The sequence below is a fragment of the Microcoleus sp. D3_18_C2 genome (genome assembly GCF_036702395.1).
In the GTDB taxonomy this organism is placed as follows: Bacteria; Cyanobacteriota; Cyanobacteriia; order Cyanobacteriales; family Microcoleaceae; genus Microcoleus.
In genome coordinates this window covers 57,672-112,952 of the sequence record NZ_JAUBTG010000005.1, presented here as the reverse complement: position 1 = coordinate 112,952, position 55,281 = coordinate 57,672, and the positions used below count along the sequence as shown (strand labels likewise).

Below are 55,281 nucleotides of genomic sequence, written 5' to 3'. Positions count from 1 at the left end.
AAAGATTGGTCTGAGTTACGAAAGTGGCGGGGGAACTCCGTCACTCAAAAAAGCATGAGCAAAAAAGGAAAAAGAAGCCTGCGGTCTAACTGTACCCAGTTGACCGTCAGGTTAGTTCACATAGTGGTTCTTGATAAAGCGGGACAGTAAAAGTAACAGTCGCTCCCAGCCCTTCTCCCATACTGTAAAAATTTACTGTACCCCCCATTGCTTCTACCAGTTTTTGAGAAATAGCCAACCCCAAACCGGTGCCGCCGTATTGCCTGGTACGATCGCCATCCACCTGAAAAAACGACTCAAATAATTTATCTTGCTTGTCGAGAGAAACCCCAATGCCAGTATCAGCGACTCGGATTTTCACCATTCCGGGGAACTGCTGGTTGTGAACAGTCACCTTTTTCTTAATAACCTCGGCACTGATGCGAATTCCCCCTTCCCCGGTAAATTTAATCGCATTGCCCGTGAGGTTCAAGATTACTTGAAGCAGGCGTTGGTAGTTGCCATACACAATAATCTCGTCCTCCACAGGGGGTTTTTGGATTTGAAATTGCAATCGCTTTTGCTCGACTTGAACCCGTGTAAAATCCTCAACTTGTTGCAACAGTTCACCGAGTTTGACGGGAGCGAGGTCTAACTCCATTTTGCCAGCTTCGATTTTAGCGACATCCAAAATATCGTTAATCACATTGAACAAATGTACTGCCGATCGGTAAGCTTCTTCGATAAATTGGTGCGCTTCTTCCGGGTCATCTGCCATGCCGTCCATAAGCAGTTTTAGGAAGCCGAGGATGCCGTTGAGGGGGGTGCGGAGTTCGTGAGAAGTATTAGCAAGAAATTGACTTTTAAGTTGGGAAAGAGCTACGGCTTCGGCGCGAGCGTGTTCTAATTCTTGGTAAAGTGTAGCGTGGGCGATCGCACTGCCGACTTGAGCGACTAACTCGCGGGCGAATTCGAGTTCGACAGGACTCCATTTCGGAGAATTGCCGCAGCGGTGCAAACATATCAGTGCATTGGGTTGGTCTTCATAGGAGGTAGCTGCTACGAGCACGGAATGGCGGTGGAAGGGATCGGTGGCGGGGGAGGCGTAATCGACTGCTACTGGTTTTAAGGTGGCTAAAGTTTGAATCCACCCCGGCTGTTCGGCTGCGCGCAGTTCTACTCCCAGCATAGAAGAGTAAGCTTCTTGGCGGTATTCAGCTACTACTTTAAAAGTTTTCGATTGGAGATTTTCGATTTGAGTTGGGGAAAGCGGGGGCGAGGGGTAGCTAGCTATTGACTGTTGTAATTCGGCTGCTGAGGCGGTCGATTTTTGCTGTTTTTCGGAGGCGAGGAAGGGGGATGTTTCGAGATTTTCGCTGTCTTTTTTGTAGGAACAGATGATGCAGCGACTCGCGTTCAAAACTTGACCCAAGCTGTTAACAGTTTGCTGCCAAATGGTTGCTAAATCGAGGGTTTTGTGGAGGTTTTGAGCGATTTGCGAGATGATTTTACGATCGATTTCCGAGTAGGGAGGGAGCGATCGACCGGGGATACGGCTCGCTGGAAGCGACATTCGTTGGCGGGCGTCCAAGAGGGATGGCAAAGCTCGATAGAGCATGAATTCTGGGGAGTCTGGCCGTCTGTCTGTGGGTTTGTCAGACAGCAGCCTTCCCATAACTAAGACTTTTGTAGCTTTGCCGTTTGAGTCGATCGCCGGAGTGAGTGTCAAATCGAAGAGAAAATATTGTCCGGCGTGGCAAAATGGATAGCTGAACCGTTGCGGTACGAGGGTTTCGAGCGCCCGCCGCAGGATATCGAGATAAGGCGCGGGGGGGATGGGTTGCAGGGTTTCGCTGAGGGGGCGATCCTCTTCGAGGGCTTCGCTAACGACAATTTGTTCTGCTGTAAGGTTGTACTGTTCGGCTTTTTGCCAGTAAAAAGATAGATATCTACCCCTTGCGTCTTGGGTAAATACTAATTCTGCCCCTAACTCTTGAAAAAAAACTGTAGAGGCGAGGCTCGATCGCCGAAAATCTGTGTTAGAGTCCATCAGAGTAGGGGATGAAAGTAGTTCGGATTTTGGAGTCTTGAGTTTTGAATAAATATCTCAATACTCCCCATTGTTTGATGCTTCTACTGTTAATTTTTGAGTTATTAATCAATTAAAAAGTTGTTGGCTTTTTAATTAAAACATTTATCGCTCAAAACTCACAATTAGCACAAATTTTAGGCTTCTATTATTGAGTATTGAGTGATTAATGAACTCAGAAAACATTTATTATTTAATTCTGAACTCAACTCAAAACTAAAAACTATTCGTTCTCAGCCGTTTTGGGTAATTTAAAGATAAAAATTAAGATTGAGAAATTAGGAATCTGCACCGATTAACTATCAAATGTGAAAATTACGCCAAAATATGAGGCTGCGAACCACCACCTCGAATAGTTCCGAGGTTGTGATTTAGCCGAGTTCACTCGCCCACCACTTGTAGCTTTCGCCGCGAAATCTGCAGGATCTCGCCCGCGCGATCGAAATTTCATTGCCAGAAACTTTACAGCCTGCAGATTTGCGCGCGCCGTCTGGGGCGAGAGTACCTCAGTCGTTCCACTCACCGCGGGGCGGGACTGGGGGGTTGCGGCGTAAACTCAGAGCCAGCTCGTCTTCGCGGCGCTCGCCTCTGAGCCACTGCTTGATTGCTGTTTCAATGACTTTGCTGGGGTCATTCGTCAAGTGCTTAATTTGGTCTAGCAGTTCAGGATCGATATGGATGGACAGTTCGACTTTTTCTGACGAACTGTGGGATGGTATTCTTGATTCGCTCATAGTTAAAAAATCCTAGTTTTAATTCTTAAGTTTCAATTCTTTTGATGACAACCGACTGGACTAGATATTGGCAGTCCCTGATTTGCACCCAACCTTTCCTCAACCGCTTAACCGCTTTCTGTACAATGAGAGAGAGAAAAGTTTTTTCCTTTTGGGTGTCCGGCCTCGATCGGACACTTGAAAGGCTAATAACTGATACTCTTGAGGTTTGCCTCAGTTGTGGTTTCATCTCAATCCCCAGTAAGAGGTTGAAGTAAGCACTCTACTCTTGCTTGTGTAATCATACAACAAAAAGTATCCTTTGCCGATTAGCTCTTCGATAAAAAACATGACTAACGTCCCTGTATCTCGCATTCGTAATTTTTCGATTATTGCTCACATCGACCACGGAAAATCGACCTTGGCCGATCGCCTGTTGCAGGCGACTGGGACTGTGCAGGCACGGGAGATGAAGGAGCAGTTTTTAGACAATATGGATCTCGAACGCGAACGTGGCATTACGATTAAGCTGCAAGCCGCTCGGATGAACTATACTGCCAAGGACGGTCAGGAGTACGTGCTGAATCTGATCGACACTCCCGGACACGTGGACTTTTCTTACGAGGTGTCGCGATCGCTCGCTGCTTGCGAAGGGGCGCTGCTGGTGGTAGACGCATCTCAAGGCGTGGAAGCACAAACCCTCGCAAATGTCTACCTTGCCTTGGGACACAATTTGGAAATTATTCCAGTTTTAAATAAAATTGACCTGCCGGGGGCAGAACCGGAACGGGTAAAAGGGGAAATTGAAGAAATTATCGGTCTGGACTGTAGCGGGGCGATTGAGGCTTCGGCTAAGGAAGGAATTGGTATAGATGAGATTTTGGAGTCGATCGTCGAATTAGTGCCGCCGCCGCAGGATACTGTTGACAAACCGCTGCGGGCGCTAATTTTTGACAGTTATTACGACCCTTATCGCGGGGTAATTGTGTATTTCCGGGTGATGGACGGAAGTGTCAAAAAGGGCGATCGAGTTTTGTTGATGGTTTCGGGTAAGGAATATGTCATCGATGAATTGGGCATCCTTTCACCGACTCAAGTTCAAGTAGACGAACTGCACGCCGGGGAAGTTGGTTATCTGGGCGCGGCAATTAAAGCCGTAGCTGATGCTCGCGTCGGCGATACGATTACTTTGGTCAAAAAGCCTGCACCGGAGCCTTGGCCGGGTTATACAGAAGCAAAACCGATGGTTTTTTGCGGCTTGTTCCCGATCGATGCTGACCAATTTCCCGATTTGCGGGAAGCTTTAGAAAAACTCGAACTCAACGATGCGGCGCTTTCTTACGAACCGGAAACTTCGAGTGCGATGGGATTTGGTTTTCGCTGCGGTTTCTTGGGTTTGCTGCACATGGAAATTGTGCAAGAAAGACTGGAGAGAGAATACAATTTGGATTTGATTGTTACGGCTCCTTCTGTGGTTTATCAAATCACAACAATTAAAGGGGAAGTATTAACAATTGACAATCCCAGCCACTTGCCAGATCCTCAGTATCGCGAGAAAATTGAGGAACCTTATGTGCGGGTAGAAATGCTGTCGCCGGAAACTTATGTGGGCGCGCTGATGGAACTGTCTCAAAGTCGGCGGGGCATTTTTATGGATATGAAGTATCTGAGTCAAGGCCGAACTACGCTGGTTTACGAGTTACCTTTGGCGGAGGTGGTGACGGACTTTTTTGACCAGATGAAATCGCGATCGCGCGGTTATGCGAGCATGGAGTATCACCTCATCGGTTATCGCGAAAATCCGTTGGTGAAAATGGACATTTTAATTAATGGCGATCCGGTTGACGCTTTGGCGATGATTGTACACCGGGATAAGGCTTATAATGTGGGCCGCGGGTTGACGGAAAAACTCAAGGAGTTGATTCCTCGTCATCAATTTAAGGTGCCGATTCAAGCGACAATTGGTGCGAAGGTGATTGCTTCGGAGCACATTCCGGCTTTGCGGAAGGATGTGTTGGCGAAGTGTTACGGCGGTGATATTTCGCGGAAGAAGAAGTTGCTGCAAAAGCAGGCGAAGGGTAAGAAGCGGATGAAGTCTGTGGGTACTGTGGATGTGCCGCAGGAGGCTTTTATGGCTGTGCTGAAGCTCGATCGAGATTCGTAATCTGTGTGGCTTTTTGTTAGGAACAGGCAAGATGCCTGTTCCACAAAGAGTCTGTTTTTTGTAGTTGTTTGCAGTCATCTAGAACAGGCAAGATGCCTGTTCCACAAAGAGTCAGTTTGATTGTGGGATGGGCCGGAGATCCCGTCCCTGTGGGGGCCCAGAAACTCTTTGTCGGAGTGCGTCCAGGAGTGTTTAAATCCAGATAAATACAAAGAGTTAGGGAAGTTAGATTAAGAGCTATTCCCTACGGGATAACTACGCTTCACGCACTTTTGGGGATTAAGGGCGATCGCACTGTGGCATAATAAAGTTTACTTTTCAGAGCCAGAATTTATCAAATAGAATTAGGAACCATATGACAGCGCAGCCACTCAGTAAATTCATCGCGGGCGATCGCGCTTGATGCGACTTGTAATATAATTTGTTCTTGCTCTTCCACAGGTGCAGAAATCTCAAAGCCATTCAAAACTAGAAAGACTTCCATTGCTGCGTGACCGATGCGTTTGTTACCATCTAAGAAAGGATGATTTTTAATCAACGCAAATCCAAGGGCTGAAGCTTTTTCCACGATAGTTGGGTAAAGTTCCTCCCCGCCAAACGTCATGCGCGGCTGAGCTAAAGCTGACTCTAAGGCTCCTAAATTAGCGATGCCAAATGCTCCGCCCGACTGCTCGATAATGCGCCGATAAAGTTCTAAGACTTCTGTTAAAGTTAGATAGCGCATTACGCCAGCTTTTGGTAAAGTTCAGTATTCTTTTTGAGGACGTATTCCATAGCATTTTGGAAGGATGTTTCTGGTGGTGCGAGCAAGTTTTCAGCACCCGCAAGGAGTAATGCTTCTAGGGAAAGGCCGAGGATATTGGCGGTTTCTTGGAGCTTGTGCAGGCGATCGTCTGGAATTGTGATGGTAATGGTTTGCATTCTGTTTGTGGCTGTGACGATACTCTGAGTGTAGCACGTCAACTGTCTGAGCAGGAGTTAGGGTTTTTAAAAGAGCGATCGCACTTTTGGACAGGTCGGGCGATCGTCCTTGACCAAAGAAATTGGTTGAGCTAAACTAAAACTTAGTTTAAATTGCGTATAGTAGATGCACATAATCAGCTACAAACGGGTGCGTGAATACAGCGAAACTCATGCTGATTGCGGGGAAGCTTTGGATAACTGGTTTAAAATTGCTAGCAAGGCTAAATGGTCTAACTTAATTGAGGTACAATCTGTTTTTCCTAAAGCCGAAGCAGTTGGGGGTTTTTACAGTTTTTAATATCAAAGGTAATAATTATCGATTAATCGTTAGTATTGATTATGAAAGCCAATTAATTTATATCAAATATATTCTAACCCATGCTGAGTATGATAAGGAAAAATGGAAAAATGACCCTTACTTTTAATCCAGATAAATACAAAGAGTTATTGTCTCTGTATCAGCCGAAAATAATTAGAACCGAAGCGGATAATGAAAAGGCTCTGGCTATGGTGGAAGAGTTGATGCACCGGGGCGATCGCACTCCTGAAGAAGACGAGTTATATGAATTGCTGATTGCATTAATTGAAAAATTTGAGCAAGAATACTATGCACCGGGAGCCACAGCTACTCCTAATTCAATATTGCTGTTTTTGATGGAACAAAGAGAGTTACAACCTGCTGACTTAGTGGGAGTTATTGGGTCTGAAAAAAGAGTGTATGAAGTGGTTAATGGCGATCGAGATATTGGCAAAGAGCTGGCCTTGATTCTGGGAAGTTTTTTTCATGTAGAGCCGAGTTTGTTCTGTAATTAAGGGAAGTAAGATTAAGGGTGATTCCCTACGCGATAGCTACGCGCGCACTTTGAGAGATGAAGGGCGATCGCACTTTCGGACATGAAGGGCGATCGTACTTAATTAACAAATAGCCGAAGCAGACGCAATTTCGCGGAGTGGCATCAGGAATTCTTGCTTTTCTTCGCGGGTGATATAGCCGCCATTTAGAGCCATTTCCATGAGTTGTTCGACAAATCCCTTTAACTCTGTTATAACTTGAGTTTTATTCAGTTCAAAGTGTTGATTTCTGGATTTTAGGGTAAACTGGTTTGGAGATAAATATCCAAATTCTTTGAAATTACAGCTAATTTTATCGTTGGTTAATGGCTGCAATTCAAGAGTAAGGCACACACTTTCAACAAATTCTATGTTGATGGGTTTCCCTTGGGATAACTCACTAATTTTTTTGGGGAGTTCATCTTCTAGGAGCATACAGATATCGGGGTCTAAAAAAACTTTTAGTTTTTCTTCACCAATTTCTATTGATACTGGGCGATCGCATTCAAAGCAAAATAGTTTCAGACCTAATTCAAAATGCGAAAGTTCTCCTAATGAGTCATCGGGTGCGTCAGCATATTGTTCGCAATTAGGTTTTTCTAACTGGATTGTAAAATTGATATAGTTATTCATTTTCATCGCTCCTATCTAATGAGGACAGCGTAGCATCATTGAGAACAGGATAAGCAGATTTGAATGTTCCATCTGGTTTCCTTTTAATAAAAGCATGGGTAACATTTTCAATTATTTTCCCATCGGGATAGTGAACTTTCCCAATAGAACGCTTAAAATTTATAATGTAACAACCGGGATATTTCGGTGTCACTTGTTCAGCTTTTACCCAGTCTCGATCGTTTAGCCACTGGCCTTGAGGCTGATTTTTGGATGCTGCCCTGCCTCTAAAATTAAGGGGTTTCAGTTTTGGGCCATGATGGCGATCGATGCTAACTCTGGCATTTATGGTAGGCGAGAAAAAAGACTGCGGGCGCAGTTTCCCACACGCACCGGCACTCCCTTACTCATACCTCGCCCTGTCCATAACTCAGAGTGATACCAACTTGGAAGGTGTCCTTGAGGAGCATTTATATCAAAATTCAGTGCATGATATCCTAACCATTTAGTATTGTCAAAATACCAGCCTACCCGATCACCAAATTCGTAAGATACTCTAAACGGAGTTGTAGTAATAGCGCTAATTTCTTGCCAGATGTGCTTCTGGACGCTAAATCCAAATTTCCCAGCGCTGGCTTCTTTCCACAGTTTATCAATAGTACAGAGAGCTTCTATGGGCAGGTTTTCAAGACACTCGATAGTGAGTTTACCTTCTTCTTCTCGTCCAGCTATCTTCAGCATAGTATGGAACGTCTCTTGGTCGGCTTTTTCCCATTTCTTGGCTTTAAGTAAGTTACGCAGATTATCGAAATCGTCCACATTTGTTCGCGACTGTCTAATAATTGGAGGAGGAATGCGTGGCCTAGGCTGAGGTCGTGATAGTGAAATGGCGGGTTTATTTAGAGCCTCTAAAACTTGCTTTGCTGTCCAACGTTCGTTAGGATCTTTGATGAGACATCCCCGAACAATTTCATCAAAGGGTGCAGGTAAAGACTGAGTTAACTGCGGCTCTGCTCTTATAACTAATGTTTTTAAATGTTCAGTTGTCTTCCCTGAAAAAGCCGGATTTCCAGTTAATATTTCGACGATCATAGCCCCCAGTGACCAAACATCGCAAGCTTGGAAAACTTTGCCTTCATAGAACTCTGGGGGTGCGTATCCGGGAGTACCCCTGAAAGTACGGGTAAGTACACCCTGAGACTGAACATCCTCACGCAGAAGACCAAAGTCTGAAAGTTTCCATTGTTCATCCACACGCAGCACATTTGCTGGCTTTACGTCTCGATGTACTATGTTCTGATCCTGCAAATATACTAAAACTGAGCCAATGCTTTGCACTACTTCTCTAGTTTCTTCCTCAGACAGTGGCAAGCATTTATCTAGTGTTTTTGCATCTCCTAGTTCCATCACTAAATACACAAGCTCATAATCTTTTAGCTTGCACTGACCGGCAGTGAAACAGCGAATGAGGTGCGGGTGACTGATATTGAGTATGATCTTTATTTCCCGCTTTTGTTGCTCTAAATTATCATCTTCTTTTAAGTGCAGTTTCACGGCCACAGAACGTACTGGCTCGTCTAAAATCACTTCATCAGCGCGGTAAACTGCCCCCTCACCTCCAGATCCTAAAAATTCCTTCAAGTGATATTTGCCATCAACTATGCTATTCTGCCCGTTAGCGTCCTTTAAAAGCGATATCCAGACTTGCCTATAATTACTCATAAACTGTTATTTTTTGCTATAATTGCGATGGCAGTAACATTATCTTCACTGCCATTTTTTAAGGCTGCATCTACACATTTCTCAGTTATATTTGCTGGAGATATATTGTAGTTTTCAGTGAAATTTTGAAGTTCAAAATCGCTGACTGAACCATGTAGCCCGTCACTACATAACAGCAATACATCATTAGGATGTAGCTTTCTGAAAGCAGGTGATCCATCTTCATCCCATTTTGGAGCAATAGACAATCTGGCGTTTTGCCCACCACCCAAACAGGATGTGACCACACCACGCATTCGATGATTTTTGGCATCTTGAGAAGTAATTTCTCCGCTTTTTATCAGAAGATTTATGACTGAGTGATCGTCAGTCATGTAAAGGGGTATTTCCTGACTAAAGTGATATAAACGACAGTCTCCTGCGTACAAATGCAAACAGTCAGTGGCAGTGATGATTGCAGCAACGAGAGTGGCTCCCATATCTTTGAGTTTAGAGTTACCTAACTTAAATTCTTCTAGGACTCGTTCCATAATTGCCGTGTTAGCTTTATGGAAGCTGTCTAATAGAAGTTGATAGCGAGATTCAGGAGTTTCTGGGAGGGGCTGCTTTAAAAGTTCCTTAAAAGTATCAAGGACAATTTCAGCAGCAATTTTCCCCCCTTGATGTCCACCCATACCATCTACAACAAGTGCCAGCAGTGCTGATTTATCTGGCCAAGGCTTGACCAATTTAACATCCTCATTGACATTTCGTTTTCCCTTACGGGTTCTGTCGTCATAAACCAGTCCTTGCTCTTTTAATTGCTTATCCGCCATTTGTGAGTCATGCCTTTTTTTTCACGATTTCTTGGCATCGATCAACATTCGGGTCGTGCGACGCGGATCTAGTTTGCCTTCTTTTTCTAAATTGCTCCTCTGTTGATTAATGTGTTCAAGCAGATCATCACGATTAATAACAGCAGCATTGTTCTCTAGTTTCTCCAGCACTTCCCTCACTTGCTTGGGATCAGCACTGGGATTGTAAGCCAAGTGGATCAAGTCCTCCATGATAATGTTACAATTCCAGTTAAGCCTGTCAGTTTCAACATCAGAGTTAATTTGTTCATATTGGCTGTAAGAGTTGGTGTAGAGAATAGATGTTGTTGCTGTTACAGGGTTTGGCAATGCACTAGCTGTTAGCTGGATTTGCAGCACCTCTTGACTAAAAGGGGGTTGTTTAGCACCCGCCGGAACTTCGATTTTGATCAGTACATCAGTGGGTGTATCTGTTCTTATCACTCCTAAAAGGATGCTACCATCGGATGTTTTTTCTAGTGGCAGGTAGTCTGGTTTAAATCGACAAAAGCCTTCAGCTTTAATTCCAGCTTGCGAAGTTAGCAAAAGTTGAGCATTATCAATTGCGACTGCTTGACTTGCTGTTAGTCGCTCTTTAATTTGCGGTTCTAGCTCAGTTGGAGTTTCAGCATACATAAAAGCTCCCCGACCGTGTTCACTTAAGTCTGACAGAAATGCCGTATTAAAATTAGCTGCATTACCTAAACCAACCGTGTACAGTGAAATACCAACATCGCTAAGTTTCCCAGCTTGCTCAAGCAGTGGAGTTACGTCAGTCAGAGGATTTCCCTGAGAATCAGTAGCATGACCATCAGTAATCAAAATCCCTACGCGGACAACGCCTTTTTCTTCTGGCAAGGCTTTTTGAATCCACTCTAGTGCCATGTCTGTACGGGTAACGCCACTAGCTTGCAGTTTGGTAATCGCTATATTGGCAGAATCGACCGCTCCTTTGCCACCAGCAAGAGACTTTAATAATGGCTGTACTTGAGATGAGAAACTAGCTAGTTCTAAGCTATCCGTTTCCCGCAATTGAGCTACAACTGCTTGGCAAGCTTCTTTAGCTGCTAATATTTTGCTACCTTGCATTGAACTGCTGGTATCTACAGCAATCGCCATTCGCAGCGGCAAACCATACTGTCTATCTGAACTGGAATTGATACGCACCCTCAAGATATGTTCACTTGATTCTTTCCAATTTTTGGCGGGTTTGTTCCACGCAAGTTCTAGGTTAAAAATGGTTGGCATAGTTGTTTGTTGTTGGAAAAATTATGTAGGGGCTGATTTTTTTGAGCCAGGGAAAGCTTATAAAGCTTATTCATGCTCAATCTTTCTTACAGTTCAAAGGTTGCTTCCTGTCCTGGTAAGGCATTTCGACCACCACAATCAATGACAAGGATTTGAATTTCAGTGGCATGGTTTTCTCTAACTTCTATTTGAACTATAATGTCGCCCGTACTCACAGGTTGAGTAGCTGTTTGGGTGTTTTGTTGCACGAGCCCAGAATCTATTCTTCTGACATCACCCGCAGACAATAGGCTGTTTAGGCGTGTTTGAAAACTTTCTGCACTTACCATTGTTGGGAAAAATGCTGTCATAGATACATAACCGTTAGACATCTCAAACCTCGTTACTACAAATTTATTGCACTTAGAGCAGTAATTTTTTCTATCAATATTTGTCAGGCTGCATAAGGCTAATCCTCTATCAGCCGAGGATCGGGAATGCCCCAGATTTCTTCAGCCGCATCTATAGCGTTCAGATGGGTGGGATACTCAAGATATGCTTGATATGCTTCACCCGGAGGATAGGTTAAATCCTCATCTTCATAGCAATCGTCATATTCTTCATAAAAATTATTGTCTCCATCCAGACTTTCTGGTTGTGGCTGTTTCTGGTTTGGATCGTTAGATTGATTTCCTCTGTTTGCGTTCATCAGACATTTCCTTGATGCTGCGTTATTCTACTTAAAACTTATAATAACCTGACCAATCACAGCCTTTCCCTGACACCCATCAGGAATTGTGTTAGACTTCCATCAGGAACTTCACACACACCTATTTATGGCATCAACAAACGATCGCTTCGTCGAAGCCGAAAGCCGCTGGGACTTAAAAACTCTGTACTCGGACTTGGCCGCCGTTAAGGGAAAGCCTCTCACCCCCGTAGAAAAGCTGCATCTGCGGGGGTTGCTTTGTGGCTACAGTCCCGCTGAAATCGCCGAAAAGCTGCAAAAGAATCCCAAGGGTGTTGAAACTGACCTGTGTGCCACTATCTATAAATACGTTAAAGCCTTTGTGGGTAAAGGCATTGAAAAGATAGAAAACTGGAGAAATATTGCTGAATGGCTTGAGGATGCTGGATATAAAACTAAGCCACCTGCTAAATTCCCTATTCAAGACGGTGTATCTGAAAATAGTAAAGTTAATGTAACTAATATAAGTTTTGAGAACAATCAAATAAAAATTGGTGTATACCTACAAATAACTGTACCACTACCTTCAGAACTATCAATACAAAATCTAGACCTCAACGATAACAACGGTAACTAAAATTTAGCCATAATTCAACAGATTGGTAGCGTGAAGCGACTAAAATCAGGAAGCGCGATCGCACCTTTACCCGATCGCGCGGGGCGATCGCACACTGCATTTCTCCAATAAGGGCGATCGCGCTTCTATTGTGCTATGATTCGATCGGAGCATCAGTGACTAAAAACAATAGCAAGAATTACCATTCAAATTCGCGACGAACTAGCGATTGTGATCGATAAATAGTAGTAGGTATTGCTAGTGCAACGTAACGCATCAGTCATAGATTAGAATAGAATAGAGACAAACGTGCAATCCCCGCGAACTGCAATAAAACAATAGCCAGCCAATCTTTACCTATGAGTATCACCCTCACCCCCGAACAAGAACAACTCATCCAAGCCCAACTCGCTAGCGGGCGCTATACCAACGTTACCGAAATCATTGCTGACGCGCTACGGCTGCTGGAAAAACGCGATCGATACAATCGCTGGGTAGAAGAAGTTTGCGCCAAAATCGACATCGCCGCCACACAACTCGATCGCGGTGAAGGAGTGGATGGTGAAACGGCGATCGCTCAAATCCGAGCCAAATTCCACAAAGCTCGATCGGTATAATCCCTGATGAGCCAATATGTCATCTCACCTGAAGCGATTCGCGACCTTGACGAAATCGCAGACTATTTCGTCGCACGCAACGTTGAAGCAGGCGAACGATTCATCGATGAATTCACTAAAAAATGCCGCTACTTGACACAATTTCCTCTGATGGGACGCACTTATAGTCAACTTCGCCCCTACTTGCGCGGTATTCCTCTGCAAAACTACATTATCTTTTACCGCATCGCGAACGATGGAATTGAAATTATGAGAATTATCAGAGGCGATCGGGATTTAGAAGCTTTTTTTGAATAGAATGGAGCATAGGTTAGGAATCAAATGACTGAAGAAGAACTCCTTAAGTTATATGAAAAAATTGATGCAGGTGTGAAAGTAGCAATTGCCGAAGCATATGAAAAACACTGCAGACTAGGACAATTAATTAGTATCTGGCGTGATGGTAAAATCGTGACTATAACTGCTGCTGAGATTCCACCGCTATCCAATAACGACACTATATAATTATAATTCCCGTCGTCTATTGTGCTACCATTCAATGAGAGCGTCAGTGAGTAAAAAAATGGCAACAATTACCCTTCAAATTCCCGACGAACTAGCACTGCGGCTAGATACTCTCAAAGATGAGTTACCACAGATTTTGATGCTGGGATTGAGGGAAGTCGAAGCCAATCCTTCAAGCGGATTTTCTGGACTCACGAAGATATTAGAATTTATAGCAAGTTTACCCTCGCCACAAGAAGTATTAGCCCTGCGTTTATCCGACGATCTTCAAGCTGACATCGATACTTTATTAGAGAAAAATCGCACAGAAGGACTCACGCCGATGGAGCAGCGTTTGTGGCAGCAATACGAATTTGTCGAACATTTAGTACGCATTGCCAAAGCGCAAGCCCTGCTGAAACTGAGCGAGGCTGCATGAGTAAAACCTACGTTTCAGCTAGTCTGCGACGAATGGTATGCGATCGCGCCAACGGATACTGCGAATATTGTTTAATCCCAGAAACACTCGCCCTATCGTCTCATCAAATAGACCATATCATTGCAGAAAAACACAGTGGCGAAACAGTAGAAAATAATCAGGCTTTGTCTTGCTCAATTTGTAACAAAAATAAAGGCAGCGATATTGCTTCCCTCGATCCAGAAACAGATGAAGTGGTTCGACTTTACAAGCCTCGAAAAGATAGCTGGGAAGACCATTTTCAACTTCAAACTGAAAGTGGTACAATCGAACCTCTAACTACGATCGGTCGAGTCACTGTGCGTTTATTGCAGGTTAATCGTGCAGAATGTCTGACCGAACGTAAGCTATCGATCAAAATTCGCTCGTTAACAAAATCCGATTAATCGATCGTGTTCAAGCCACACCATAACCTGTATACGGATGCTTATAGGTCGGCTGTAATCCCAACACAATATCCTCTTTAGATTTTGGCGATCGATTATGACCATCAAAGAACAACTTCTCCAAACCATTGAAACACTGCCTGATGACTTGCTAGCACAAACCCTACAATTCGTCCAAAGCCTTCAGCATCCCATTCACAAAACTCCAGGAATTTGTGGCGGTGCAGCGCGAATTCGCGATACCCGCATTCCCGTCTGGACGATTATCGCCTACCAACAACAGGGCGCAACTGAATCCGAACTTCTCTATAATTATCCAGGACTCACCCTTCAAGATTTGCAAGCGGTTGCGAACTATTACGAACACAACCGAGAAGAAATCGAGCTGTGGCTTGCTGAAAATGAGTAACTAAAAATGCTAAAGTTTTACTCGAATGAAAACTTTCCGATCGCAATGGTTGATTTACTGCGAGCGCGTGGCTATGATGTTTTGACATCCTAGGGCGCTGGACAAGCCAATCAAAAAATTCCCGATGATGAAGTCTTGATGTACGCGACAAATGCAGGGCGAGTAGTCATTACAGAAAATCGTCAAGATTTCATCAATCTCCATTCTACAACCTCAAATCATGCAGGAATTGTAATTTGTAAAGCCGATCGAGACTATGCAGGCAAAGTGCAGGTACTTCATGAATTTTTCACCCAAGATACACAGCCAATGGATAATCGTCTGCTTCGGGTGATGAAACAGAATCTTAAAGGTAGTCAACAGACATTTATACTTCAGGAATACCCAAAGTCTTCTTAAAAATAATCGTGACTTTAACTGCTGCTGAGATTCCACCGCGATCGGATAGCGATACTGTATAATTCTAATTCCCGTCGTCGCAGTTAGTCGATCGCGACTAAGGCCAAATAAACCGGGTTTCTCGGAAAAATATTTGCTTGCTCAACTTTATCTACGAATAAACCAGGTTTCTAGCCTCTGACAAGCGAATTTCTTCATGTGGTACCCGCCACGTGATTTATCTCGCGCAAATCAATCCAAAATCTAAAATCTAAAATCACTTATTGCCCCCGCATTTATCTCGCGCAAGTCAATTCTTTAATCTAAAATCTAAAATCTAAAATCGATTGACGCGCGTCAGCCCTGTTTACATAAACTGGATTAACCTATTCTCAAACAAGCCCGTGAAGCGTAGCCATACCTAGGGAATCAGCCTTTTCTTAGATAACTCAAGACAGAAGCGATCGCCTCACCAATCACAACAAACAAACAATTAATACCTATTAACTCAAAAGTGAATTATTGTCAACAGTATTTTTGCGAAAATATTGAAGCTTCACTAAAAATTGCTAGCTGACATTTGCGAATTATAGCACTTTGTTCAAAGTATTGGCAAATGCTAAGTTAATTAAAGATTTAATAAAGGTGACGCATAAGTGTTTACATCGTCGATCGCAATTTTGTTATTCTATTAGCAAGTTTCATTTGATAGACTGAATTTTTGTACCCCAGTCCTACCCCTAAACAGAACGGCAGTTTCCACAATGAGAATTTTAGTCACAGGCGGTGCAGGTTTCCTCGGTTCCCACCTAATCGATCGCTTAATGGCCCAAGGACATGAGGTAGTCTGCCTGGATAATTTTTACACCGGGACTAAACGCAATATCCTCAAATGGCTGGACAACCCGTATTTTGAGCTGATCCGCCACGACATCACGGAACCGATTCGGTTAGAGGTAGATCAGATTTACCATCTGGCTTGTCCCGCTTCCCCTATACACTATCAGTACAACCCTGTCAAGACAATTAAAACAAACGTCATCGGCACGATGAATATGTTGGGATTGGCAAAACGGGTAAAAGCAAGATTCTTTCTCGCTTCCACTTCCGAAGTGTACGGAGATCCTGACGTACATCCACAAACAGAAGATTATCGCGGCAACGTTAATTGTATCGGGATCAGATCGTGTTACGACGAAGGGAAGCGAGTAGCTGAAACCTTATCTTTTGATTACCACCGTCAAAATGGTGTAGACATTCGAGTTGTGCGAATTTTTAACAGTTTGACAGGCGATCAAAAAGTTCTCTATTACAAAGGAGATCGACTTTATTACGAAACATTTGAGGAATGCTACAGCCGGATCGGAGGTGACATATCAAATGTTTCAGTTCCTTGCTTTGACGAACAGGGAAAAATGCGCTTAAAACCAATCTCGGCAATTTGGAAACACAAAGTGACGAAGAAAGGGTATAAAATTGCAACAACCTGGGGCAAACAAGTAAAAATTACTGAAGACCACAGTTTGTTTACTCGCGACAGCCAAGGGTTGCCTCAAGCCGTATTTGGCAAAGACTTAAAGGTTGGGGATGATGTAGCTGTTCCCAGTTACCTTCCTTTTATCGATCGTCCCTTGGAACCTTTTTACATCAGCGATAAAGTTAATGCACCAGGGCTGTGGGTAATCAGCGAGGATGCGATCGCATACTTAGAAAAATTCCGAGAGCAGATATATGGATATTTCGCTCGAAAAGGAATCAGCAATCGCCAATACTTCAGCACCATCAAAAAATACGAAGCCGGCAACAAAATTCCCTGGCAACTTTGGCAAGAATTGGGATTACCTTTGACCCAAAAAGACAAAATAGCTGGCTATCAATCCGTCAAAGCCATCAACAATTACATCGAAAATGTCAGTGATTTCCTGTGGTTTTTGGGATTTTACTTAGCAGAAGGCTGTTTGGTTCATACAGAAAAAGACCGCCAGCTCGTATTTAGCTCAAATGTCAAATATCTGGAAAAGCTGATCCGGGTGACGCGAGAGTTATTTGGCTGCGAGTGTGAAATCAGATTTGACAAAGAGGAGAAAAGAGCGCCATCCGTTAACGTCAGGTCAAAAATAATTGTCGATCTAGTTGTCAATATTTTGGGGTTTGGCAAAGAATTAAGCACCAAAAAAGATATACCCAATTGGATTTTGCAACTTCCCAAAGAACAGTTAGTTCACTTTTTACACGGTTTCTGGGAAGGCGACGGGAATCACGACGCGAAAACAACGGGTTCGCTGCTAGTGTTTAACAGTTCCAGCCAAAAAATCATTGAAAAACTGGTGCTAATTCTAGCTAAATTCGGGATAGTTGGAAGTGTGTCGGAATTCGAGACAACAGTGCGAAAAGGAGACAGCAAAAAATACAAGTCTTACCGGATAACTGTTCAAGGGTTGGACGAGTACAGCATTCTCAATCTGGCTAATGCTAAACAAAAACTGCAAGCTCAAATCACAGGGGATTTAGCTTGGGCAAAAGTTAAAGCCATAGAAGAGTTTGAAATCGATGAGGATGTATACGACTTTTCTGTTCCCGACGGAGAGAATTTTGTAGGCGGTACTTACTGCGTTTGCTGTCATAATACCTATGGCCCGCGGATGTTGGAAAATGACGGCAGAGTAGTCAGCAATTTTATTGCTCAAGCTTTGCGGAATCAACCGCTGACAGTATACGGCGACGGTTCCCAAACGCGGAGTTTCTGCTACGTTTCTGATTTGGTGGAAGGATTTATTCGTTTGATGAATAGCGACAAAATCGGGCCGATGAATTTGGGGAATCCCGGCGAATACACTATATTGGAACTGGCACAAAAAATTCAAAACACGATTAATCCAGGGGCAGAAATTATCTTTAAACCGCTGCCGGAAGACGATCCAAAACAGCGACAACCGGATATTACTCGTGCTAAAACTTGGTTGGGGTGGGAGCCAACTGTGCCGCTGGATCAAGGTTTAGAGTTGACTATAAAGGATTTTCGCGATCGCATCGAGGGAAACCAAAAGTAGAGAGTGGGGATTTGTAGGGGCAAACCCCCCGTGGTTGCCCTCTAGGGGTAGGCACGGGGAGTAGGGGTAGCACTACCCCTACAAGCTGTTTTTTCCTTCTCTCCTAGATAACTAAAGGCTTCTCCCTTCTTCCTTCTTGTTTCAACATCCCATCTAATTTATTTACTAGCTTTGAGGAGATTTCTATGCAGGTTTGTGTCATCGGTACAGGATATGTTGGCTTAGTCACCGGCACTTGTTTGGCCCACATCGGCCACCACGTGATTTGCGTAGACAACAACGAAGAAAAAGTTAAATTAATGAAGTCTGGACAGTCGCCTATTTTTGAACCTGGACTGTCTGAATTAATGTCTTCTGCATCTGCATCTGGCAATCTAGAATTTACTTCGGATTTAGCAGCGGGAGTGTCTCACGGGGATATTTTGTTTATTGCGGTGGGGACGCCTCCTTTGCCTACTGGGGAAAGCGATACTCGCTACGTGGAAGCGGTTGCTCGGGGAATAGGAGCTCACCTCGATGGCGATTACAAAGTCATTGTTAATAAATCTACTGTGCCCATCGGTTCCGGGGACTGGGTGCGAAGAATTGTACTAGACGGTTTAGCAGAACGTCAAAAACCTCACAGCGGTGATGAGGTTACTGGTGAGGAAGTAGCAGCAAACAAAGGTGTTCAATTTGATGTGGTTAGCAACCCGGAGTTTTTGCGGGAGGGCTGTGCTGTTTTTGATACTTTTAATCCCGATCGCATTGTTCTCGGTAGCAACTCTCGGCGGGCTATGGATATGATGCTACAGTTATATCGGCCGATTGTCGATCGCAAGTTTGCAGAAAATCAGTCTTTGCCGGAAGTTCCTGTGGTGATGACTGATATCAGTTCAGCGGAGATGATTAAGTACGCAGCTAATGCTTTTTTGGCTACGAAGATTAGCTTTATTAATGAAGTTGCTAATATTTGCGATCGTGTCGGTGCAGATGTTAGTCAAGTGTCCCGAGGTATCGGTTTAGATTCACGGATTGGCAACAAGTTTCTGCAAGCTGGCATTGGTTGGGGCGGTTCCTGTTTCCCCAAAGATGTCTCGGCTTTAGTTCACACTGCTGACGATTACGGCTACGAGGCGCATTTGCTGAAAGCGGCAGTGGAAGTTAACCAACGCCAGCGGTTCATTGCTATTGAAAAGTTGCAGCACGTTTTGAAGATTCTCAAAGGTAAAACTGTCGGACTTTTGGGTTTGACTTTCAAGCCGGATACTGACGATTTGCGGGATGCCCCAGCGCTGATTTTAATCGAGAATTTGAATCGGTTGGGAGCGAAAGTTAAAGCTTACGATCCGATTGTTTCTCAAACTGGGATGCGTCACGGTTTGTCGGGAGTTTTGGTAGAAACTGACCCGGAAAGGTTGGCCGACGGTTGCGATGCTTTGGTGTTGGTGACTGACTGGGAACAGTTTCGCAATTTAGATTACGATAAAATGGCGAAGTTGATGAATCATCCGGTGATGATTGATGGCCGCAATTTCTTAGACAAGAAGGCTTTAGAAGCGGCTGGTTTCCAATATGTGGGGATTGGAAGGTAAAGAAGAGTTTTGATCGGAACCTCTATCCCGTAGGGTGCGCCGAAGCGCACCTTACATTTACAGCATATTCGGTGGTTGATGAAGTACAGTAGCCACTATATTTATGTTGTGTGATTTTAATACAGCACTTTCCAGGTAAGTGAAGTACAGAGAAACCGGGTTTCTTGAATAAAACCGGTTTCTGGCGAGAAATCCAGAAGAAACCCGGTTTCTGGGGTGTACTTTATAAACCTGGAATCCGCTGTATGTAGGGTGCGGATCTGCGACCTTTTAAATAGAACTTGCAGATTGATGGGTGGCGACGCACCGATGCTTACTACAAGATAGTGTGTACTACATATACATGGAATATGCTGTATCTTGCTGGTGGCCAACAATTGCCGATTTATCCGCCCCGCCTGCTTTAAAACTTTTCCATCAATGTTTTTTCTTGAGCGTAAACATCTCGTAGCTGTTGCAGCGCTGATGCGGAAATTACCGATTTAACTGTAGCTACTAATTTACCCCACTCAAGCAAGCTGTCAACTGAAACAGCCGCTTTGAAGTTGTACGTATAGAATTTAGTCCAAAATTCTGGTGCTTGTGTCCGTTTCCAGCGTTTGTACCAGGCGACAAAATCTTGAGCACAGGGCGGTTTTACTTCTAAGATTGGGGGGAAATCGGCGTAGCTGACAAATCGACTCAGGCCTTTGGCATGAACGTACACCACGTTGTGGCAGCAATCGATCCGGTATATCTGTTCCGGTGATATGTTGAACAGGAGTGCTACTGTTTCTTCGGTGACAAATCTCGATCGCGGATTGACGATCGACGATTTGTGAATAATTTTTGAGGCGCTGATAGTTGACGATCTTAACTGATTTTCTGATATCATTGTAGTTGCATCTGGTGGTGGTAGCTAAATCTATCTCTGCTAAGTGCGATCGACAGAAATTATCTGTCGGGATTAATTTTAACTGGCGATCGTCTTTAGTTTCGTTGACTCCGCCGCAAAACGGAGACAAGCCCCGACTTCTGCCATGAGAGGCGCAAAATTTTCGACCAACGTTCCAGCTACCAGATTCATCTTTAGAGTCAATCTAAAATCTAAAATCTAAAATCTAAAATCGAATGACCGGGGGCGATCGCTTTTTGATATATTATACTAAATCCAAAATTTTGTAAATAGTGAATATGAGCAAAGGCTTAGTAAGGTTGCGGGTTCGAGAGTTGGCGGCCCAGAAGGGATGGACGCTCAAAGAGGTTGCGGAGCGATCGGGCGTGGGCTACAGTACGATTAGCAATTATGCCCGTTCTCAGGGTATGGCAATGGTTGACTTTGCAGCAGTTCACAAGCTGGCTCAAACTTTTGATGTGATGATTGAGGATTTCGTGGTAATCCTAGAAAAATAGTAGAAGGTTTTGCTTAAATTATAATGTGGTAGCGATCGACTTTTGATGCGATCGTCGAAGTTTTGATGTAATGATTTGAGCAATTGTCGATCGCCCGCAACCAAACTCGATCGCCTATCATTAAAGTAACTCGCTTGCAGCAGCGCGTCAGGAGAACCAAACTGTTTGCTATTATGCAAAGACCAGGAGTTCAACAGCTTGCAGACATTCAGTGCGAAATCCTAAAAACAGTCCAGAACCAACAAATTCGGGAATATCAATTTCCCAGCGACAGTGCGAACTGCCGGCAAAGTTTTGGATGTCCGTACAGGAATCCAAACAACAGCAGTCCCCGAAGTGCACGGGCGACAAACTTGACTCATTTATCAAAGCTGGTGTGCTGCTGAAAAATTGATTTGCACATTTAGAGCAAAATTTCAGCTAAACTCAAAAATACACCCCACAACTAGGAGAACTCACAGTGGAAGTTCTAGACATCAAACACAATATCGAAACATTGTCCGATCGACTGGGTACAACCCAGGACTATCTTTGACATCCCCGCACTCACAGCCAAAATTCAAGACTTAGAGCAAATCTGCGCCCAACCAGCATTTTGGGACGACCAAGATAGAGCTCAAGAAACCCTCCAAGAACTTAATGACTTCAAATCTCATTTAGACCAATATCGCGGCTGGCAAACAAGCTTGGAAGATGCTAAAGCTATTTTAGAACTGCTGGAGTTAGAAGCCGACGAGTCCCTGTTCCAAGAAGCCTCATCAAGTCTTTCTCGGTTAACCCGCGAACTCGACCAGTGGGAACTGCAACAATTACTATCCGGGCCCTACGATGAAGGCGGCGCCGTTTTGACGATTAACGCCGGGGCCGGCGGCACAGATGCTCAAGATTGGGCCGAAATGTTGCTGCGGATGTACACCCGCTGGGGGGAAAGTCAAGGTTACAAAGTACATTTAATGGAAATTTCCGAGGGAGAGGAAGCAGGTGTTAAATCGGCTTCTTTGGAAATTGTCGGCCGTTACGCTTACGGTTATATGCGATCGGAAAAAGGCACTCACCGCTTGGTCAGAATTTCACCTTTTAATGCTAACGACAAGCGTCAAACCAGTTTTGCTGGCGTTGAAGTGATGCCAATTCTCGATCGATCCGTCAAGTTAGACATTCCAGAAAAAGATTTGGAAATCACGACTTCCCGCGCGGGCGGCAAGGGCGGGCAAAACGTTAACAAAGTAGAAACCGCAGTCCGCATCGTTCACATTCCTACCGGTTTGGCTGTCCGCTGTACAGAGGAACGCAGTCAGTTGCAAAACAAGGAAAAAGCTTTGGCATTACTCAAGGCTAGGCTGTTGGTGGTTGCTAAGGAACAGCGGGCTTCGGAAATTGCCGAGATTCGCGGCGATATGGTAGAGGCAGCTTGGGGCAACCAAATTCGCAATTATGTTTTTCACCCATACCAAATGGTCAAGGATTTGCGTACTGGAGTGGAAACAACCGCCATCGCAGATGTAATGAACGGCGAATTAGAGCCGTTTATTCAAGCTTACCTGCGGCAGGAAAATCAGTTGGTAGCCCAAACTGATTCAACCGCGGGAATATAATTGGCGCCTTGACATACAAAGTCTGCCTGTGGAGACTAAAGAATCAAGAGCCGTGATGGCAGCGGATTTGGTATAATTTTGGGGTTTTGGTCGATCGCCCGACCTTCAACAGGTCGCGCGGCCAAAAAGCTTGATATGATAAAACTTGATCTACCGAACAAAAGGAGAAATAATGACCCAAGTTGTAATAGGCGAAAATGAAGGGATTGAGTCAGCCCTACGACGGTTTAAGCGACAAGTTTCTAAAGCGGGCATTTTCCCCGACATGAGAAAGCACCGCCACTTTGAAACCCCGTTGGAAAAGCAGAAGCGCAAAGCTATTGCCAGAAGGACTAAGAGACGCTTCCACCGCAACAACAAACCCTAGAATTATTAGCACTAAATTGATTCGGCAGATATAATGCCTTGCGATTCTAGTACCGCAGCGACTCGGAGAATCACCGCTTCGCTGTAGGGAGCACCAATAATTTGTACCCCCAAGGGCAAAGCGCCGGGCCGCTGTACGGGCACGCAAAGAACGGGCAAGCCAATAAATGATAGGGGTTGGGTGAACAGTCCGAGATTGGGACGCACTCTTGTTTCTTGTCTGGCTATTACCATTTTCTCGACGCCAATTTCAGGGGCTGCTATCGGGGTGGCGGGTGCGAGGATGATGTCTGTTTGTTGGAATATTTCGCGAATTCGATCGCGGTACCACTGTCTGAATCTCTGCGCTTGCAAGTACCAAGTCGCAGGGATCAGGGTTCCCGCTAAAAAACGATCGCGCGTGGCAGGATCGAAGTCTTGAGGGCGCGATCGTAAATTGTCTAAATGCAAGTTTCCGCCCTCGCAGGCGGTAATGATAAATGCAGCAGCCCTGGCGCGATCGGATTCCGGTATGCTGACAGTCGCAAGCCCCCCTATTTTTGGGGGGTTTGTTGTTTCTTGTGTGTCATTACCACAATCCAAGACATTTGTCAATGCTTTAGCAACTATTTCTACAGCATCCATTGCTTCCGGTTCGGCCCCTGTGGCGAAATACCCGTCAGCAACAGCAATTCGCAATCCTTCGATGCCTTGATTTAACTGCGGCGAACAAAGTTCTGGCGGGCGTTGAGTGCAAACTGGGTCACGAGAATCAGGGCCTTGCAGGATATCGTACAGCAGCGCCATGTCTCTGATCGATCGCCCAAACGGCCCCACACAATCCAAACTACCCGAAAATAAATAAGCGCCAGCCCTGGACAAACGGCCGTAAGTAGGCTTAAACCCAAAGACACCGCACAAAGCAGCCGGTACGCGGATGGAACCGTTAGTATCAGAACCGAGGGTGATGGGTACAAAACCGGCGGCGACTGCTGCTGCGGAACCGCCGCTGGAACCGCCAGCGATGCGGGTAGTATCGCGGGGATTGCGAGTCGGGCCGTAGTGGCTGTTTTCCGTGACGAAACCGTAGGCGTACTCATCCATGTTGAGAGTACCTACGAGCACAGCCCCGGCTTGTTTTAGTCGGGCGACCACCGCCGCATCCTGGGTAGCGGTCGGATTGTCAGCGTTGATTTTTGACCCAGCTAGAGTAGTAATTCCGCCGATATCGAACAGGTTTTTGACTGCGAAGGGAACGCCTGCTAAAGGGCCTGGGTTTTGGTTATTTGCGATCGAATTATCTATATTTTCGGCTGCTGCGAGTGCGCTTGATGCAGTGATTGCAGTAAAGCAATTGAGGACGTTATCTCGATCGGCAATTCGTTCTAATGCCGCAGTCACAACCGCTGTCGCTGTAATTTTGCCACTTTTAACCGATGATGCTGTGGCGACTGCATCCGCTTGTGCTAAAAATTTACGTTCCTCTGCGTTCATCTGCGGTTAAAAATCAGGGTTCAAATACCGGCGCGACTTCTACTTCTGGGGGTAAAGGGAATTCAGTAACGAGTCGGGCGATCGCAGCTATCGTCTCTAAGTTTACCACAACACCGGGGCGGTGTTCCGGGTCTAAGGGTAAGTTTATCAGTTCGGCGGTGCGATCGACATATTCTTCTATATTTGTCATTTTTTTCTTGCTAGCCTTGGAGTGCGATCGATTATTGTATTGTAAGGGCGATCGGGCTGTCATTTATTATCGCTCAGTTTTTTGTATTCCTCGGATTGTCTGATGTCATCTAAAGGTGATATAGGTTCATTTGGTAGATCGGGACTGAATTCTATACATATATCAAGAACAGCTTTATTATACTTTTTATAATCATCATTTTCTGAATATGAATTTACGACTTTTGCCTGCATTCTCAATTTTCCTTCCTGCCATCCTCCAGAACCCACTTTGAGAATTTTACAATTTACTGATTTTATACATTTCCATTGAATCTCACTGCATCTAAAATTTCCCGAATCAAACGAGATAGTGCTTAATTTGGATTTAATATCAGTACGTTCTTCATAAGAATCACCCCGATAACTTGGTTTTTTTTGATAACTTATTAAAAACTTTTCCTGAAATTCTTTACTAATTAAATTCTTCAGTTTTCCTACTGTAAATGTATTATTGTTGTCGAACAACAATACATCATCATCGCGGTCTAGTGGTTGAAATTTATCACTCATAAAATTTGAGGCTGTCATGTATCTTTAAATATCATGCGTGTAGAAGCAGGAGTTACAAATGTTCTCGTGAGAGTGTCTACCCTAGGAATACAACTATCTTTACCTTTTTTATGTCTGCTTGCTTAGCAGATTTTATGAACTCACTCCGCTTCGATGTTTGTCTTTAACTCAAACACTGACAGTTTCCCGCAACCTCTCAACGGCAACATCCAGCGGAGGCAAAGTAAAATCCTCAGCATCCATCAATTCCTTAACCTTCTCAAAAATCTCAACCTCCGCCTCTTCCTGATCCGTCAGCTTATCATAAAAATAAGGGTCAGTAAACCACTGTTCAAACGCTATCATTAACAATCCATTGGGCGACAGTTCAAACCGCCAATACTTAGAAATTCTGCTGTCAACCACTTCAAACATCGGCGCCGGATTATGGATGGGATAATAGCTATAATTATCATTGCAGATGTAGTACCAAATAGTCCCTTTCCATTCTCGGATAGCATAAACAACATATTCCTTGCCTATAGTTAGCGGTAACTCAACCTTTCTAGTGTAACCGCGTGGCGGATCTATATATTCTTCAGGGAGAGATTCACCGGTATTAGCAATACAACGAATTTTCATAACTTGATTACCTACAGATTTTTAGGGGCTGTTTTGGGATACTGTCGCTTGAACTTAAACTCCACATCTTGAAGAGTCTGACTGTTCCGAAACCAATGGACTTGTACGGAAGCTCCATTAATTTCAAAAGCCTCAATACTTGTCATTTTATCCCAGTCTTCAGCATTCCCGCCATAAACAGCAATAAGTCTCCGTGCATCGCCCAACAATCTATCTGTACCGCAATGAATTACTATGCAATTACCAGCCTTAGCATCTTGCAGTAGCAGTTGCTCCTGCAAATTTCTCGGACTCTCATCGGGAATAGCACCTTGATTCATAGTTTAACAGCTTCAAATATTGTTTGTCAAATACCATAAAAACTAATTTTAGCAGGTGCAGTTTCCGCCAGCAACTTACCCCGCGAAATCACATACCGAACCGCAGCGCGCCTCCTAATTGCATCATAACAATCCTCAGCATCCAACACAATCAAATTTGCAGGTTTTCCCGCATCTATCCCATAATTATCATCTCCCAGATTGAGAGTTTTAGCACCGTTGACAGTGACCATATTAAAACAAAGGGAAATCAGCCTAGATTTCCCTGCACTTGCAATTCTTATCCTCTGCAATATCAGTGTGTCATCCACTGTTGCAGGCGAGAAAATAAAGGACTCTCAGAATACAGCCAAACCACATCATCAGTCATCTTTCCTCCTTGCGCTTTAGACAATTGTAACCGATGGCCCAAACCTTCCCGTTTCGCCTCCAAGTTAAAAGCTTCATAGCCAAAGTCACCCATCACAGAGCAAAGTTCTGCTACACTTGAACCAGCCCGTTCCAGATGACTTCCTACAACTTCTGTCAACACCGCAGGGCGAAGCTTTTGCAGCGTTTGGGAGAAACCTTTAATCACATTCACCTCAAACCCCTCCACATCAATTTTAATAAAAGTAGCACCAGGAAGATTATCTGGGAGCATTTCATCTCCGCGATACACAGGTACTTGATACTGATTAGAAATCAGACTTCGATCTTTTTCTGGGAGTTGAGCGAAAGTACCCAAACCAGTAACATCTGTAGGCACTGTCAGTGTCAGTTCATTTCGCTCGTTAGAAAGCCCACACTGGTGCAGAGAAACTTTCTGCAATTCATTGTCTGTTACCGCAGCTTTTAATGTTTGAAACGCCAGAGGATTTGGTTCAAAAGAGTGTACGCATCCCGTTGTTCCTGTATGATAAGCAGCCAAAAGAGTAATCATGCCCGTATTTGCCCCCGCATCAATAAAACTGTCCCCAGGCTGTACAGCATTTTGGATGAAAAGTTGCGTGGGCAAGTCATAATAACGGCCTAAAAAATAGCTCATGCGATCGTTCCACTTGGAAAGATCCATCGCCATCCGATAACCGTGGAACTTGCCTCGAATCTCCCGTATAGGAGCATTTTTCCACAAATCATCCCGGTACACCCCTGTGAGTGTCATCAATTTTCCCCATCCAGGGAGTTCCCGGCGCGTATATGGTAAAATCAAAAGAGAATAGAGTGGATAATTCATAATTATTAGACCTCTCCCAAAACTATTAAACACGGTTAAGCAGGTATAATCAGCTTCGTTGATATACTATCAAAATTCTACGATAAATTTTTCTTAAATTCAGACAATCTCAAACTCCAGATTGTGATTTTTCACAAAATCAAAAGTAAAATGGTCAACCACATTAGTATTGCTCAATTCCAGATTGTAAAAATCAACAAAATCCGCATCAAAATAAGGCCCAGCGTGCCAAGTCCCCACATCTAACTTAATAAAACAATTGCCCGGAATCCGAAAAGCAGCCATATCCTCTAAACTCGGTTTATAGCTATCCCCAGGAGGCGCAACCGCCATCAACCAATCCTTCCCATCCAAAGAACCCAAACACTGAGTACATTGAACGTGCCGCGTAATTTTGCGAAACTTGCGACCTTCCTTATGGAGCCGCATAATGTAAAATCTAGGAACACCATTTTGCAAATTTAACTGAGCATCCTCAGCATCGAAAGACTTGCCATCAATAGCCGTAAAGATAACTTGACCGTAACTCCGAAAATTCTCCCGTGTCACCCATTGGGCAAACAACTGCTTAGTCGAAATTGATTCGCTCATAAATCCCAACACCCCCTCCCTGCTTTCCATCAAAAACATTTTAATACAGTAACTCCTCTCTCTTCTCTTCTCTGTGCCCTCTGTGCCCTCTGCGGTTAATTAAATAAAAAAATCCAGTTCGCTTTCTCGATCGCCCAAAACACCCTTACAATCACGCATCAGCACACTGCTGCAAAAAACGAGCCGGAATATCAGGCCGAGCCCCCCAATGCAAATGCAAATAAGAAGCGTGCACCTGACAAACTCCCCAACCTTCAGCAACCGCCTCAACCTCCCCCCGCTTCCCATACCTCCAACTGTGATAAACTGGATTACTCGGTTCAACAGTTAAATGCGATCGATGAAACTCATGTCCCCAAACCTCATCAAAAGCAGTTAACACCAAACTATCCCTCACCGCCACAGCTTCTCGGTATCCCAGCGTCAAACGCTTACCCATCGCAGCAGCAGTTTCCAACACACCCACCCCTGGCCAAGAAATGCCATCGAAGTCTACAATAGAATCGCACAAATACATCAAACCGCCGCACTCCGCATAAGTCGGCATTCCCGAAAAAATCGCCCTTCTTACCGCATCCCGAATTAAAACATTACCGCTCAATTTTTGAGCAAACACTTCGGGAAAACCGCCACCAAAATATAACCCTTGCACATTGTCAGGAAACACCGAGTCATCAAGGGGACTCCAAAATACCAACTGGGCACCCAACTCTTCCAACAAATCAAGATTGTCCTGATAGTAAAAATTAAAAGCCCGATCGCGCGCAACTGCAATCCTCACTCCAAATTGTTTTCCCAAACAGTTGACAACATCATCTTTTTGAGTTATAATTCCCGAAGGGAGACCGTGCCTACCCAAAAGTTGCTCAGACCCCTCATTTCGAGTTGCAGCCAACAAAGGCAAAAGTTGCTCCCAGTCAAAACTAACAGCAGCCAAATCAGCCAGTTTATCGATCGCAGCATGAAGATTCGGCAACTCCTCAGCAGGAATCAAACCCAAATGTCGATCGGGAATACTAACAGCCTCATCCCTACGCAAAACCCCCAAAATAGGTAAATTGAGCGGTTTTAGAGCATCTTGAAGCAGTTCCAAATGTCGATCGCTCGCCACCCGATTCAGCACCAAACCAGCGAATTTAAGTTCAGGGTTAAAAGAACGGAAACCGTGGGCGATCGCAGCCACAGAACCAGAGAGCCTGCTGCAATCTATCACAAACAATACCGGCAAATTCAGCAAATAAGCAACATGAGCCGTAGAAGCAAAGGAAAAATCATAATTGCCTGCTTCTTTTCGATAATTAATCCGTGTATCCGTGTCAAAATCCGTGTCGTGCCTTCCTGATTCCTGATTCCTTCGACTCACTCCATCAAAGAGTCCCATCACCCCTTCAACTAAGGCATAATCGACATCTTGAATATGACGAGAAAAACACTTTTTTACATAAGATTCAGACGTTAATACCGGGTCTAAATTGCGACAGGGGCGACCGGTGACAAAAGCATGAAACATCGGGTCAATGTAATCGGGACCCACCTTAAAAGATTGAACATTCAAGCCGCGACGGATTAAATAAGCTAAAAGGGCGATCGTTACAGTAGTCTTTCCCGCACCGCTGCGTTCGCCAGCAATTACTAAAGCCATAGTTCTAGGTTATTCACAAAAAATACATATTTAACGAACCGCGAAGACGCGTTAGGCGAAGCCGCGCGTAAGCGCTAGGGCGCGAAGGAAGAAGGGAGCATCTCACCTTTGCAGCCCTCCGCTAGAAATTGGAGTTTTGAGGCAGGAGGCAGGAGGCAGGAGGCAGGAGGAAAGGGGAAGAAGGAAAGAGGAAGAAGGAAAGAGGAAGAAGGAAGGAGCCAGAAGAAGGAAGGAGCCAGAAGAAGTATTTTTACAAATATGAGATGCTCCCAGGAAGAATGAGAAGAAGAGAGGTAATTTAGTGGCTTTTGGGAAGTAATTTAGAGTTTTGAGTTAAATAACAGGATTAATTCAAAACTCCTAACTTAAAATTCATAACTCCTAAAAAAGTAGGGCAGACATTGCCTGCCCCACTGAATATTAACTCAATCCGTCTTGCTTATTCCTTTCTCCTTTCTCCTGATTCCATCCATCCGTTACATCCGTTACATCCGCTACACAATCCGTTGCCGAACTTCTTTTTACCGCTTAGCTAACTTCAGCATTTGAGCCGTCACTGCCAAACTTTCTTCGTAAAGCACATCTCGGCCCCAACTCTGGAGGTGCTGACCCAGCAACTGTTCCGTCACCTGATCGAACAGAGGACTCACCTGGTTAAACCGATCGGTTTGAGCGCCACCCTTTGTTTCCATCCGCATACAGCCGCCCGCTTCCGAACACAGAACCGTACCGCAGTCAGCCTTTTCGTTTGTAGAATTCAAACGCAGAGCAATCAAATCGCCCGCGACATCGCCCGAATCAGCAGTAGGAATAGCAGCCAACTCGGCTTCGATAACCCGTTCGTCCGGCCCCGCGAATTTAATTCGCTTGATGTGGTAATCGCCCTCTTCCTGTTTGAAAGCAACCGGACGCCACTGAAGCCGGCTCGCCAGCCAACCCAAATACATCAGCGCTTGAGTAGAATTGTCCTGTTCGTAATCGATCGTCACCCGATCGATTTCCCGAATCGCAGCGCGACGTTCCGGGGCGTCAAAAGCCTCAGCAGCCAACTCCTGCCATGCGGCCAACCGGCGCCAATTCAGATCCGCGATCGGAATTCCCTCCTCGATCAGACTTTGCATCAACAGCAATTCAGCTTCACACTCAGCAAAGCTGCTAGAGTCAACAATCACAGAACTGCTAACTGCCGCCAGCCGCTGGAACAAACCTCGATCGGCATCAGGATTCGCCTTCCACCACAGCAGCGTCGGCAAATCAGCGATAGTCAACGCCGTCACAATGCCGCTCACCCGTTCCAGCGCAGCTTCCGTACCCCGCAGCGTAATGTACTCGCAGCAGATCAGATTGCCACTGGTGCGCTTGTGAACCGGACAATAAGCAGCCACTTGAGCCTGCACGCCCGTATCTTCCCCCGCTGTCGGGCACAGAGCAATAATCCGGCAGGGATTGGCAGCCACAATCGCGTCAGCCACCCCCGAACCCCCGGAACCCAAGCCACTCGATCCCATCTCCTCGCCTGTGGAATTTTTGCGAGCCACTTCTTCCCGCAAAGTCGCCAGCAATTCATCGTTAGCTTTGCCTGTTCTCGGCAGCCCATAAGCTTTTTGAGCCGCCCTGATGCTAGATGCCGTCATCGGCCCGGTAATACCGTCCACCGGCCCGTCGTAAAACCCCAGATCCGCCAATAACCGCTGAGTTTCTTCCGGTTCGTAGACTACAAAAGTAAAAGTTGTTGCCCTACTAGCGATCGGAAAATCGCCCTTCGACCCCGATTCTCTGTAACTTTCCCAAATTTGACTCAATTCGGCCTCTATTTGGTCGATCGACACATCTTTAGGACTTTGTAGCGAAACCAGAGGCGGAGCTTTCATCGGTGTCATCGTCATAAATCTTTTCTCCTTTCTTATTAGTTATTAGTCCTTAGTCCTTAGTCCTTAGTCCTTAGTCCTTAGTCCTTAGTTAGCCGTTCTTAGTTAGCCGTTCTTAGCTAATAACTAATACTAATGCTGACCTATAACTAAGGACTAATGACTGCTGACTAATGGCTCTTAAAGTCTTCGCCACTTGCGGCCATCTCTGTTAATTAGCAGTTCTGCTTCCGCAGGTTCCCAAGTACCGGCTTCGTATTTAGGAACCAAATCTTGGTCGTTGGACGATTCCCAAGCCATCAAGGCCGGCGTTACCACCCGCCAAGCTTCTTCCACTTCATCAGAACGGGTAAACAAAGTTTGGTCGCCCAGCATACAATCAATTAACAGGCGATCGTAAGCATCCGAAGATGTCACCCCAAACGAAGAACCGTAACTGAAATCCATATCCACCGTCCGCGTCCGCAAATCCGGCCCCGGCATTTTCGCCTCAAACCTCAGCGAAATCCCCTCATTCGGATGCACCCGCATGGTCAAAACGTTAGGAGTAGTTTGTTGGGCTGCGGACTGAAAAATTAGCAGCGGAACTTCCCGGAACTGAATCGCAATTTCGCTAACTTTTTTCGGCAACCGTTTGCCGGTTCGCAGGTAGAAAGGCACTCCCTGCCAGCGCCAGTTGTCAATCATAAACTTCATCGCCACAAAAGTCGGCGTTGTCGAATTGGGAGCCACCCCCGGTTCATCGTGATATCCTGGCACCTGTTTGCCCTTCATCCAACCTGCGGAATATTGACCCCGAATCGCTGAGAACTCCAAGTTATTCAAATCTGCCAAGCGAGTTGCTTGCAGAACTTTCATCTTTTCGGTGCGGATGCTGTCAGCGTCGAGCGAGTTCGGCGGTTCCATCGCCGTCAGACAGAAAATCTGCATCAAGTGGTTTTGCAGCATATCCCGCAACGCCCCAGAGGATTCGTAGTAACCGGCCCGGTCTTCTACGCCTACTGTTTCTGCAACTGTAATTTGTACGTGATCGACAAATTGCCGATTCCACAGCGGTTCAAAAATCGCGTTAGCAAACCGGAACACCATTAAATTTTGAACAGTTTCTTTACCCAAATAGTGGTCTATCCGGTAAACTTGCTGTTCTTGGCAAACCTTCTGCACGACTCGGTTGAGAGCTTTTGCCGAACTCAAGTCGCGGCCGAAGGGTTTTTCAATTACCAAGCGGTGTTTTACTGGATCGACCAGCATTTGAGCCGCGCCCAGTTGCCTAATTGCTTCTGGGAAAAAGTTCGGGGAAACTGAGAGATAAAATATGTGATTGCCGCGAGTTCTCCTTTCTTCGTCGATTTCCGCTAAGAAAGCTTTTAGTTTTTGATAGCTTTCGGGGTTGTCTATGTCGCCCGGACAGTAGTACAAACCTTTAGCGAATTCTTGCCAAAATTCTTCATTGCCAATCCCGCCGCCAAATTCTTCTATGCCTTCGCGCATTTGCTCGCGGAAGTAATCGTGACTCCAAGGGCGGCGGGCTACTCCCACCACGGTAGTTTCCGGTGGCAAGCGTCGATCGCGCTTCATCTGATAAATTGCAGGTACCAGTTTGCGCTGGGTCAGATCCCCAGAAGCTCCGAAGATTACCAGAATTTGTGGTTCCGGCACTCGTTCTTTTCGCAAACCGACGCGCAGTGGGTTTTCAAGTATTGCGACCATTTCTTATTTTGCTCCTTCCATAGCTGTCAACCTTACTGATAAATCCTGAATTATGGCTTCATATTTAGCCGTCAATTCTTTAATTTGAGCCTGATACTCAGATTTTATTTCGGCTCTGATTTCTTCCCTGAGTTCAGCCTTAAGTTCCTCTCTGAGTTCTCCCCTAACCTCCTCGCGAATTTTGTTCCTCTCAAAAGCCAGTCGAACTTCCCAATCCTTATCCCGCTGTAGCAGTTCAGCTTTTAGCTGCCTATTCTCTGAGCGCAACTGCTCTAACTCTAAAGCCACAGCAGCAGCACGCCTATCCCTTTCTCTGTTTTGCTGTCGGATTTGCTCTCTGAGCCGCTGATTGTCCGATCGCAACTTCTCGACTTCCGAAGCACTATCTTTAGGCGTTCGCCCGTTTCCGTTTGAAGGAAATCGCCGCTCTACCAGGCGCTGAACTGCTGCACCAGTGGGCATACTATTAGGCGATAACTCCAGAGCTTCTTGCCAAATTTCGAGTTGTAGCTCTGGGGGTAATCCTGTTAGAGGACGGACTTGATTTTCCTTTGTCGGAATTTTGAGACCAATTGGTCTCAAATTTTCGACAACCTGCGCTGCTGAAATAAATCGATCTGCTGTCCGTCTTCCGATGCCCCAGTTGTCAAGGCAATAAGCCTCAAAAGTCTTGTGAGTTTCACGGTACAGTTTCTCTTCCCGAATCTCATCAAGGGCTTTGCCAACTTCGTAAAATATCTGAAGTCCATGTTCGACAATGGATTCTAGTTCTTGAAGCCTTGTCCGTTCAGCTACATCAAGTTGGGCAGTGCCATATTCGGTTTCTACTAGGGTATTGATAGTTTGCATGGCAATTCCTCAGCGGTCGGAGATGGAAAATTCGAGTTGGATCTTCTGGCGAGATTTCTGCTAGAGAAGGCAGTTGATTTTCCTCTGTCGGATTTTTGAGACCAATTGGTCTCAAATTTTCCCGGTTCGAGATTCAAAACTTAGCGCCAAGAGCCAAAGTAATCGGGATTTGATTTTCCTCTGTCGGATTTTTGAGACCAATTGGTCTCAAATTTTCCCGGTTCGAGATTCAAAACTTAGCGCCAAGAGCCAAAGTAATCGGGATTTGATTTTCCTCTGTCGGATTTTTGAGACCAATTGGTCTCAAATTTTCCCGGTTTGAGATTCAAAACTCAGCGCCAAGAGCCAAAGTAATCTGGATTTGATTTTCCTCTGTCGGATTTTTGAGACCAATTGGTCTCAAATTTTCCCGGTTTGAGATTCAAAACTCAGCACTCAAGAGCCAAAACAATTATCTATTCCGACTCCTAAATGCTTCTGCCTTTAAGGATACAGATATCTGTCTAGGCGACGGGTGACAACTTCTGCACTTTCTCTTGCAAGGAATCCATCAGGGATTGGAACGGGGTGACGAATTTATCAATCCCGTCCAAGAGCAAGTCTGCCATCACTTGATCCAAGTTGATGTCAATGTCGGGATCTTTGAGACTTTCGATCAGCGTGTAAGCTTCTGCAACGTTGTTCTCAATCCGGGGTGCGACATCGCAGTGATCGAAACAAGCTTCAACGGTGTTCGGCGGCAAAGTGTTAACCGTGTCCGGGCCGATTAGTTCATCGACGTACATGACATCGCTGTAGTTGGGGTTTTTGGTGCTGGTGGAAGCCCACAGCAAGCGCTGTACTTTCGCTCCCTTGGCCGCTAATGCTTGCCAGCGATCGCTCGCTACGATCTCTTTATACTTCTGGTAAGCTACCTTCGCATTGGCGATCGCCACTTTCCCTTTCACCGCTTCCAGTTTGGCTTTGGTGGAAATATCCGTGACATTTTTGAGTTTCTCATCAATCTTGCCATCGACATTGATGTCGATCCGGCTCAAGAAGAAACTGGCAACAGAAGCAATATTGCTCACATCCAAACCTTTAGCCACCCGCGCTTCCAAACCGCGAATGTAAGCCCAGAAAGTTTCGACGTAGCTGTCAACCGAGAACAGCAAAGTCACGTTAACGTTAATCCCTTCGCTGATGACTCGCTCGACTGCGGGCAAACCTTCAGCGGTTCCCGGAATCTTAATCATCACGTTTTCTTTGCCAAGGGCTTTGTAATAGCGCAGGGCTTCGCTAATCGTGCTTTCTGTGTCGTTGGCGATCGTCGGTGGCACTTCAATGCTAATGTAGCCGTCCAAACCCTTCGACTCTGCGTAAACCGGGGCGAAGATGTCGCAAGCGTTGCGGATATCTTCAAATACCAGAGATTCGTAAATCTCCATTACAGATTTACCCGCCCGGATGCCCGCTTCGATATCCGCGTCGTAAATCACATTACCCGCGATCGCTTTCTCAAAAATAGCCGGATTAGATGTAATCCCGCGCAGTCCCCGACTTTCAATCATCTGTTTGAGTTCGCCGGACTCGATCAGATCGCGAGTCAAATTGTCCATCCAGATACTTTGGCCAATTTCTTTGATTTCTAACAGGTGATTCGTTGGTGTTGCTGTCATTACTGTAACTCCTACAATTTGATAGCTGTTAATTGGGACTTGGAAATTGGAAATTGAAAATTGAAAAGTGGTAATTGAAAATTGGCAATGGGGAATTGGTAATTGGGAGTCGAAAGTTATAAGTTAAAACCCTCTTCCTTCTTCCTGACATCCGTTACATCCGTTACATCCGTTACATCCCGTACATTGCTCGTTGCCGAACTTCCTTCACTTTTGGACTGTTCTAGGATTGCGCGATCGATCTTGAATAAAAGACTCCACCATTGCTACATTTTCTTTACTGCCGACAATCAAGGGCGATCGCTCATGCAGTTTGGTCGGCACAACGTCTAAAATGTCTTGAACTCCCGTACTGGCGCGCCCGCCGGCTTGCTCCATCAAAAACGCCAAAGGAGCCGATTCGTAGAGCAAACGCAATTTGCCCTCGGGGTTTTTCACCGTTCCGGGGTACAAAAACACGCCTCCCTGGAATAAAATCCGGTGGAAATCTCCCACCAAAGCCCCACCGTACCGGGCGCTGTAGCCTTCGCTGCGGTGTACGTAGCGAATGTAGTCTCTCAAAGATTCCTCCCACTGCCAGAAGTTGCCTTCATTAACGCTGTAAATCGGGCCGCGATCGGGAACCTTAATGTTTTCGTTAGCTAGAATAAACTCGCCCAAACTGGGATCGAGGGTAAAGGAATGAACACCCTGACCGATCGAATAAACCAGCATGGTACTGGGGCCGTAGAGTACGTAGCCAGCGGCAATTTGTTTGTGTCCATGTTGCAGCAAGTCGGAAGCAGAACCATCTTCATCGTCCCCCTCTTGCTTGCGGATGCTGAATATGGAGCCTACATTGAGATTGATGTCAAGATTGGAAGAACCGTCTATAGGGTCGTAGAGCAGACTGTAACGCCCGATCGGACAGTTTTCGGGAATGTAGTAGGGTTTTTCCATTTCCTCCGAAGCCAAGCGGCAGACAAGTCCGCTTTGCTGGAATACCGAGATAAACACTTCATTGGCATAGATATCCATCTTTTTGACGGATTCTCCCTGCACGTTCACAGCCCCTGTAAACCCTAAAGCATCTTCCATTAATCCGGCTCTGCTGAGCCGCCTTGCGATCAGCTTAGCCGCCAGCCCGATGCGATTCATCAGGGCACTGAGATCCTGAGCATCTGCACTAAAGCTGTGAAGTTGCTGGAGTACGTGACGGGATAGAGTTGTGCAATCGCGGTCTAAGGCTTGCACCTGATCGATCGGGCCCAGGCGGGTTTCCCCTGTCGGCGCGTTTACCATGATTTTGATGTCCTCCCTGTCTTGCGGCTTGCTAGTTGGGGATTTTCAGGTGCAAGGCGTTTGCCCCTGAATCGGCTTTTAGGTCGATCGTCCCCCAAGTTCTATCTTAGGAAGGGTTTTGCGATCGGGCGTCGAACTTTAGGTGAATTTTAGATCCCCATCGAAAATTGAGGAGTTCGATCGAGTGTTGAGTCGGGAATTGTATTAAAAATCACTAAATTTTTTAATTAAGCGCTGAGGAAGAGCGGAACAAAGAAGGAAAATGCAATAATTAAGGATGTTTTCAGCGATTAAGAACGTCCTGACCGTTTTGACAGTTGCTCTAAGAAATTTATTGTTGAGCTGACAGAAGCGAAGTCTGACGGCTAAAATTTTCCAGGGCATTCAAATGAAACAAATTATGAAACAAGGCGCAGCGATCGATCCCACAGGACTCTACCGCTACTCTCTGTGGCGGGAGTGGGACGCCAATGCTCCTAGAGTAGCCTTCGTTATGCTCAATCCCAGTCGTGCGGATGCAAATACTGACGATCCCACACTCCGCCGATGCTTAGGCTTTGCCCGCTCTTGGGGTTGCGGTTCGATCGAAGTAGTCAATTTATTCGCTTACCGTGCCTCGCGGCCAGATATTCTGCGCGTGGTATTAGATCCCGTGGGACCTGAAAATGACCGCTATCTCCAAGAAGCTGTGGAGCGAGCCGATCGAATTATTGTGGCTTGGGGCAATCGGGGCAGCTTGAGGAACCGATACCAAACCGTTTCCTCTTGGCTGATGTCCCGTGAGAATCTCTACTGCCTGGGAATTACCCAGATAGGCCATCCGCGCCACCCGCTGTACGTTAGAAGCAGCACAACTCCTCTCTCTTACCCGCATTAAATTAGCTTGCAGATTTTTGTTAAACATTGCAAAAAGTTTTGTCAAAGAGACAAATTTATGCAATTATTCTTTAAATTAACTGTATAGACAAACTAACAATGTGAGTATTATCGGTCACGGCATTGATATTGTTGAAATCAAAGACATCAAAAAACTAATAGAACGGTCAGGGCATCATTTTGAAACGCGATGCTTTACAGTAACAGAGTGCAGTGGTGCAGGCTCCGATGCCAACCGCATCCAATACTTTGCAGGTCGTTTTGCAGCTAAAGAAGCAGTGCTTAAAGCTATTGGTACGGGGTGGAGCCAGGGAATTTCGTGGACTGATATTGAAATCCAACGTTTGCCAACAGGTAAACCGTTAGTAGTGCTGTATGGCAGATGTCAAGAAATCGCAGCAGAACTCGGCATTGCCATGTGGTTGTTGAGCATAAGTCATACGCCGTCATATGTAGTAGCGAGTGCTATTGCTGTTGGTTAAACCCCCGCTCAGTTAGCTTTTTATATCAATACTTCAAAAAAAAAATTATTTTTCTGCATAGGTTATCGAGCGTGCGTCGATGTCAACAACAACCGTTCCTCCGCGATTTTTTTCCACCTGCCGCCAGACTTCGTAGCCCGTAAGAATCGCCTCCTCCCAATCGCCGTGCGAACACTGAGCAACTTCTAGGTGCGAACTCATATTTTTGATAGTTTTCAGCAGTTGGTCATCAAGAGCGACAACTCCTTCTAAAAAGTTGTGATCCTTAGCATAGCTGAACACGAGAGCTGACAAGCCTTCCTCAATAGCTATTGCTCGACCCCCGTCTTCTACTTCGTCAATGCGGGGATTGCTTTTGCGCTTAAGTTTTAAGTTGCTGCGGATAACTGGCGACCAGCCCAAAACCGCGACATAAGAGAGATGAAAAACGTCATGAAAGCGATAGCCGTCGCTGGAATAAGAGTTGTCAGTGAGGTCATTCCCAATCTGTTTTCCGTCGATGAATGCCTTCATTTTAACTGAGTTATTTTGGTTCACTTCAGTAATCTCGACTATAAACTGCCGTGGTAAACATTCGTTTTCGGGAAAGCCACCATCAAATATGTATCCAGTAGTGCTGACATCTGTCTGTAATGAATCTCTCCATCCCCAACGAGCGCGACACTTTTCAATATTACCTTTTGCAACTTTTTCCAAATCGAGATCGAATTTGCTTGCCACGTTGGCAACATACCAGAGCAAATCTCCTAACTCTTCTGCGATGGCCTCTTTGAAAAGTTTGTGAGCAGCTCCATCTCGAAGGTGTTTTTTGTACTCGGTGAGCAGCGAACCCGCTTCACCTGCCAAACCGAGTAGAGGCACTATAATTCCGTCTCCACTTTTAGTAGGAACTCGATCTGTTTTCAGCGCCTGTTCTTGATATTCGTGAAAATCCATACTTCACTCCTTGAGATTCTATTTTGGCTTAAACTGAGTGTCAGCTTTGGCTGCTCTGTATTCTTCAATAGCCTGGTTAATTCCCCACTTCGGCGGATACCAGTAAGCGACGGGTTGCGTGTTAGCTGAGTATTTCTGCTTGATCCGAGTGCGGCCTGATATTCCGGCAATATCGGGATGTTTCATCCGAGCATATTTATCGACTTCGCAGAACAAATTTTGGCAATCAATAAGTTGCAGATTTCGTCCCCATAGCGACTTAAAATCAAGTCCGAGTCGCTCAAACTCAGATTCTTGAATATCTGCCATAAACTTGATGATTTCTGGTTCATTCAGTCCGCCTAAATCGAGAAAACATTTGCGGATACCGTCGAGCGCTCCTGGCCCAGGAATTACAAAATCCATCTCGCTAAAGTTGGTAATCTCGCTATAGTTAACATCGGTAATAAATTGGTAAGCCAAAAAATCGCCTAGGGTTGGGTATTCGCGCAGCAAATCGAATCCCTTGTGCATATTCGTTGCATCTGCTAGCTTATGAGGCAGTTCGTCAGCCATCATCAGCTCGATCAATTTCAGGTGATTGCGGTGCTTTGCAGTGTGTCCAAAAGTTTTTCCTCCTGATGGCATGATGTATGCGGCAGAATAGATTGTCTGCTCTGACTTCATGGCTTCTGTGAGAACTCGATCGTAGCGATCGAATGAATATTCTGCGTAAATTATGGAACCAATTTTGTTCTCTAAAAGCTGCCAAGTTTCTATTTTGTTGAACAATTTGAAGATCATAATCCTAAAGAATACTTCCTTGCTTGAAGCAGGAAGATCATTCCGGTAAATGACGTTGCGTATTAGGTACTGGCTTGTGCGATCGGATGCTCTATACGCATTGGTAAATTTGTATGTAGAAAGGATTTGATCGTCAGTCCAAGGTATTTGTGCATTCTCTAATTTTTTGAAGAATATCTTCTGCCTTTCGGCGGCAAATCGCCAGTAACTATCGAACACAACGGTAGGCTTTGCAGGCAGAATGTGCGAGATTATTATAGGTGCTAATCTGGTTTTTTTGCCATAATCACCAAGTTCAAAACTCAGTTGTTTGCTCGGTAGGCTAACATTTGCATCGGCTTGTTTTGAGCGTTTGTTTATCATATTAAATCCTGCTGGATTTCAGTGCGATCGCTCTTAATTATACTGCCTGACGCGCCACTTTTTTAAGTTCCTCTAGAGTGGGACATTTTTTTTTGATATTGTCCATCTTTGCTACACCTACAAAGCAGTTCATGCGCTCGAAGCTTAGTCCCATTTCATGAGCCATGAAATCTCCCAGCTTGCACAGACCTAAGTAATTACCATAGGCTTTGTTAAACAACAGTTGAGTAGCATAAAAGGCGTTCAGTATCAAGCTTTTTTTGTGGGGTATAAAGCTGACGTGTTGGAGGCAAGGGAAGGGAATTCGTGGATCGATAACATGATCTCGTGCTGGATCAAAAATCGAGGCTTGAAACATCGATCTTCTAACTCCAGTACGTGACTTGTACTGGGAAATGATGTATTCGAGTTGGTTGCCATTATTAGGCCCAGAACCATACGCGATCAATCTTTCAAAGTAAAGACCGCGCTTGTTTTTCTTGGGTGCGAGAGCTTGAATTCTGGGAAAATTTTCGAGGTAGGTATGAAATAATTTATTTCGGTCATGCTTAGACCTTTGCCAGTATGAAGCAGGAAAGATTGTATTTGCAACGGTGTGAACTGACTGTTCGTTGTTAATTTTGAGGCAGTTATCAAGAGCATCTCGAATAGCTTGGTCTTCGTTGGGCATACCATTGGTAAAGCCTGTTAAGGTGATCAATAGTGGCGAAACTTCCTTGCCGGGATTATCGATGATATGGAGGAATGCACGACTCCAAGCGTGGGAAAGATTTGTTTCTTCAATAACAAGAGGTGAACTGCTACTCATCTTCTGCCTCCTCAAGGTGTCGATATTGACTTAAACCAACGAATTGATGGCGGGAAACGCGAACAAAGACTGCCCAATTTGTATTGCGACAGTAGACGCGCACGATGCCGGGACGGTTAGCTCGAAAAAGACGACCATTTGGACGGTCTTCTTGAAAAGTAATAGTCGGATTGGCTGCCTCTGCGGTACTTGGTAATAGCAATTGGCTTCCGACTTCGGCATCAATGGTAGGAATTGACCAATGTTCGTCAGCAATAATTAATGGCTCGGAAGATGGGTATCCGACTATCTGTTGTCGGATAGTTTTGGGCTTAACTTTGAGAAGTAAGGAAGCTTGTGTTCGATCGATCATTTTTAGGGCATAGGTCATGTGATTTATTAAAGTCTCGTACCCAACACCAAAATTGCAGGCGATCGTAAAAATCTGAATTGGTGTTGCACAAGCAACATCCCATCCGCGCTCGACAAAAGCTTTTCGCAGTCCCAAAGTTGGCATTAGCAAGAAAGCTGCAAAGGAATTAACCAGAAACTCATCTGGGTTATTAAAAGCCTGAGATTTTTCTGAGTCTTCTATCAGCTCATCGACTCTTAAACCGTGTCCAAAAATGTGGTGCCCTAGTTCGTGAGCGCAAGTAAAAGTGCGTCGTGGAAATGGCCGCAGTCCTGAAAGTAATATTACCGGCTTTTCTTCTTTGCAATACATCCCTTCCATGCTGCTGATTTCAACAAACCTGACCCTGACATTTAGCTGGTCGCACAAACCATAAATACAGATCGGACTTTTGAGATCGAAACCAGTTTGCCTCCGCACATCTATTGATTTGCACATGGCCTTTTGAGCCAAAGTTTGTTTCTCTCGCTTCGTATTGAAGTAAGTAGTTTTATTGGTCACAGTTTTTCTCCTCCACTTCGCATTGAGGCAAGTATTGTTAGAAGTCTGTCGAGGTCTTCTGGCTTCAGCTTCTGAAGTTCTCTGGCCGCTAGCTGAAGTTTGTTATCGCGGACATCAACTTTTTCTGCCCCTTCACCCATTAGCCACGACGTACTTACGTCGAAAATTTCAGCAAGTTTTGCCATTTCTTGTGCAGAAACACTTCTATTGCCAGCTTCTATCTCTGAAACGGAGGGTCGGTGAATACCCAGCATCTTGGCGACCTGAGCCTGCGAGAGACCGGCCATTTTACGAGCTTCGCGAATGCGGTTCGCGATAATTGCTTTTTTTTTATCTGTCTGACTCATACTAAGTCTCTCCTTTATTGACGATCTCGCAGACCATAGCTGCTGATTCGCTGATGGTAAGTTGTCGCTTGCCATCTTCCGAGAGAAAGATGTTTTTGTTGTTAGGTATATTCACGTTAAGTGTGCTAGCAAGCATACCGATCGCGACAGGGCAGATCAGACTGTCAAACCCCTCAAGATTAGTCAGGGGACAGGTTGTTCCCCTAATTTGGCTTCCGTCGTATCCACTGTCGCTTTGAATTTCGTGAAGCACCTCTATGAGCTTTGCCTCCACATCGTTTGGGTTCATGATGCGACCGGTTTCTTACTTTATGTAAGATATTCTTACACATACGCTTATAGGTTGTCAAGCACAGGTGGTCGAGAATTTTTAAGATGCGTTTACCCGAAAGGGTACACACCTTACCAGTAACTAAGTGGAGATTTGTGCTCCTTGGGTGTCGATCGCGATCGCCCTTACATCAGCCTTTACCCCAAATTCCATCCAAGCAGCCGCCATTTCCCTCTCAACCGCCTCAGCGTTAGCCACCTCCGTTAAAGCTAAAAGTGTTGGCCTGGCACCGCTAATTACCATTCCATAGGCCCCTGCATTCAGGGCGGCTTGCTGCACCGCTTCATATCCCTGAATCAGAGATTGGCGGTAAGGCTGGTGAATTTTGTCTTGGAGGGCGCAGCGCAGCCAGTTTTCATTCCCAGTTTCCAAAGCCCCCACTAGGGATATTACACTGATGTGCCTTTGAATATAAAATGTAAAACTCTTGGAGTGCTGACATTTGTTCTCTCAATCTAGATATCTCTACATCCCAGGGAGGGAGTAGTTTCTCAAGGTGGCGAACATCACTAAACCACAGTCGTAACTCAGGTTTGAGAGTTGCATAAAGCGTTTCGGGGCACGAGAGTAATATTGCTGTTATTATCTCTGCTACGAATGGCTGTTGCGACCACTTCCCTACAACAGACATTGCATCCCAGTCATCGCTTGACAAGCATTGGTGAACAATATCAAACAGTGAATTTAACTGAATAGCTGCCCGTAATTTCTCAAGTGTCTCTGCCGTTTCTGACGAGGTATGCAGCATAGTTGTGAATTCAACAGGCCAATGGTGCAGAAGGGTACTGACAAATGAAGCAATTGAATCAGGTTGCTCTTTTCTCACAATGTCGGGGAGTATTTCTGCAAAGTAAGTAGCAACACTACCCCACTGATGTAAATCACAAGCAACATGAAAAAAGGTTTCTGGCAACCTTTCACTCTTCTGCAAGGAAATATAACCTCGACATTGATTAGTGACGGAATCGAGAGGTTCAAATGCTTGCCATAACAAAGGCAGAGAAACCCAGTGAGGTGGATATTTGAAACGGGCAACATCCAGCAGAAGAACTAGATCCCGCTGTGGATGATAGCCACCAATTGGTGAGAAGTGACCATCACCGGTTTGTCCCAATACCTTTCGGCTGTAGGAAACAACTAGATGAATATCACCTGATGCCGCAGTCACCTCCTCAACAGCTTGCCGAAAGTTTTCCAAGCTGCTTTGGTGGTAACGGTTAGGTTTTACAACAGCACCGTTGCAACGTGCTATACAGACAAACTCATCAAAGGTGATACCGTTTTCTTTAATGACCCAAAGAGGTAAGCAACAGTCTAAAAATTCCTCTCCATACCATCTCCACACCCCTTTCCAAATGCGACCCGGATCGATGGATAAGGCATTAAGAACAACAACTAAACTACCCAATCCACAAAAAGCGGGTTCTGCTTGAGTGTGAAACTGTTCCGCTAGAGCAAAATACCCTTCCATACCTCCCAATGCCAAGGCTTCTCGAAATATTTGCTTTCCCTCTACGGAGGAAAAGGCAATAGCAGAATCGGGGAGTGAACGACGATAAAACCCTTGAGCAGACATTGAGTGTTTTAACCCTTATTGCTGATGGTGCTAATAAATATTATGCAAAATCGTCACATTGATAATGATGAATGCACTTATTTACTATTTTTTTCAATTTTAGCAATAAAACGCTGCGATGGTTTGAGTTTTGGGGTGCAAATTTAAAAAACGTGATTATTTGTGACGGACGGCTAGGCATCAAGGTGAGGAAATAATTCGGCTATTTGCCACAGATTGAGCGGTAGGCAGCTTGGATTAATCTCACAGCACCCTTCTCAAGAACAGGCTTTCCGGCCTGTTCCACAAAGAGTGAATTTTCTTGTGGAACAGGCCGGAAAGCCTGTTCATAAAAGCTTATTGAGAATGGTGCAACATCTCTGATAAATTAAACTTTTATGAATAGCCTTAATTACGCGATGTTTTATAAGAGTCGGATCAAAAGTTGTAATAGTTGCAATCACTCAAATTTAACTCGGTGATTTGGATTGGCACTAAAGTGGTCGATGCTCAGGAGATTTATATTGAGGTTGCTGATAACGATATGGGAATTACCAAATACCTTACAGCCCCCATTTTGGCTCCATTTTTGGTTGGCACCACCCGCCATTCGTCAAAAATTACTATCAGCTAGCGGATGTTTTTATAGCAGCACAAAGGAGAGCTGCATCACAGTTAATTAATAGTGTTTGCCGTTGGGTGGGGGCGGGTTTTTGAGATTGTTGGTTTTAGCCAGAGATTGTTGGTGAACCCGCCCCTACAGGGACTGCAAAATAATTTAAAAATGTAAAATTTTGTATATGAACTGACCGAACTTATCGAAAATAGACGAGAATTGAACAGTTAATTAATAGTGTTTACCGTTGGGTGGGGGCGGGTTTTTGAGATTGTTTGTTTTAGCCAGATATTGTTGGTAAACCCGCCCCTACAGGGACTGCGAAATAATTTAAAAATGTAAAACCTCGTATATAAACTGACCGAAGAGAGCGAAAATAAACGATACTGGAACAGTTAATTAATAATAGTGTTTACCGTAGGGTGGAGGCGGGTTTTTGAGATGGTTTGTTTTAGCCTCAGATTGTTGGTGAACCCGCCCCTACAGGGACTGCAAAATTTTGGAAAAATGTAAAATTTTGTATATGAACTGACCGAAGTTGCGGAAAATAGACGATAGTTGATATGCAAGAGATTTCAATTGCCAGCGAAAACAAATTTTAATCAGGTAATAAAATGGTAGTAGCAGCACCTGTTCAATCCGGCAGTCAGTCGATTTTTCAAACTCGCTACGACAACTTTATCGGCGGCAAGTGGGTGCCACCGGTGAAAGGGAAATACTCGGAAAACCTGTCTCCAATTACAGGAAAATCAATTTGTCAAATCCCCCGATCGACCGCCGAGGATGTAGAATTGGCACTGGATGCCGCCCACGCCGCGAAAGACAAGTGGGGTAAGACTTCCCCAGCCGATAGGGCGCGGGTTTTACACAAAATAGCCGATCGCATCGAAGAAAACCTCGATCGCCTCGCCATCGCCGAAACCTGGGACAACGGCAAACCAATTCGCGAAACCCGCCTCGCAGACATACCGCTGGCGATCGACCATTTCCGCTACTTCGCAAGCTGCATCCGAGCTCAAGAAGGGTCGATCGGCGAACTCGACGGAACAACAGTCGCCTACCACTTCCACGAACCCCTAGGCGTCATCGGACAAATCATCCCGTGGAACTTCCCGATATTAATGGCCGCCTGGAAACTCGCCCCAGCCCTCGCCGCCGGAAACTGCGTCGTGCTCAAACCAGCAGGCCCCACCCCCGCCTCAATCTTGGTACTGATGGAAATCATCGCCGACTTAGTACCAGACGGCGTTATCAACGTAATAAACGGGCCCGGCGCCGAAATCGGCAAAACCCTCGCCACCAGTCCCCGGATTGCCAAAGTCGCCTTCACCGGGGAAACCACCACCGGCAGGCTAATCATGCAATACGCCTCCCAAAACGTCATCCCCGTCACCCTAGAACTAGGTGGCAAATCTCCCAACATTTTCTTTGAAGATATCTGCGCCCAAGACGACGAATTCCTCGACAAAGCAGTCGAAGGATTAGTCATGTTTGCATTTAATCAAGGCGAAGTGTGCACCTGTCCCTCCCGCGCCTTAATTCAGGAGTCAATCTACGATCGATTCATGGAAAGGGCGATCGATCGCATCCGCCAAATCAAACAAGACAACCCCTTAGATCCGACAACCGCCCTCGGCGCGCAAGTCTCCATCAACCAGATGGAAAAAATCGCCGAATACGTCAAAATCGGTCACGCCGAAGGCGCAGAATGCCTCATTGGTGGCGAAAGAAACATCTTATCCGGCGACTTGCAAGACGGCTATTACTTCCAGCCAACAGTCTTCAAAGGAAACAACAAAATGCGAATTTTCCAAGAAGAAATCTTCGGCCCAGTATTAGCAGTAACCACCTTCAAAGACGAAGCCGAAGCATTAGAAATTGCCAACGATACCCTCTACGGTTTAGGTGCCGGAGTTTGGACTCGCGACATCAACACCGCCTACCGCATGGGCCGCGCCGTTCAAGCAGGCCGCGTGTGGACAAACTGCTATCACCTATATCCAGCCCACGCAGCATTCGGCGGCTACAAATCATCCGGTATCGGCCGCGAAAATCACAAAATGATGTTAGATCACTACCAGCAAACCAAGAATTTGTTAGTCAGCTACAGCCCGAAAGCATTAGGTTTCTTCTAAGATTTTAGTCATTGGGAAGAAAGAAAGAAGAAAGACAAACTTCAATGATTCGCGAACTCCTTCTTTCTCTCTTTCCTCTCCTTCTCTGCGCCCTCTGCGCCCTCTGCGGTTTATAAAAAAAAATCTCATTCAAAAACGAAATAAAATTGCTACACAAAGAGACTGCAATGGAAACTGCCAAAGTCACCGCAACAGAAGCCGCTTTAAAATTAATCAACCATCTCAAAACTCAACACGGACAATTGATGTTTCACCAATCCGGCGGCTGCTGCGACGGTAGTTCCCCCATGTGCTTTCCCGATGGCGAATTGATAATCGGTGATGGTGACGTATTGCTGGGCGAAATAGGCGGTTGTCCCTTTTATATTGCAGCGCAGCAATACAAATATTGGCAGCACACGCAGTTAATTATAGACGTGGCATCGGGGCCAGGAGGCAGCGATTTTTCCCTAGAAGGGCCGGAGGGAGAGCGTTTTATTACTCGTTCTCGCTTGTTTGTTAATGCTGATTAACTCTGTTTATCCTTAACTTGCCTGCAGTTTCTCTAAAAACATGAATTTGCTTAAGCCTGAAACCCGGTTTCTTTCATGGCAGCGAAAAAACCTATTTTTATTTAAGTTTTGATCTACAGCAATTTGGTCGCAAATTGCTGTAAGATTGCCGATCACTATTGTAATGAAGGAAAATCCAATTTTGGCGATCGCCCAATTGCGGATTGAGCTTTTGTTGATAGCGACAGGTTTCACGCTGCCGCTAAAATCAGTATCTGAGCCGGTGCAGGATTAATTATTAATTGGCGACTTCAAAATTTCTGCACTCAAAACTTCAGAATACTTTAAACTTGAGTATTTTTAATTAGAGCCAATTCAATTTTGTCACCAGCCTTTTGAGTCACTTGTGCGCGCAAACCGGGCCCAAAAAAAGTAGCTATTTTGTCTTGCTTTTCTTCCCATAAGTCGATCGGCAGTAGTGGCGAATAAAACTCTAAAATTAACCCATAAGCACCATCAACATCAACTTCCCGCAACCCTTGCAGGAGAGGCCGTTCCTCGTCTGTCGGGGCTAAGCCCAAGCGCTCCAAAGCATCATCTAAGTGCGCGGGTTGGCCGTAGCGAAATCGGGTGACATCTTTGCGGACTTGGTTTTGAGTATCTGTGGCCTGACTTTCTCGCAGGAGAAGAACTTCAGCAGAGGTAGGTTCGGTGAACTCCACCGGTTCGAGTTCGGCGGCTTTCAGGGCCAAACCTCCTAGCAACAGCGGAATTCCATAAAAAAAACCGGCTAGGTTCAGGGTAGGTCTGTCTGTGAAGTAGGCTCCGAAACCGACTGCTGCTATAATACCGCCCACAACTAAGGCTAGGTTTGCTAAAGAAATTTTACGTAACATATTAGTGAGGTAAGTAGTCGGACAGAAAAAATATACTTTAATTATTATCTGTCAAAAAGTCTTGAATAAATTTAGTTTTTTTGCCAAAAGACCTGCAAAAACTGCTAGCATCGATGAGCGCGGGAGCGGTGTGCATCCACAGTCTTGTCTCTAGCTTCAGAAGCTTATCCAGCCGGACTCGTCCGGGCGCGCCATTGGTAAATATCCGTGTTAATTGCGCGGCTTTGGTTCCAGAAGGCAATCGAGATCGGCAGTATCATCAAAGTATACAGAGTGGCGATCGCGATCGACACTCTTGCCCTTTCAACCATTTTTCGGACATGATTAAAGACGAAGACAAACAAACTGCTGGAGCAAACAAGGCGGTTCTGGAGCAGATTAACTCGCTCAAGCGCGAAGATGAAAGGCTTTATAATATCTTAGCGATCGATGTCTGGGCCCTAGCCAAGACAATGGATGAATATCAACCGGGATTTTGGGCGGCTTTTATGAAAAACCGGGAGAAAGCCCTGAAGCGATTTTTAGCTGGAATGATGAAAAATAAACCCGCAGATACCAAACGTCCGCCTTTTTTGCGCTAAAATGTGGCTGAAGTTTGGCTGAGGTTTTGATGTACAATCAAACTATAACACAGACCAAAAAATCCTGAGCAGGTTCATCACTTACCATATAAAAACAGTGAAGGATTTGCCCAAAAAGGGATGTCGGTGAATTAAGAATCTCCGTCTGTTCGCAGGGGGGAATGTCAAATATTTTTGTTAATAGTAGCAAAGGCAAAAAACCATGGATGCACAAACACTCAAAGAGCGCGTAGCACAGATCGAAGTCAAGCGGGAATCCCTCGTGCGGCTGTTAGATCGATCGGACTTGGGATCCCTGAGAATAGATGTGAGTCAGGCGATCGAAGAAATTGATGATCTCTTAGAAGAATTCAAGCGTACTTTTAACAGTTAAGTAGTCAGTAGTCATTAGTCAGTAGTCATTAGTCAGTAGTCATTAGTTGTCGCGCATTTAATTTGGATAATTATGTTAGTAAAAATCTTGTGGGGTGGGCATCTTGCCCGCCCCCAAAGTCAAAATTAAATGCAGTACAGCTTAATAGCTAACAAGAACCTACACTGCTAACTGCAAATTTGACAACTGACAACTAATGACTAATGACTAATGACTAATGACTAATAACTAATTCAAAACCATATCCATCAAAATTTGCTGAGAGCTCACCTCCGGGCAATTAGCAGGCGGCCGCCGCTGAGAGTAGTGTCCTGACGGCTGCAAATCCCAAGCTTGGCGGTTGTCAGCCAGCATTACGCCCAAAATTTCTTGCAATTCCTTAGCAATTGTCGGGTCTTCCACTTGAACTATGGCCTCAACCCGTCTGGTGAGATTGCGCTGCATCCAGTCAGCAGAACCAATATACACCTCTTCGTCGCCACCGTTGAAAAAATAAAACATCCGAGAATGCTCTAAAAAGCGGCCGATAATACTGATAACTCTGATATTTTCGCTAACACCTTCAACGCCGGGACGCAAACAGCAAATCCCCCGAATAATCAAATCAATTTTCACTCCCGCTTGGGAAGCTTCGTACAAAGCAACAATGATTTGAGGGTCAACTAAAGCATTCATTTTAGCGACAATGCGGCCACAGCTACCGGTGCCACCTTCGGCCTGCAAGCGGCAGAAGTCTGCCTCGCGGCGAATTAAAGCTAAAAATCGATCGCGCATATTGACCGGTGCCACCAACAATTTGCGATAAGATACCTGCCGCGAATAACCCGTCAAATAATTAAACAAATCCGTCAAATCCGATCCCAAATCCTCGCGACAACTCAACAAACCCACATCGGTATAGAGTCCGGCTGTTTTGGGATTGTAATTGCCGGTGCCGATGTGGACATAGCGGCGGATGTAATCGTCCTCGCGACGCACTACCATCACAATTTTGGTGTGGGTTTTGAGCCCCACCAAACCGTAAACTACGTGGACTCCAGCTTGTTCTAACTTGCGAGCCCAATTAATATTATTTTCTTCGTCAAACCTAGCTTTGAGCTCTACTAAAACGGCTACCTGCTTGCCGTTTTCTGCTGCTTCAATTAAGGCGCTGACGATCGGCGAATCTCCCGAAGTGCGGTATAAAGTCATCTTAATCGCTAACACAGAGCGATCGTGCGCCGCCTCAGTAATAAACCGCTGTACCGTCGCCGCAAACGAGTGATAAGGATGGTGTAGCATCAAATCCCCCTGGCGGATGGCGGTGAAAATATCCTCGCCCTCCTCAGCATCCAACATTAATTTGCCTAAAATCATTGGTGATTCCGAGTTCCGCAAACGGGGCGGCACAACCGGAGTCCAAGGCGGGTCTTTCAGTTCCGGCACCGGCAGCCCCACAAAAGACATCAAATCCTTGAGGCCTAGCAGCCCCTCTACGACGTAAACATCTTGCTCACCGAGATCCAGCTCTTCCATCAGCATATCTCGCAGTGCAGGTGGCATAATCGCTTGAATTTCCATTCGCACCGCAGAACCTCCAAACCGGCGCTTGCGGAGTTCCTGTTCTATTGCCAACAGCAAATCCTCCGCCTCATCTTCCTCCACCGTCAAATCGGAATTGCGAGTAATGCGGAACGGGTGATATTCCTGAATGTCCATCCCCGGAAACAAAGCTTCTAAATTGTGGGCAATCACCTGTTCTAGGGGCACGCCAGTCCAAACCGGAGATTTGCCCCTCTGCTGCCACTGCAAATCCCCCGGTAGTGGCAAAAACCTCGGCAAAACCTGCGGTACTTTGACGCGGGCAAATAATTCTTCCCGCGTGTCGGGGTCCCTGACTACTACTGCTAAATTGAGGCTGAGATTGGAAAGGTAGGGGAATGGGTGGCTGGGGTCAACTGCTAGGGGAGTGAGTACGGGAAATACTTGTTCTTTGAAGTAGCGATGCAAGTAATTCCGCTGTTCTTGATTGAGGTCAATGTAGTCAAGAATGTAGATGCCGCTTGCTGCTAGTTTCGGCCGCAGGGTTTGCTCAAAATAAGAGTGTTGCTGAGAAACCATTGGCAAAAGTCGCTGGTTAAGGGCATCTAGCTGTTGTTGAGGGGTGCTGCCGTCGGAAGTCAATTTGCTGACTTTTGCTTGTACTTGCTGTTTGAGGGCGGCCACGCGCACCATAAAATATTCGTCTAGGTTGGAGCTAAAAATAGCTAGAAATTTGAGCCTTTCTAGGATGGGCGTGCGGGGGTCGAGAGCTTCGTGAAGCACGCGGTTGTTGAATTCTAGCCAGCTTTGTTCTCGGTTGAAGTAATATTGAGGATCGCTGAGGTTGATTTCAGTGTAGGTTTTGGCGGGGGTCTTTTTTGGTTTGGGCATGGTTTGGGGGAGTCTTTGGGAGGCTCGGTGATGGCATCTCTAAAAATAGTATTGTAGGTTAAAGGATTGGTTCGCATCTGCTTTTGGTCGATCGCACGTTTTTGTAATACCTGTAGGGAAACGGCATTGCCCTTCTTCGTTTCAACTTAAGACTCCAACCTTTGAGAAATCTCCTTTTTACCATAGTCTAGATCCCCCTAAATCCCCCTTAAGAAGGGGGACTTTGATCGGACTCTTGTCCCCCCCTTCTTAAGGGGGGCTAGGGGGGATCGAGATTTAATGGTCAAACAGCAGTCTGTGACTGGGTTTAACGTTAAGTTGTCATGCCTTGGGCACGGTGGGGTGTCCGGCCCCTGGATCGCGAACCCATCCCTCCCATCCAATTCTGTACCGCATTCGGCAAGTCCTCTTGATTTGGCCCAAAACCTGTTAAGGGCAATTCCAGCGGTGGGTTAAGCGTGCCATGCTTGATAAAATTCTGGGTAAGTCATATTTTCGGCACACTCCCAGATGACTCCGTAGCACTTCTCATTGCGACCCAAATTATTTTTGTAGATTTCGGAAGTTAGGCATTTTTTTAAACCTGAAACTGCGGTAGCGAAATGTTTACCTTTCATAATTTTCAGTAAGCTATCTGCCGGGTCAAAAATAGAATATTCAGGGTGATAATTAGGAATCAACTCTATTAAAGTCGCGATCGCAACTGTGTAATATTTCTCTATTTTCCCTAAGCTAGATGCCGCTCGACACAGGGTATCTGCATTACCTGAATTGCCGATTAACTCGACTAAGATGGCGAGCGCTTCAGGACTATCTTTTCCTATTGTCCCTAAGCTAGATGCTGCTTCCCACGGGGTATGTTCATCACCTGAATTGCGGATTAACTCGACTAAAGCGGTGTTCGCTTCCGGGCTATCTTTGCCGATTTTCCCCAAGCTTTCTGCTGCTTGCCGTCGGGTATATTCATTCTGAGAATTAGCGATTAAATCGACTAAAGCGGAGATTGCTTCTGGGCTATCTTTACCGATTTCCCCCAAGCTTCCTGCCGCTAAACGCCGAGTAAATTCATCACCTTAATGGCGGATTAACTCGACTAAAAGGGAAATTGCTTCTGGGCTATCTTTGCCTATTTTGTTTAAACTTGCTGCTGCTGATGACTGGGTTATTTTATTGTTTGAAGTGCGGATTAAATCGCCTAAAGCTGAAATCGCTACTGTGTTACCTTTGTCTATTTTTCCCAAACATTCTGCGGCTCGCCACCGGGTAACTTGATTGCGGGAAGTGCTTATTAACTCGACTAAAGCAGCGATCGCAACAGGGTTATTTTTGCCGATTGTTGCTAATCTTTCTGCCGCTTGATAACGATTATCTTTAGGACGGTAGTTGCGGATTGAATCCAATAAAGTTTCGATCGCTACCGGGTTATCTTTGTCTATCTTACCTAAAATTTCTGCCGCTCGCCCTTGAGTAACTTTATTATCTGAAGTGCGGATTAACTCGACTAAAGCGGCGATCGCAACTGGATTATTTTTGCCTATTTTCACTAAGCTATATGCCACTATTATACAGGTAGGTACGTTAGACCACCCGAAAACCGGGTAGAAACCGTTCTCAACTGAATTGCGGATTAGTTCTACTAAAGCGGCGATCGCTTCTGGGCTATCTTTTCCTATCTTCCCTAAGCTATATGCCGCTCGCTTCCAGGTGTTTTTCTCAACAGAAGTGTGAATTAACTCTGCTAAAGCGGAGATCGCTACTGGGCTATCTTTATCAATTTTACCCAAGATATCGGCCGCTTGCCACCGAGTAACTTCATCCTGAGAAGTATTGATTAATTCGACTAAAGTGGCGATCGTGTCTGGGCAATTTTTGCCGATTTCCCCCAAACTTCTGGTCGCTTCCCTCCGGGTATATTCATCACCTGAATTGCGGATCAACTCGATTAAAGCGGAGATAGCCCTTTGGCGATCTGTTTCTTTCAGAACTTCCCTTGCCCTCTCGACAATTGGATCGAGAAATGTCCGCCACTCCTGTTTTTGCTTATTAAAATAACCAAATCCCCAAATAACAATCTGCGACACAATCTCATCAGCAAGACTACAATCTTTAAACTCAGCAATCCCCGCAGCCGCTAGAAAATATGCCCGATATCCATAAAATTTATCCCACCCAACCTTAAACTTAACCAACGCTTTAATAAACGCTTCCTTCTCCTCCTTCCCTACCTCCTCACGCCCCAACCACAGCAAAATAACCTCCTTCCACTGCTTCTCAAAAATGCGATACCTAGCATCAGGATGTTGCGGATTCTTAGGAAAGTGATTCAAGAAAAAGTGCCAATCCTCAACCGCCAACGCCGCAAAATATTCCTGAAACGTCGGATGGTAAAAAGCATAAATCCCCTCCGCCGTCTCCGCATCCCTCGCCACTAAATTCAGCCAACCCAAACGACAAGCTAACTCAAACTGCGATGCACCCATCACCCGATATCCCACACTTTCTCGCAACTGAAACCGGGACGTTTCATTTAACATCCCTGAAAGTGCCAATTTCCCCAAAGCAGCATTCAATTCCTGCTGCTGAATCAAATTCAGGCGCGGTTTTTTCCACTGATACAAAGTTGTCACAAACCGTTGATAAAGCTTCGCCTTAGTATCCGGCAAATCCCCATCCAACGACTGCCAAGTGCCGCACAGCAGCGGGCATCTCAGGGGATTTTTCACTAAATCTCGAATTCGCTCTTTCCCCGGTGCTGCTAATGCTTCGCGTAGCTGTTGAGAAAGATCCTCTCCAGCCCCCCTTGCTAAGGCTACCGTGTACACACAAACCCCTTGATAAGGGGAGGGTTGGGGTGGGGTAAAAAATTTACGATTCATTTAGGATTGCTATATATACTGCGAACCGGTTGAATTGAAAGTTTTACCGCATTCGTGAGCGCATACGTCCAACCTTTTGGAACAGGAAAAACTTTTTGTGAGGTCTTCGCGAAACCAATCTCTGGCGATCGCATCTTTCACTGATTGAGTTCTGAGAGAATTAAAGCCATTTCCATACTTTTCAATTAAAGCCAGCATTTGCGGTCTGTAAGTGTGGTTATAAACAGCGTATTTAGTATGGCTTACCCAACAGCAAGGCCAGAGTTCCGCTTCAAAACTGATGAAAATCTCTTTGCTGGCTTGAGTTTGACAGCTAATTTCTACATTTCGGTAGTAATTGTTTAGGCTACCAAATTTTTCTACAGCTTGCAGAAATTGGTCTCCCTGGGGATT

Annotated in this window: 63 protein-coding genes and 4 pseudogenes (1 of these 67 cut by a window edge); 27 read left to right on the top strand and 40 right to left on the bottom strand. The window is 45.3% G+C overall.

All coding sequences use genetic code 11. From position 1 onward, the window contains the following. Positions 1-106: 106 nt before the first annotated feature. Together QUA88_RS05530 and QUA88_RS05525 are read right to left on the bottom strand one after the other, a co-directional pair. Positions 107-2,029: a GAF domain-containing sensor histidine kinase gene (locus QUA88_RS05530; RefSeq protein ID WP_333270690.1), complete on the bottom strand. Its 1,923-nt coding sequence runs from the start codon at positions 2,027-2,029 to the stop codon at positions 107-109. A 545-nt stretch (positions 2,030-2,574) separates the two neighbouring features. After that, the gene (locus QUA88_RS05525; protein ID WP_333051858.1) at positions 2,575-2,802 is read right to left on the bottom strand and encodes a hypothetical protein; all 228 of its coding nucleotides are present in this window, start codon (positions 2,800-2,802) and stop codon (positions 2,575-2,577) included. Positions 2,803-3,130: 328 nt separating this feature from the next. On the opposite strand from QUA88_RS05525, the gene lepA reads away from it, so the two are divergent. Continuing rightward, positions 3,131-4,945 carry a translation elongation factor 4 gene (lepA, locus tag QUA88_RS05520; RefSeq protein WP_333051855.1) on the top strand — a complete coding sequence of 605 codons (1,815 nt, stop codon included), beginning with the start codon at positions 3,131-3,133 and terminating at the stop codon, positions 4,943-4,945. A 334-nt stretch (positions 4,946-5,279) separates the two neighbouring features. On the opposite strand, the gene QUA88_RS05515 is transcribed toward lepA, so the two are convergent. Beyond that, complete coding sequence (locus tag QUA88_RS05515) at positions 5,280-5,669, bottom strand: type II toxin-antitoxin system death-on-curing family toxin (RefSeq protein WP_333270687.1); 390 nt, start codon at positions 5,667-5,669, stop codon at positions 5,280-5,282. Beyond that, positions 5,669-5,866 (bottom strand): DNA-binding protein, encoded by a 198-nt coding sequence (locus QUA88_RS05510; protein ID WP_333270685.1) that lies wholly within the window; start codon positions 5,864-5,866, stop codon positions 5,669-5,671. Before QUA88_RS05510 ends, QUA88_RS05515 begins: the two co-directional genes overlap by 1 nt. Positions 5,867-6,032: 166 nt before the next feature. On the opposite strand from QUA88_RS05510, the gene QUA88_RS05505 reads away from it, so the two are divergent. The 3 genes from QUA88_RS05505 to QUA88_RS05495 are packed head-to-tail and all read left to right on the top strand — an operon-like array spanning position 6,033 to position 6,721. After that, positions 6,033-6,206, top strand: coding sequence for a type II toxin-antitoxin system HigB family toxin (locus QUA88_RS05505; RefSeq protein WP_333270682.1), 174 nt, complete (start codon positions 6,033-6,035; stop codon positions 6,204-6,206). Next, the gene (locus tag QUA88_RS05500) at positions 6,148-6,333 is read left to right on the top strand and encodes a type II toxin-antitoxin system HigB family toxin (RefSeq protein ID WP_333270679.1); all 186 of its coding nucleotides are present in this window, start codon (positions 6,148-6,150) and stop codon (positions 6,331-6,333) included. The genes QUA88_RS05505 and QUA88_RS05500 overlap by 59 nt, the downstream gene beginning before the upstream one ends. Then, positions 6,317-6,721, top strand: coding sequence for a transcriptional regulator (locus QUA88_RS05495; protein WP_333270676.1), 405 nt, complete (start codon positions 6,317-6,319; stop codon positions 6,719-6,721). The genes QUA88_RS05500 and QUA88_RS05495 overlap by 17 nt, the downstream gene beginning before the upstream one ends. Positions 6,722-6,823: 102 nt before the next feature. Here QUA88_RS05495 and QUA88_RS05490 read toward each other — a convergent pair whose 3' ends face one another. The 6 genes from QUA88_RS05490 to QUA88_RS05465 all read right to left on the bottom strand — a co-directional run bounded on the left by QUA88_RS05490 (position 6,824) and on the right by QUA88_RS05465 (position 11,842). Then, positions 6,824-7,372, bottom strand: coding sequence for a hypothetical protein (locus tag QUA88_RS05490; protein WP_333270672.1), 549 nt, complete (start codon positions 7,370-7,372; stop codon positions 6,824-6,826). A 324-nt stretch (positions 7,373-7,696) separates the two neighbouring features. Beyond that, on the bottom strand, positions 7,697-9,073 hold the full coding sequence (locus tag QUA88_RS05485; RefSeq protein WP_333270670.1) for a serine/threonine-protein kinase: 1,377 nt from the start codon (positions 9,071-9,073) through the stop codon (positions 7,697-7,699). Then, a complete protein-coding gene (locus tag QUA88_RS05480; RefSeq protein WP_333270668.1) occupies positions 9,070-9,888 on the bottom strand; it encodes a protein phosphatase 2C domain-containing protein in 819 nt (272 codons plus the stop codon). Before QUA88_RS05480 ends, QUA88_RS05485 begins: the two co-directional genes overlap by 4 nt. A 21-nt stretch (positions 9,889-9,909) precedes the next feature. Further along, a complete protein-coding gene (locus tag QUA88_RS05475; RefSeq protein WP_333270665.1) occupies positions 9,910-11,154 on the bottom strand; it encodes a VWA domain-containing protein in 1,245 nt (414 codons plus the stop codon). Between the two features lie 86 nt (positions 11,155-11,240). Beyond that, positions 11,241-11,504: a hypothetical protein gene (locus QUA88_RS05470; RefSeq protein ID WP_333270662.1), complete on the bottom strand. Its 264-nt coding sequence runs from the start codon at positions 11,502-11,504 to the stop codon at positions 11,241-11,243. A 98-nt stretch (positions 11,505-11,602) separates the two neighbouring features. After that, positions 11,603-11,842: a hypothetical protein gene (locus QUA88_RS05465; protein ID WP_333270660.1), complete on the bottom strand. Its 240-nt coding sequence runs from the start codon at positions 11,840-11,842 to the stop codon at positions 11,603-11,605. Between the two features lie 127 nt (positions 11,843-11,969). Here QUA88_RS05465 and QUA88_RS05460 point away from each other — a divergent pair, with 127 nt between their 5' ends. From QUA88_RS05460 to QUA88_RS05405, 12 genes and pseudogenes are all read left to right on the top strand, one after another. Further along, positions 11,970-12,458 carry a helix-turn-helix domain-containing protein gene (locus QUA88_RS05460; protein ID WP_333270657.1) on the top strand — a complete coding sequence of 163 codons (489 nt, stop codon included), beginning with the start codon at positions 11,970-11,972 and terminating at the stop codon, positions 12,456-12,458. 338 nt (positions 12,459-12,796) lie between these two features. Continuing rightward, a complete protein-coding gene (locus QUA88_RS05455) occupies positions 12,797-13,054 on the top strand; it encodes a type II toxin-antitoxin system ParD family antitoxin (protein WP_333199092.1) in 258 nt (85 codons plus the stop codon). Between the two features lie 6 nt (positions 13,055-13,060). Next, a complete protein-coding gene (locus QUA88_RS05450) occupies positions 13,061-13,351 on the top strand; it encodes a type II toxin-antitoxin system RelE/ParE family toxin (protein ID WP_333270655.1) in 291 nt (96 codons plus the stop codon). A 24-nt stretch (positions 13,352-13,375) separates the two neighbouring features. Beyond that, the gene (locus QUA88_RS05445; RefSeq protein WP_333270652.1) at positions 13,376-13,558 is read left to right on the top strand and encodes a hypothetical protein; all 183 of its coding nucleotides are present in this window, start codon (positions 13,376-13,378) and stop codon (positions 13,556-13,558) included. 58 nt (positions 13,559-13,616) lie between these two features. Next, positions 13,617-13,976, top strand: a complete 360-nt coding sequence (locus QUA88_RS05440; RefSeq protein WP_333207705.1) for a hypothetical protein — start codon at positions 13,617-13,619, stop codon at positions 13,974-13,976. Next, positions 13,973-14,401: an HNH endonuclease signature motif containing protein gene (locus QUA88_RS05435; RefSeq protein ID WP_333270649.1), complete on the top strand. Its 429-nt coding sequence runs from the start codon at positions 13,973-13,975 to the stop codon at positions 14,399-14,401. Before QUA88_RS05440 ends, QUA88_RS05435 begins: the two co-directional genes overlap by 4 nt. Before the next feature lie 97 nt (positions 14,402-14,498). Further along, positions 14,499-14,810 (top strand): DUF433 domain-containing protein, encoded by a 312-nt coding sequence (locus QUA88_RS05430; RefSeq protein ID WP_333055757.1) that lies wholly within the window; start codon positions 14,499-14,501, stop codon positions 14,808-14,810. A gap of 117 nt (positions 14,811-14,927) precedes the next feature. Continuing rightward, positions 14,928-15,209 carry a DUF5615 family PIN-like protein gene (locus tag QUA88_RS05425; RefSeq protein ID WP_333055764.1) on the top strand — a complete coding sequence of 94 codons (282 nt, stop codon included), beginning with the start codon at positions 14,928-14,930 and terminating at the stop codon, positions 15,207-15,209. 743 nt (positions 15,210-15,952) lie between these two features. Then, a pseudogene (locus tag QUA88_RS05420) lies at positions 15,953-16,471 on the top strand (GDP-mannose 4,6-dehydratase); the annotation flags it as partial. Continuing rightward, positions 16,454-17,809 (top strand): annotated as a pseudogene (locus QUA88_RS05415) (LAGLIDADG family homing endonuclease); the annotation flags it as partial. The pseudogenes QUA88_RS05420 and QUA88_RS05415, both read left to right, overlap by 18 nt. After that, positions 17,810-18,238: pseudogene (locus tag QUA88_RS05410) on the top strand (GDP-mannose 4,6-dehydratase); the annotation flags it as partial. Positions 18,239-18,423: 185 nt separating this feature from the next. Then, positions 18,424-19,812 (top strand): UDP-glucose/GDP-mannose dehydrogenase family protein, encoded by a 1,389-nt coding sequence (locus tag QUA88_RS05405; RefSeq protein WP_333055756.1) that lies wholly within the window; start codon positions 18,424-18,426, stop codon positions 19,810-19,812. A gap of 403 nt (positions 19,813-20,215) precedes the next feature. Here QUA88_RS05405 and QUA88_RS05400 read toward each other — a convergent pair whose 3' ends face one another. Then, positions 20,216-20,686, bottom strand: a complete 471-nt coding sequence (locus tag QUA88_RS05400; RefSeq protein ID WP_333055755.1) for a hypothetical protein — start codon at positions 20,684-20,686, stop codon at positions 20,216-20,218. Between the two features lie 299 nt (positions 20,687-20,985). On the opposite strand from QUA88_RS05400, the gene QUA88_RS05395 reads away from it, so the two are divergent. Beyond that, positions 20,986-21,204: a helix-turn-helix transcriptional regulator gene (locus QUA88_RS05395; RefSeq protein WP_333055754.1), complete on the top strand. Its 219-nt coding sequence runs from the start codon at positions 20,986-20,988 to the stop codon at positions 21,202-21,204. A 13-nt stretch (positions 21,205-21,217) separates the two neighbouring features. Here QUA88_RS05395 and QUA88_RS05390 read toward each other — a convergent pair whose 3' ends face one another. After that, positions 21,218-21,364: a hypothetical protein gene (locus QUA88_RS05390; RefSeq protein ID WP_333055753.1), complete on the bottom strand. Its 147-nt coding sequence runs from the start codon at positions 21,362-21,364 to the stop codon at positions 21,218-21,220. Positions 21,365-21,415: 51 nt separating this feature from the next. Between QUA88_RS05390 and QUA88_RS05385 the strand changes: the two genes are divergently transcribed. The 3 genes from QUA88_RS05385 (at position 21,416) to rpsU (ending at position 23,166) form a co-directional block, all read left to right on the top strand. Then, positions 21,416-21,598, top strand: a complete 183-nt coding sequence (locus QUA88_RS05385) for a hypothetical protein (RefSeq protein ID WP_333055752.1) — start codon at positions 21,416-21,418, stop codon at positions 21,596-21,598. 66 nt (positions 21,599-21,664) lie between these two features. Next, a protein-coding gene (prfB, locus tag QUA88_RS05380; RefSeq protein ID WP_333055751.1) for a peptide chain release factor 2 occupies positions 21,665-22,799 on the top strand; the annotation gives its coding sequence in 2 pieces (ribosomal slippage) (positions 21,665-21,736 and positions 21,738-22,799; 1,134 coding nt in all). 172 nt (positions 22,800-22,971) lie between these two features. Then, the gene (rpsU, locus tag QUA88_RS05375; protein WP_006632476.1) at positions 22,972-23,166 is read left to right on the top strand and encodes a 30S ribosomal protein S21; all 195 of its coding nucleotides are present in this window, start codon (positions 22,972-22,974) and stop codon (positions 23,164-23,166) included. Positions 23,167-23,177: 11 nt separating this feature from the next. Here the strand turns inward: rpsU and QUA88_RS05370 are convergent, their stop codons facing one another. From QUA88_RS05370 to fbp, 14 genes are all read right to left on the bottom strand, one after another. Further along, on the bottom strand, positions 23,178-24,638 hold the full coding sequence (locus QUA88_RS05370; protein ID WP_333270645.1) for an AtzE family amidohydrolase: 1,461 nt from the start codon (positions 24,636-24,638) through the stop codon (positions 23,178-23,180). A 13-nt stretch (positions 24,639-24,651) separates the two neighbouring features. Further along, a complete protein-coding gene (locus QUA88_RS05365) occupies positions 24,652-24,891 on the bottom strand; it encodes a DUF4089 domain-containing protein (protein WP_445242990.1) in 240 nt (79 codons plus the stop codon). Next, positions 24,888-25,397, bottom strand: a complete 510-nt coding sequence (locus tag QUA88_RS05360) for a KGK domain-containing protein (protein ID WP_333055749.1) — start codon at positions 25,395-25,397, stop codon at positions 24,888-24,890. Before QUA88_RS05360 ends, QUA88_RS05365 begins: the two co-directional genes overlap by 4 nt. Positions 25,398-25,547: 150 nt before the next feature. Further along, positions 25,548-26,000: a hypothetical protein gene (locus QUA88_RS05355; protein ID WP_333055748.1), complete on the bottom strand. Its 453-nt coding sequence runs from the start codon at positions 25,998-26,000 to the stop codon at positions 25,548-25,550. Positions 26,001-26,011: 11 nt separating this feature from the next. Continuing rightward, positions 26,012-26,320: a hypothetical protein gene (locus QUA88_RS05350; RefSeq protein WP_333055747.1), complete on the bottom strand. Its 309-nt coding sequence runs from the start codon at positions 26,318-26,320 to the stop codon at positions 26,012-26,014. A gap of 26 nt (positions 26,321-26,346) precedes the next feature. Then, positions 26,347-26,631, bottom strand: a complete 285-nt coding sequence (locus tag QUA88_RS05345) for an amidohydrolase family protein (protein ID WP_333055746.1) — start codon at positions 26,629-26,631, stop codon at positions 26,347-26,349. Continuing rightward, positions 26,616-27,536 (bottom strand): FkbM family methyltransferase, encoded by a 921-nt coding sequence (locus tag QUA88_RS05340; protein ID WP_333055745.1) that lies wholly within the window; start codon positions 27,534-27,536, stop codon positions 26,616-26,618. Before QUA88_RS05340 ends, QUA88_RS05345 begins: the two co-directional genes overlap by 16 nt. A gap of 99 nt (positions 27,537-27,635) precedes the next feature. After that, entirely contained in the window at positions 27,636-28,127 is a 492-nt protein-coding gene (locus QUA88_RS05335) for an ureidoglycolate lyase (RefSeq protein WP_333055744.1), read from the bottom strand. 151 nt (positions 28,128-28,278) lie between these two features. Next, positions 28,279-29,769 (bottom strand): cobyrinate a,c-diamide synthase, encoded by a 1,491-nt coding sequence (locus tag QUA88_RS05330; RefSeq protein WP_333055743.1) that lies wholly within the window; start codon positions 29,767-29,769, stop codon positions 28,279-28,281. A 521-nt stretch (positions 29,770-30,290) separates the two neighbouring features. Next, positions 30,291-31,655, bottom strand: a complete 1,365-nt coding sequence (opcA, locus tag QUA88_RS05325; RefSeq protein WP_333055742.1) for a glucose-6-phosphate dehydrogenase assembly protein OpcA — start codon at positions 31,653-31,655, stop codon at positions 30,291-30,293. A 162-nt stretch (positions 31,656-31,817) separates the two neighbouring features. Continuing rightward, positions 31,818-33,347 carry a glucose-6-phosphate dehydrogenase gene (gene zwf, locus QUA88_RS05320; RefSeq protein ID WP_333055741.1) on the bottom strand — a complete coding sequence of 510 codons (1,530 nt, stop codon included), beginning with the start codon at positions 33,345-33,347 and terminating at the stop codon, positions 31,818-31,820. A gap of 3 nt (positions 33,348-33,350) precedes the next feature. Continuing rightward, entirely contained in the window at positions 33,351-34,196 is an 846-nt protein-coding gene (locus tag QUA88_RS05315) for a hypothetical protein (protein ID WP_333055740.1), read from the bottom strand. A 503-nt stretch (positions 34,197-34,699) separates the two neighbouring features. Beyond that, positions 34,700-35,854 (bottom strand): transaldolase, encoded by a 1,155-nt coding sequence (gene tal, locus QUA88_RS05310; protein ID WP_333207695.1) that lies wholly within the window; start codon positions 35,852-35,854, stop codon positions 34,700-34,702. A 207-nt stretch (positions 35,855-36,061) separates the two neighbouring features. Then, positions 36,062-37,135, bottom strand: coding sequence for a class 1 fructose-bisphosphatase (gene fbp, locus QUA88_RS05305; RefSeq protein ID WP_333270639.1), 1,074 nt, complete (start codon positions 37,133-37,135; stop codon positions 36,062-36,064). A 400-nt stretch (positions 37,136-37,535) separates the two neighbouring features. Here fbp and QUA88_RS05300 point away from each other — a divergent pair, with 400 nt between their 5' ends. Together QUA88_RS05300 and acpS are read left to right on the top strand one after the other, a co-directional pair. Beyond that, on the top strand, positions 37,536-38,012 hold the full coding sequence (locus QUA88_RS05300; RefSeq protein ID WP_333270636.1) for a DUF1643 domain-containing protein: 477 nt from the start codon (positions 37,536-37,538) through the stop codon (positions 38,010-38,012). A gap of 100 nt (positions 38,013-38,112) precedes the next feature. Next, positions 38,113-38,493: a holo-ACP synthase gene (acpS, locus tag QUA88_RS05295; RefSeq protein WP_333270633.1), complete on the top strand. Its 381-nt coding sequence runs from the start codon at positions 38,113-38,115 to the stop codon at positions 38,491-38,493. A gap of 45 nt (positions 38,494-38,538) precedes the next feature. On the opposite strand, the gene QUA88_RS05290 is transcribed toward acpS, so the two are convergent. From QUA88_RS05290 to QUA88_RS05255, 8 genes are all read right to left on the bottom strand, one after another. After that, a complete protein-coding gene (locus QUA88_RS05290; RefSeq protein ID WP_333270631.1) occupies positions 38,539-39,429 on the bottom strand; it encodes a nucleoside triphosphate pyrophosphohydrolase family protein in 891 nt (296 codons plus the stop codon). 18 nt (positions 39,430-39,447) lie between these two features. Beyond that, complete coding sequence (locus tag QUA88_RS05285; protein WP_333270628.1) at positions 39,448-40,575, bottom strand: nucleotide kinase domain-containing protein; 1,128 nt, start codon at positions 40,573-40,575, stop codon at positions 39,448-39,450. 37 nt (positions 40,576-40,612) lie between these two features. Next, complete coding sequence (locus QUA88_RS05280) at positions 40,613-41,383, bottom strand: thymidylate synthase (RefSeq protein ID WP_333270626.1); 771 nt, start codon at positions 41,381-41,383, stop codon at positions 40,613-40,615. Further along, positions 41,376-42,275, bottom strand: a complete 900-nt coding sequence (locus tag QUA88_RS05275; protein WP_333270623.1) for an ImmA/IrrE family metallo-endopeptidase — start codon at positions 42,273-42,275, stop codon at positions 41,376-41,378. Before QUA88_RS05275 ends, QUA88_RS05280 begins: the two co-directional genes overlap by 8 nt. Continuing rightward, a complete protein-coding gene (locus QUA88_RS05270; protein ID WP_333270621.1) occupies positions 42,272-42,622 on the bottom strand; it encodes a helix-turn-helix transcriptional regulator in 351 nt (116 codons plus the stop codon). Before QUA88_RS05270 ends, QUA88_RS05275 begins: the two co-directional genes overlap by 4 nt. A gap of 1 nt (position 42,623) precedes the next feature. Next, positions 42,624-42,911, bottom strand: coding sequence for a hypothetical protein (locus QUA88_RS05265; protein ID WP_333270618.1), 288 nt, complete (start codon positions 42,909-42,911; stop codon positions 42,624-42,626). 123 nt (positions 42,912-43,034) lie between these two features. Beyond that, positions 43,035-43,325 (bottom strand): hypothetical protein, encoded by a 291-nt coding sequence (locus QUA88_RS05260; protein ID WP_333270615.1) that lies wholly within the window; start codon positions 43,323-43,325, stop codon positions 43,035-43,037. Beyond that, complete coding sequence (locus QUA88_RS05255; RefSeq protein WP_333270612.1) at positions 43,309-44,529, bottom strand: phytochelatin synthase family protein; 1,221 nt, start codon at positions 44,527-44,529, stop codon at positions 43,309-43,311. Before QUA88_RS05255 ends, QUA88_RS05260 begins: the two co-directional genes overlap by 17 nt. A gap of 433 nt (positions 44,530-44,962) precedes the next feature. On the opposite strand from QUA88_RS05255, the gene QUA88_RS05250 reads away from it, so the two are divergent. The 3 genes from QUA88_RS05250 (at position 44,963) to QUA88_RS05240 (ending at position 47,771) form a co-directional block, all read left to right on the top strand. Next, a complete protein-coding gene (locus QUA88_RS05250) occupies positions 44,963-45,142 on the top strand; it encodes a hypothetical protein (RefSeq protein ID WP_333270609.1) in 180 nt (59 codons plus the stop codon). A gap of 596 nt (positions 45,143-45,738) precedes the next feature. Then, positions 45,739-47,259, top strand: coding sequence for an acetaldehyde dehydrogenase ExaC (exaC, locus tag QUA88_RS05245; RefSeq protein WP_333055730.1), 1,521 nt, complete (start codon positions 45,739-45,741; stop codon positions 47,257-47,259). A gap of 167 nt (positions 47,260-47,426) precedes the next feature. Then, the gene (locus tag QUA88_RS05240) at positions 47,427-47,771 is read left to right on the top strand and encodes a DUF779 domain-containing protein (RefSeq protein ID WP_333055729.1); all 345 of its coding nucleotides are present in this window, start codon (positions 47,427-47,429) and stop codon (positions 47,769-47,771) included. 323 nt (positions 47,772-48,094) lie between these two features. On the opposite strand, the gene QUA88_RS05235 is transcribed toward QUA88_RS05240, so the two are convergent. Further along, positions 48,095-48,646 carry a DUF2854 domain-containing protein gene (locus QUA88_RS05235; RefSeq protein WP_333055728.1) on the bottom strand — a complete coding sequence of 184 codons (552 nt, stop codon included), beginning with the start codon at positions 48,644-48,646 and terminating at the stop codon, positions 48,095-48,097. An 80-nt stretch (positions 48,647-48,726) separates the two neighbouring features. On the opposite strand from QUA88_RS05235, the gene QUA88_RS05230 reads away from it, so the two are divergent. Together QUA88_RS05230 and QUA88_RS05225 are read left to right on the top strand one after the other, a co-directional pair. Then, positions 48,727-49,227 carry a hypothetical protein gene (locus QUA88_RS05230; protein WP_333055727.1) on the top strand — a complete coding sequence of 167 codons (501 nt, stop codon included), beginning with the start codon at positions 48,727-48,729 and terminating at the stop codon, positions 49,225-49,227. Between the two features lie 202 nt (positions 49,228-49,429). Beyond that, the gene (locus tag QUA88_RS05225) at positions 49,430-49,600 is read left to right on the top strand and encodes a hypothetical protein (protein ID WP_333055726.1); all 171 of its coding nucleotides are present in this window, start codon (positions 49,430-49,432) and stop codon (positions 49,598-49,600) included. A gap of 228 nt (positions 49,601-49,828) precedes the next feature. On the opposite strand, the gene ppk1 is transcribed toward QUA88_RS05225, so the two are convergent. The 5 genes and pseudogenes from ppk1 to QUA88_RS05205 form a co-directional block, all read right to left on the bottom strand. Further along, a complete protein-coding gene (gene ppk1, locus QUA88_RS05220) occupies positions 49,829-52,012 on the bottom strand; it encodes a polyphosphate kinase 1 (protein ID WP_333055725.1) in 2,184 nt (727 codons plus the stop codon). Between the two features lie 452 nt (positions 52,013-52,464). Continuing rightward, on the bottom strand, positions 52,465-52,629 hold the full coding sequence (locus QUA88_RS29470) for a hypothetical protein (protein WP_445242992.1): 165 nt from the start codon (positions 52,627-52,629) through the stop codon (positions 52,465-52,467). A gap of 69 nt (positions 52,630-52,698) precedes the next feature. Next, positions 52,699-53,061, bottom strand: a pseudogene (locus tag QUA88_RS29465) (HEAT repeat domain-containing protein); the annotation flags it as partial. A gap of 24 nt (positions 53,062-53,085) precedes the next feature. Continuing rightward, a complete protein-coding gene (locus QUA88_RS05210) occupies positions 53,086-54,888 on the bottom strand; it encodes a HEAT repeat domain-containing protein (RefSeq protein ID WP_333270604.1) in 1,803 nt (600 codons plus the stop codon). A gap of 9 nt (positions 54,889-54,897) precedes the next feature. Continuing rightward, on the bottom strand, positions 54,898-55,281 hold the 3' end of the coding sequence (locus tag QUA88_RS05205; RefSeq protein ID WP_333055723.1) for a tetratricopeptide repeat protein. It continues 1,200 nt past the right edge of the window; the window shows 384 of its 1,584 coding nt (coding positions 1,201-1,584); its start codon lies off the right edge, out of view; the stop codon is at positions 54,898-54,900.

Bases quoted from the DNA above. Each gene is read 5' to 3' on its own strand.
- QUA88_RS05315 (WP_333055740.1), bottom strand. From the start codon at position 34,196: ATGCAAACTATCAATACCCTAGTAGAAACCGAATATGGCACTGCCCAA.
- QUA88_RS05330 (WP_333055743.1), bottom strand. From the start codon at position 29,769: ATGGCTTTAGTAATTGCTGGCGAACGCAGCGGTGCGGGAAAGACTACT.
- QUA88_RS05515 (WP_333270687.1), bottom strand. From the start codon at position 5,669: ATGCGCTATCTAACTTTAACAGAAGTCTTAGAACTTTATCGGCGCATT.
- ppk1 (WP_333055725.1), bottom strand. From the start codon at position 52,012: ATGCCCAAACCAAAAAAGACCCCCGCCAAAACCTACACTGAAATCAAC.
- QUA88_RS05340 (WP_333055745.1), bottom strand. From the start codon at position 27,536: ATGAATTATCCACTCTATTCTCTTTTGATTTTACCATATACGCGCCGG.
- QUA88_RS05430 (WP_333055757.1), top strand. From the start codon at position 14,499: ATGACCATCAAAGAACAACTTCTCCAAACCATTGAAACACTGCCTGAT.
- QUA88_RS05395 (WP_333055754.1), top strand. From the start codon at position 20,986: ATGAGCAAAGGCTTAGTAAGGTTGCGGGTTCGAGAGTTGGCGGCCCAG.
- QUA88_RS05360 (WP_333055749.1), bottom strand. From the start codon at position 25,397: ATGACAGCCTCAAATTTTATGAGTGATAAATTTCAACCACTAGACCGC.
- QUA88_RS05290 (WP_333270631.1), bottom strand. From the start codon at position 39,429: ATGGATTTTCACGAATATCAAGAACAGGCGCTGAAAACAGATCGAGTT.
- QUA88_RS05475 (WP_333270665.1), bottom strand. From the start codon at position 11,154: ATGCCAACCATTTTTAACCTAGAACTTGCGTGGAACAAACCCGCCAAA.
- QUA88_RS05300 (WP_333270636.1), top strand. From the start codon at position 37,536: ATGAAACAAGGCGCAGCGATCGATCCCACAGGACTCTACCGCTACTCT.
- QUA88_RS05210 (WP_333270604.1), bottom strand. From the start codon at position 54,888: ATGAATCGTAAATTTTTTACCCCACCCCAACCCTCCCCTTATCAAGGG.
- QUA88_RS05480 (WP_333270668.1), bottom strand. From the start codon at position 9,888: ATGGCGGATAAGCAATTAAAAGAGCAAGGACTGGTTTATGACGACAGA.
- QUA88_RS05470 (WP_333270662.1), bottom strand. From the start codon at position 11,504: ATGACAGCATTTTTCCCAACAATGGTAAGTGCAGAAAGTTTTCAAACA.
- fbp (WP_333270639.1), bottom strand. From the start codon at position 37,135: ATGGTAAACGCGCCGACAGGGGAAACCCGCCTGGGCCCGATCGATCAG.
- QUA88_RS05255 (WP_333270612.1), bottom strand. From the start codon at position 44,529: ATGTCTGCTCAAGGGTTTTATCGTCGTTCACTCCCCGATTCTGCTATT.
- QUA88_RS05455 (WP_333199092.1), top strand. From the start codon at position 12,797: ATGAGTATCACCCTCACCCCCGAACAAGAACAACTCATCCAAGCCCAA.
- lepA (WP_333051855.1), top strand. From the start codon at position 3,131: ATGACTAACGTCCCTGTATCTCGCATTCGTAATTTTTCGATTATTGCT.
- opcA (WP_333055742.1), bottom strand. From the start codon at position 31,655: ATGACGATGACACCGATGAAAGCTCCGCCTCTGGTTTCGCTACAAAGT.
- QUA88_RS05440 (WP_333207705.1), top strand. From the start codon at position 13,617: ATGGCAACAATTACCCTTCAAATTCCCGACGAACTAGCACTGCGGCTA.
- QUA88_RS05465 (WP_333270660.1), bottom strand. From the start codon at position 11,842: ATGAACGCAAACAGAGGAAATCAATCTAACGATCCAAACCAGAAACAG.
- QUA88_RS05280 (WP_333270626.1), bottom strand. From the start codon at position 41,383: ATGAGTAGCAGTTCACCTCTTGTTATTGAAGAAACAAATCTTTCCCAC.
- tal (WP_333207695.1), bottom strand. From the start codon at position 35,854: ATGACAGCAACACCAACGAATCACCTGTTAGAAATCAAAGAAATTGGC.
- QUA88_RS05460 (WP_333270657.1), top strand. From the start codon at position 11,970: ATGGCATCAACAAACGATCGCTTCGTCGAAGCCGAAAGCCGCTGGGAC.
- QUA88_RS05270 (WP_333270621.1), bottom strand. From the start codon at position 42,622: ATGAGTCAGACAGATAAAAAAAAAGCAATTATCGCGAACCGCATTCGC.
- QUA88_RS05355 (WP_333055748.1), bottom strand. From the start codon at position 26,000: ATGAAAATTCGTTGTATTGCTAATACCGGTGAATCTCTCCCTGAAGAA.
- QUA88_RS05485 (WP_333270670.1), bottom strand. From the start codon at position 9,073: ATGAGTAATTATAGGCAAGTCTGGATATCGCTTTTAAAGGACGCTAAC.
- QUA88_RS05405 (WP_333055756.1), top strand. From the start codon at position 18,424: ATGCAGGTTTGTGTCATCGGTACAGGATATGTTGGCTTAGTCACCGGC.
- QUA88_RS29470 (WP_445242992.1), bottom strand. From the start codon at position 52,629: ATGAAAGGTAAACATTTCGCTACCGCAGTTTCAGGTTTAAAAAAATGC.
- QUA88_RS05265 (WP_333270618.1), bottom strand. From the start codon at position 42,911: ATGAACCCAAACGATGTGGAGGCAAAGCTCATAGAGGTGCTTCACGAA.
- rpsU (WP_006632476.1), top strand. From the start codon at position 22,972: ATGACCCAAGTTGTAATAGGCGAAAATGAAGGGATTGAGTCAGCCCTA.
- QUA88_RS05225 (WP_333055726.1), top strand. From the start codon at position 49,430: ATGGATGCACAAACACTCAAAGAGCGCGTAGCACAGATCGAAGTCAAG.
- QUA88_RS05365 (WP_445242990.1), bottom strand. From the start codon at position 24,891: ATGACAGCCCGATCGCCCTTACAATACAATAATCGATCGCACTCCAAG.
- QUA88_RS05240 (WP_333055729.1), top strand. From the start codon at position 47,427: ATGGAAACTGCCAAAGTCACCGCAACAGAAGCCGCTTTAAAATTAATC.
- QUA88_RS05490 (WP_333270672.1), bottom strand. From the start codon at position 7,372: ATGAATAACTATATCAATTTTACAATCCAGTTAGAAAAACCTAATTGC.
- QUA88_RS05525 (WP_333051858.1), bottom strand. From the start codon at position 2,802: ATGAGCGAATCAAGAATACCATCCCACAGTTCGTCAGAAAAAGTCGAA.
- QUA88_RS05510 (WP_333270685.1), bottom strand. From the start codon at position 5,866: ATGCAAACCATTACCATCACAATTCCAGACGATCGCCTGCACAAGCTC.
- QUA88_RS05530 (WP_333270690.1), bottom strand. From the start codon at position 2,029: ATGGACTCTAACACAGATTTTCGGCGATCGAGCCTCGCCTCTACAGTT.
- zwf (WP_333055741.1), bottom strand. From the start codon at position 33,347: ATGGTCGCAATACTTGAAAACCCACTGCGCGTCGGTTTGCGAAAAGAA.
- QUA88_RS05370 (WP_333270645.1), bottom strand. From the start codon at position 24,638: ATGAACGCAGAGGAACGTAAATTTTTAGCACAAGCGGATGCAGTCGCC.
- exaC (WP_333055730.1), top strand. From the start codon at position 45,739: ATGGTAGTAGCAGCACCTGTTCAATCCGGCAGTCAGTCGATTTTTCAA.
- QUA88_RS05495 (WP_333270676.1), top strand. From the start codon at position 6,317: ATGACCCTTACTTTTAATCCAGATAAATACAAAGAGTTATTGTCTCTG.
- QUA88_RS05505 (WP_333270682.1), top strand. From the start codon at position 6,033: ATGCACATAATCAGCTACAAACGGGTGCGTGAATACAGCGAAACTCAT.
- QUA88_RS05450 (WP_333270655.1), top strand. From the start codon at position 13,061: ATGAGCCAATATGTCATCTCACCTGAAGCGATTCGCGACCTTGACGAA.
- QUA88_RS05445 (WP_333270652.1), top strand. From the start codon at position 13,376: ATGACTGAAGAAGAACTCCTTAAGTTATATGAAAAAATTGATGCAGGT.
- QUA88_RS05285 (WP_333270628.1), bottom strand. From the start codon at position 40,575: ATGATAAACAAACGCTCAAAACAAGCCGATGCAAATGTTAGCCTACCG.
- QUA88_RS05235 (WP_333055728.1), bottom strand. From the start codon at position 48,646: ATGTTACGTAAAATTTCTTTAGCAAACCTAGCCTTAGTTGTGGGCGGT.
- QUA88_RS05400 (WP_333055755.1), bottom strand. From the start codon at position 20,686: ATGATATCAGAAAATCAGTTAAGATCGTCAACTATCAGCGCCTCAAAA.
- QUA88_RS05435 (WP_333270649.1), top strand. From the start codon at position 13,973: ATGAGTAAAACCTACGTTTCAGCTAGTCTGCGACGAATGGTATGCGAT.
- QUA88_RS05335 (WP_333055744.1), bottom strand. From the start codon at position 28,127: ATGAGCGAATCAATTTCGACTAAGCAGTTGTTTGCCCAATGGGTGACA.
- QUA88_RS05350 (WP_333055747.1), bottom strand. From the start codon at position 26,320: ATGAATCAAGGTGCTATTCCCGATGAGAGTCCGAGAAATTTGCAGGAG.